The sequence below is a fragment of the Methanosarcina soligelidi genome (assembly GCF_000744315.1).
GTDB classification, from domain to species: Archaea; Halobacteriota; Methanosarcinia; order Methanosarcinales; family Methanosarcinaceae; genus Methanosarcina; species Methanosarcina mazei.
In genome coordinates this window covers 2,248,449-2,306,119 of the sequence record NZ_JQLR01000001.1, presented here as the reverse complement: position 1 = coordinate 2,306,119, position 57,671 = coordinate 2,248,449, and the positions used below count along the sequence as shown (strand labels likewise).

General features: G+C 43.3%; 50 protein-coding genes, 1 tRNA gene and 1 pseudogene (1 of these 52 only partly in view). 32 read left to right on the top strand and 20 right to left on the bottom strand.

Going from position 1 to position 57,671, the window contains the following annotated elements; translation table 11 throughout:
- Positions 1 to 15 precede the first annotated feature (15 nt).
- Positions 16 to 1,233, top strand: a complete 1,218-nt coding sequence (gene thiI / locus M886_RS10125) for a tRNA uracil 4-sulfurtransferase ThiI (protein ID WP_048051114.1) — start codon at positions 16 to 18, stop codon at positions 1,231 to 1,233.
- A gap of 162 nt (positions 1,234 to 1,395) precedes the next feature.
- Here thiI and M886_RS10120 read toward each other — a convergent pair whose 3' ends face one another.
- The 8 genes from M886_RS10120 to M886_RS10085 form a co-directional block, all read right to left on the bottom strand.
- Positions 1,396 to 1,809, bottom strand: a complete 414-nt coding sequence (locus M886_RS10120) for a response regulator (protein ID WP_011034433.1) — start codon at positions 1,807 to 1,809, stop codon at positions 1,396 to 1,398.
- A complete protein-coding gene (locus M886_RS10115; RefSeq protein ID WP_235203925.1) occupies positions 1,809 to 4,961 on the bottom strand; it encodes a PAS domain-containing protein in 3,153 nt (1,050 codons plus the stop codon). Before M886_RS10115 ends, M886_RS10120 begins: the two co-directional genes overlap by 1 nt.
- A 719-nt stretch (positions 4,962 to 5,680) precedes the next feature.
- Positions 5,681 to 5,752, bottom strand: a tRNA-Ala gene (locus M886_RS10110).
- A 64-nt stretch (positions 5,753 to 5,816) separates the two neighbouring features.
- Positions 5,817 to 6,086, bottom strand: coding sequence for an elongation factor 1-beta (locus tag M886_RS10105; RefSeq protein ID WP_015412593.1), 270 nt, complete (start codon positions 6,084 to 6,086; stop codon positions 5,817 to 5,819).
- 93 nt (positions 6,087 to 6,179) lie between these two features.
- Entirely contained in the window at positions 6,180 to 6,350 is a 171-nt protein-coding gene (locus M886_RS10100) for a zinc finger domain-containing protein (RefSeq protein ID WP_011034430.1), read from the bottom strand.
- 189 nt (positions 6,351 to 6,539) lie between these two features.
- Positions 6,540 to 7,232 (bottom strand): amino acid kinase family protein, encoded by a 693-nt coding sequence (locus M886_RS10095; protein ID WP_235203924.1) that lies wholly within the window; start codon positions 7,230 to 7,232, stop codon positions 6,540 to 6,542.
- A 183-nt stretch (positions 7,233 to 7,415) separates the two neighbouring features.
- Positions 7,416 to 8,390, bottom strand: a complete 975-nt coding sequence (locus M886_RS10090; RefSeq protein WP_048051709.1) for a hydantoinase/oxoprolinase family protein — start codon at positions 8,388 to 8,390, stop codon at positions 7,416 to 7,418.
- An 82-nt stretch (positions 8,391 to 8,472) separates the two neighbouring features.
- The gene (locus M886_RS10085) at positions 8,473 to 9,429 is read right to left on the bottom strand and encodes an ATP-grasp domain-containing protein (RefSeq protein WP_048051112.1); all 957 of its coding nucleotides are present in this window, start codon (positions 9,427 to 9,429) and stop codon (positions 8,473 to 8,475) included.
- Positions 9,430 to 10,060: 631 nt separating this feature from the next.
- Between M886_RS10085 and M886_RS10080 the strand changes: the two genes are divergently transcribed.
- The 8 genes from M886_RS10080 to M886_RS10045 all read left to right on the top strand — a co-directional run bounded on the left by M886_RS10080 (position 10,061) and on the right by M886_RS10045 (position 21,321).
- Complete coding sequence (locus M886_RS10080) at positions 10,061 to 10,462, top strand: hypothetical protein (RefSeq protein WP_011034426.1); 402 nt, start codon at positions 10,061 to 10,063, stop codon at positions 10,460 to 10,462.
- 127 nt (positions 10,463 to 10,589) lie between these two features.
- Entirely contained in the window at positions 10,590 to 11,219 is a 630-nt protein-coding gene (grpE, locus tag M886_RS10075) for a nucleotide exchange factor GrpE (RefSeq protein WP_048051110.1), read from the top strand.
- Between the two features lie 401 nt (positions 11,220 to 11,620).
- Positions 11,621 to 13,471 (top strand): molecular chaperone DnaK, encoded by a 1,851-nt coding sequence (dnaK, locus tag M886_RS10070; RefSeq protein ID WP_048051109.1) that lies wholly within the window; start codon positions 11,621 to 11,623, stop codon positions 13,469 to 13,471.
- A 110-nt stretch (positions 13,472 to 13,581) separates the two neighbouring features.
- A complete protein-coding gene (gene dnaJ / locus M886_RS10065; RefSeq protein ID WP_011034422.1) occupies positions 13,582 to 14,751 on the top strand; it encodes a molecular chaperone DnaJ in 1,170 nt (389 codons plus the stop codon).
- 532 nt (positions 14,752 to 15,283) lie between these two features.
- Entirely contained in the window at positions 15,284 to 16,630 is a 1,347-nt protein-coding gene (trkA, locus tag M886_RS10060) for a Trk system potassium transporter TrkA (protein ID WP_011034421.1), read from the top strand.
- 41 nt (positions 16,631 to 16,671) lie between these two features.
- Entirely contained in the window at positions 16,672 to 18,102 is a 1,431-nt protein-coding gene (locus tag M886_RS10055; protein WP_011034420.1) for a TrkH family potassium uptake protein, read from the top strand.
- 292 nt (positions 18,103 to 18,394) lie between these two features.
- Positions 18,395 to 19,741: a Trk system potassium transporter TrkA gene (trkA, locus tag M886_RS10050; RefSeq protein ID WP_015412586.1), complete on the top strand. Its 1,347-nt coding sequence runs from the start codon at positions 18,395 to 18,397 to the stop codon at positions 19,739 to 19,741.
- 149 nt (positions 19,742 to 19,890) lie between these two features.
- Positions 19,891 to 21,321, top strand: coding sequence for a TrkH family potassium uptake protein (locus M886_RS10045; RefSeq protein ID WP_011034418.1), 1,431 nt, complete (start codon positions 19,891 to 19,893; stop codon positions 21,319 to 21,321).
- Positions 21,322 to 21,465: 144 nt separating this feature from the next.
- Here the strand turns inward: M886_RS10045 and M886_RS10040 are convergent, their stop codons facing one another.
- From M886_RS10040 to M886_RS10000, 9 genes are all read right to left on the bottom strand, one after another.
- Positions 21,466 to 22,689, bottom strand: a complete 1,224-nt coding sequence (locus tag M886_RS10040; protein ID WP_048047546.1) for a digeranylgeranylglycerophospholipid reductase — start codon at positions 22,687 to 22,689, stop codon at positions 21,466 to 21,468.
- Positions 22,686 to 22,862, bottom strand: a complete 177-nt coding sequence (locus M886_RS10035) for a 4Fe-4S binding protein (protein ID WP_048038239.1) — start codon at positions 22,860 to 22,862, stop codon at positions 22,686 to 22,688. Before M886_RS10035 ends, M886_RS10040 begins: the two co-directional genes overlap by 4 nt.
- Before the next feature lie 740 nt (positions 22,863 to 23,602).
- Positions 23,603 to 24,037 (bottom strand): TetR family transcriptional regulator, encoded by a 435-nt coding sequence (locus M886_RS10030; RefSeq protein ID WP_235203923.1) that lies wholly within the window; start codon positions 24,035 to 24,037, stop codon positions 23,603 to 23,605.
- Between the two features lie 738 nt (positions 24,038 to 24,775).
- The gene (gene cofC, locus M886_RS10025) at positions 24,776 to 25,402 is read right to left on the bottom strand and encodes a 2-phospho-L-lactate guanylyltransferase (protein WP_048051108.1); all 627 of its coding nucleotides are present in this window, start codon (positions 25,400 to 25,402) and stop codon (positions 24,776 to 24,778) included.
- 95 nt (positions 25,403 to 25,497) lie between these two features.
- Positions 25,498 to 26,652 carry a 7,8-didemethyl-8-hydroxy-5-deazariboflavin synthase subunit CofH gene (cofH, locus tag M886_RS10020; RefSeq protein WP_048051708.1) on the bottom strand — a complete coding sequence of 385 codons (1,155 nt, stop codon included), beginning with the start codon at positions 26,650 to 26,652 and terminating at the stop codon, positions 25,498 to 25,500.
- A 55-nt stretch (positions 26,653 to 26,707) separates the two neighbouring features.
- The gene (cofH, locus tag M886_RS10015) at positions 26,708 to 27,838 is read right to left on the bottom strand and encodes a 5-amino-6-(D-ribitylamino)uracil--L-tyrosine 4-hydroxyphenyl transferase CofH (protein ID WP_011034413.1); all 1,131 of its coding nucleotides are present in this window, start codon (positions 27,836 to 27,838) and stop codon (positions 26,708 to 26,710) included.
- The gene (gene cofG / locus M886_RS10010) at positions 27,835 to 28,875 is read right to left on the bottom strand and encodes a 7,8-didemethyl-8-hydroxy-5-deazariboflavin synthase subunit CofG (RefSeq protein ID WP_048051707.1); all 1,041 of its coding nucleotides are present in this window, start codon (positions 28,873 to 28,875) and stop codon (positions 27,835 to 27,837) included. Before cofG ends, cofH (M886_RS10015) begins: the two co-directional genes overlap by 4 nt.
- A 23-nt stretch (positions 28,876 to 28,898) precedes the next feature.
- Positions 28,899 to 30,176: a phytoene desaturase family protein gene (locus M886_RS10005; RefSeq protein ID WP_048051107.1), complete on the bottom strand. Its 1,278-nt coding sequence runs from the start codon at positions 30,174 to 30,176 to the stop codon at positions 28,899 to 28,901.
- Positions 30,173 to 30,334 (bottom strand): 4Fe-4S binding protein, encoded by a 162-nt coding sequence (locus M886_RS10000; RefSeq protein ID WP_048051106.1) that lies wholly within the window; start codon positions 30,332 to 30,334, stop codon positions 30,173 to 30,175. The genes M886_RS10005 and M886_RS10000 overlap by 4 nt, the downstream gene beginning before the upstream one ends.
- 1,004 nt (positions 30,335 to 31,338) lie before the next feature.
- Between M886_RS10000 and fpoA the strand changes: the two genes are divergently transcribed.
- The 16 genes from fpoA (at position 31,339) to M886_RS09920 (ending at position 44,752) form a co-directional block, all read left to right on the top strand.
- Positions 31,339 to 31,728, top strand: a complete 390-nt coding sequence (fpoA, locus tag M886_RS09995; protein WP_235203922.1) for a F420H2 dehydrogenase subunit FpoA — start codon at positions 31,339 to 31,341, stop codon at positions 31,726 to 31,728.
- Positions 31,716 to 32,270, top strand: a complete 555-nt coding sequence (gene fpoB / locus M886_RS09990; RefSeq protein WP_011034408.1) for a F(420)H(2) dehydrogenase subunit B — start codon at positions 31,716 to 31,718, stop codon at positions 32,268 to 32,270. Before fpoA ends, fpoB begins: the two co-directional genes overlap by 13 nt.
- Before the next feature lie 29 nt (positions 32,271 to 32,299).
- The gene (fpoC, locus tag M886_RS09985) at positions 32,300 to 32,776 is read left to right on the top strand and encodes a F420H2 dehydrogenase subunit FpoC (protein WP_048051104.1); all 477 of its coding nucleotides are present in this window, start codon (positions 32,300 to 32,302) and stop codon (positions 32,774 to 32,776) included.
- 10 nt (positions 32,777 to 32,786) lie between these two features.
- Entirely contained in the window at positions 32,787 to 33,911 is a 1,125-nt protein-coding gene (gene fpoD, locus M886_RS09980) for a F420H2 dehydrogenase subunit FpoD (protein WP_048038790.1), read from the top strand.
- A 5-nt stretch (positions 33,912 to 33,916) separates the two neighbouring features.
- Positions 33,917 to 34,960 (top strand): F420H2 dehydrogenase subunit FpoH, encoded by a 1,044-nt coding sequence (gene fpoH, locus M886_RS09975; RefSeq protein WP_048038226.1) that lies wholly within the window; start codon positions 33,917 to 33,919, stop codon positions 34,958 to 34,960.
- A gap of 2 nt (positions 34,961 to 34,962) precedes the next feature.
- Positions 34,963 to 35,373, top strand: a complete 411-nt coding sequence (gene fpoI / locus M886_RS09970; protein WP_015412577.1) for a F420H2 dehydrogenase subunit FpoI — start codon at positions 34,963 to 34,965, stop codon at positions 35,371 to 35,373.
- On the top strand, positions 35,370 to 35,660 hold the full coding sequence (locus tag M886_RS19345; RefSeq protein ID WP_011034403.1) for an NADH-quinone oxidoreductase subunit J: 291 nt from the start codon (positions 35,370 to 35,372) through the stop codon (positions 35,658 to 35,660). Before fpoI ends, M886_RS19345 begins: the two co-directional genes overlap by 4 nt.
- Entirely contained in the window at positions 35,650 to 35,901 is a 252-nt protein-coding gene (gene fpoJ / locus M886_RS19340; RefSeq protein ID WP_011034402.1) for a F420H2 dehydrogenase subunit FpoJ, read from the top strand. Before M886_RS19345 ends, fpoJ begins: the two co-directional genes overlap by 11 nt.
- Positions 35,898 to 36,206, top strand: coding sequence for a F420H2 dehydrogenase subunit FpoK (gene fpoK, locus M886_RS09955; RefSeq protein WP_011034401.1), 309 nt, complete (start codon positions 35,898 to 35,900; stop codon positions 36,204 to 36,206). The genes fpoJ and fpoK overlap by 4 nt, the downstream gene beginning before the upstream one ends.
- A complete protein-coding gene (gene fpoL / locus M886_RS09950; protein ID WP_048051103.1) occupies positions 36,200 to 38,218 on the top strand; it encodes a F420H2 dehydrogenase subunit FpoL in 2,019 nt (672 codons plus the stop codon). The genes fpoK and fpoL overlap by 7 nt, the downstream gene beginning before the upstream one ends.
- A complete protein-coding gene (gene fpoM / locus M886_RS09945) occupies positions 38,218 to 39,705 on the top strand; it encodes a F(420)H(2) dehydrogenase subunit M (RefSeq protein ID WP_048051102.1) in 1,488 nt (495 codons plus the stop codon). The genes fpoL and fpoM overlap by 1 nt, the downstream gene beginning before the upstream one ends.
- Positions 39,706 to 39,708: 3 nt before the next feature.
- Positions 39,709 to 41,190 (top strand): F(420)H(2) dehydrogenase subunit N, encoded by a 1,482-nt coding sequence (gene fpoN, locus M886_RS09940; protein WP_048051101.1) that lies wholly within the window; start codon positions 39,709 to 39,711, stop codon positions 41,188 to 41,190.
- Positions 41,191 to 41,202: 12 nt separating this feature from the next.
- Positions 41,203 to 41,592 carry a F420H2 dehydrogenase subunit FpoO gene (locus tag M886_RS09935; protein WP_048038220.1) on the top strand — a complete coding sequence of 130 codons (390 nt, stop codon included), beginning with the start codon at positions 41,203 to 41,205 and terminating at the stop codon, positions 41,590 to 41,592.
- 647 nt (positions 41,593 to 42,239) lie between these two features.
- On the top strand, positions 42,240 to 43,025 hold the full coding sequence (locus M886_RS09930; RefSeq protein ID WP_048038219.1) for a hypothetical protein: 786 nt from the start codon (positions 42,240 to 42,242) through the stop codon (positions 43,023 to 43,025).
- An 87-nt stretch (positions 43,026 to 43,112) separates the two neighbouring features.
- On the top strand, positions 43,113 to 43,514 hold the full coding sequence (locus M886_RS09925) for a C39 family peptidase (RefSeq protein ID WP_080933769.1): 402 nt from the start codon (positions 43,113 to 43,115) through the stop codon (positions 43,512 to 43,514).
- A gap of 626 nt (positions 43,515 to 44,140) precedes the next feature.
- Positions 44,141 to 44,752, top strand: coding sequence for a right-handed parallel beta-helix repeat-containing protein (locus M886_RS09920; protein WP_160173164.1), 612 nt, complete (start codon positions 44,141 to 44,143; stop codon positions 44,750 to 44,752).
- Here the strand turns inward: M886_RS09920 and M886_RS17805 are convergent.
- Positions 44,753 to 45,849 (bottom strand): annotated as a pseudogene (locus M886_RS17805) (IS630 family transposase). It abuts the gene before it with no gap.
- Between the two features lie 63 nt (positions 45,850 to 45,912).
- On the opposite strand from M886_RS17805, the gene M886_RS17505 reads away from it, so the two are divergent.
- The 5 genes from M886_RS17505 to M886_RS09895 all read left to right on the top strand — a co-directional run bounded on the left by M886_RS17505 (position 45,913) and on the right by M886_RS09895 (position 49,237).
- Positions 45,913 to 47,613: a right-handed parallel beta-helix repeat-containing protein gene (locus M886_RS17505; protein ID WP_084685069.1), complete on the top strand. Its 1,701-nt coding sequence runs from the start codon at positions 45,913 to 45,915 to the stop codon at positions 47,611 to 47,613.
- Between the two features lie 450 nt (positions 47,614 to 48,063).
- Positions 48,064 to 48,303, top strand: coding sequence for an antitoxin VapB family protein (locus M886_RS09900; RefSeq protein ID WP_015412573.1), 240 nt, complete (start codon positions 48,064 to 48,066; stop codon positions 48,301 to 48,303).
- Positions 48,287 to 48,388, top strand: a complete 102-nt coding sequence (locus tag M886_RS19335) for a type II toxin-antitoxin system VapC family toxin (protein ID WP_137726661.1) — start codon at positions 48,287 to 48,289, stop codon at positions 48,386 to 48,388. The genes M886_RS09900 and M886_RS19335 overlap by 17 nt, the downstream gene beginning before the upstream one ends.
- Complete coding sequence (locus tag M886_RS19515) at positions 48,379 to 48,681, top strand: type II toxin-antitoxin system VapC family toxin (RefSeq protein ID WP_080503066.1); 303 nt, start codon at positions 48,379 to 48,381, stop codon at positions 48,679 to 48,681. The genes M886_RS19335 and M886_RS19515 overlap by 10 nt, the downstream gene beginning before the upstream one ends.
- Positions 48,682 to 48,739: 58 nt before the next feature.
- Positions 48,740 to 49,237 carry a GNAT family N-acetyltransferase gene (locus M886_RS09895; RefSeq protein WP_015412572.1) on the top strand — a complete coding sequence of 166 codons (498 nt, stop codon included), beginning with the start codon at positions 48,740 to 48,742 and terminating at the stop codon, positions 49,235 to 49,237.
- Positions 49,238 to 49,244: 7 nt separating this feature from the next.
- On the opposite strand, the gene hepT is transcribed toward M886_RS09895, so the two are convergent.
- Positions 49,245 to 49,688, bottom strand: a complete 444-nt coding sequence (gene hepT, locus M886_RS09890; RefSeq protein ID WP_050035220.1) for a type VII toxin-antitoxin system HepT family RNase toxin — start codon at positions 49,686 to 49,688, stop codon at positions 49,245 to 49,247.
- 1 nt (position 49,689) lies between these two features.
- Entirely contained in the window at positions 49,690 to 50,136 is a 447-nt protein-coding gene (gene mntA / locus M886_RS09885; protein ID WP_011034390.1) for a type VII toxin-antitoxin system MntA family adenylyltransferase antitoxin, read from the bottom strand.
- A gap of 307 nt (positions 50,137 to 50,443) precedes the next feature.
- On the opposite strand from mntA, the gene M886_RS09880 reads away from it, so the two are divergent.
- Positions 50,444 to 51,811 carry a right-handed parallel beta-helix repeat-containing protein gene (locus M886_RS09880; protein ID WP_015412570.1) on the top strand — a complete coding sequence of 456 codons (1,368 nt, stop codon included), beginning with the start codon at positions 50,444 to 50,446 and terminating at the stop codon, positions 51,809 to 51,811.
- A 907-nt stretch (positions 51,812 to 52,718) separates the two neighbouring features.
- Positions 52,719 to 57,671, top strand: the 5' portion of a protein-coding gene (locus tag M886_RS09875; protein WP_048038213.1) for a PKD domain-containing protein. Its footprint extends 69 nt past the window's final position; 4,953 of the gene's 5,022 nt are visible here — the first part of the coding sequence; it begins with the start codon at positions 52,719 to 52,721; its stop codon lies off the right edge, out of view.

The following is a 57,671-nucleotide window of genomic DNA, read 5'->3' as shown; positions in this document are numbered from 1 at the left end:
AGAGACATAAAGAACATGCAGGGTGTTTTCACAGATAATACGAATAACATGGGATCAGAAAAAGAGACGAATGTTGTCATAGTCCGTTACGGGGAGCTTGCTCTCAAAAGTCCTGGAGTCCGTAACTGGTATGAAAAAATACTTATGAAAAACATCGCCGCAATGCTGGACTCAAAAAACATTCCATACTCCCTCATGCGGAGAGAATGGGGCAGGATATTTATAGAGACCACTGACCCGCGCGCGGCTGGAGCGGCTGCAGATGTTTTTGGGGTAGTCTCAACATCCTCTGCACTGATAACCAAACCTGAGCTTGACAGCGCAGCCGAAACATGCGCTTTTCTTGGAAAAAAAATCATCCAGGAAGGGGAATCTTTTGCAATCCGGGCCAGAAGAAGTGGAAATCATTCATTCTCATCAGCAGATATAGGTAGAGCCTGCGGAGATGCCGTCTGGAACATGCTTGAAAGTGAGGGAAAGCATCCGAAAGTTAACCTCGGTTCCCCTGACAGGGAAATTTTTGTAGAAATGAGGCAGAACCTGGCTTATGTTTACCTGGAAACAGTTAAAGGAGTAGGAGGGCTCCCTCTCGGCACCCAGGGCAAAATGGTGGTGCTTATGTCAGGAGGCCTCGATTCTCCTGTTGCTGCCTGGCTGATGATGAAGCGGGGAGTGATGATAACCCCTGTTTACTGCAATACCTCTCCTTATGCGGAAAACGCTGCAAAGGAGCGGGCTTATGACTGCATCCGTCAGCTCCAGACCTGGGCTCCAGGACACCAGTTCACCACCTACGAAATTCCTCATGGTCCCAATCTCAGGTCTTTTATAGAAATGTGTGATCGAAAAAACACCTGCCTCCTCTGCAAACGTATGATGTACAGGGAAGCCTACGAAATCATGAAAAGAGAAGGTGCGAGTGGAATTATCACAGGTTCTTCCCTCGGGCAGGTAGCATCCCAGACTGCTGCGAATATGCACGCAGAGATTTACCAGCTTGCCATCCCTATATATCATCCCTTAATTGCCTTTGACAAGAGTGAGATCATAGACATTGCCCGCAAAATAGGGACCTACGATATATCCACCAGGTCTGCAGGAAGCTGCACCGCAGTCCCTGAGCGTCCAGAAGTAAAGGCAAACTATGACCTTATAGTTCTTGAAGAGAAAAGGCTTGATATAGAAAGTATGGTCAGCGAAGCTTTGAAAGCTGCAAAGGTCCTCAAGCTCTGATGGACTTCCTGACTTTAAGAGAATCTCAGCGTAAAGTAAATCCCGGATTCTCTTACATTTTAATTAGCAGGAAACGGAGAAAACAGCATTTTAAAAAAGAAATTGGATGTTAAGAAGAAATACCCGCTTTATCAAACAGGTATTTTAAATTCATTAAAGGACTTATTCCTCATTAGCTGAAGTTTCAGTCTCTTTTTTTTCGGCCCTATGTTTATGTAGAGCCATTTCAATATTGCTATGCAGGTCTTCTTCTTTGAAAGGCTTGGAAATATACCCTGCAGGCTCTGTCATTTTAGCCCTTTCAAGGGTTTCATCATCCGTATAGGCGGTCAGGTAGAGTACAGGAATCTTAAGGCGGGTTTTTATCTCGCGGGCAGCTTCAATACCATCCATGTCCCCTTTTAACATAATATCCATTAAAACAAGATCTGCATTCGTCAGCTCCGCTTTTCTTATTGCTTCCTCTCCTGTGGATGCAGTACCGGGTACAGTGTAACCCAAATTTTTAAGTTTGTTTCTGATATTTAGAGCGACGATGTTCTGGTCCTCAACAACCAGAATTTTTGCTTTTTTCATCATATCTCCCCTTTAGTGCTGGATAAATTTTCAGATGAATGGTAGGGATCCTTAAACCAGATTTTGAACTTGGTTCCTGAATCATTCTCAAGTTCAATTCTACCCTCCAGCTGCTCGACAAGTATATTTACGAGCTGCAGACCCAGAGAGTTAGTGCTCCTGAAATCAATGTTTTCCGGAAAACCCAACCCATTGTCAGAAACTACCAGGGTATACTGGAAATTTCTCTCAATTGAACTCTTAGCACCAATATTATTAGTGATATTACTTATACTTTTATTCCCTTCATTCTCTTCTGTCCTGCTGAGCTTGATGCTAATTTTTCCTTGCATGCCTGGCAAAAAAGCATGCTTCAGAGAATTGGATATAAGTTCATTAATAATTATTCCCAGGGGAACTGCGGTATCCATTCCCAGGAAAATCTCTTCGATGTCGAGCTGCATGTCAACATCCCCTTTCCTTACAACGTATGTCTGGAACAGTTCCTCAGTCAGTTTCTGCAGGTAAGCCGAGAAATCAAGGGCTTCGTTATTTTTCGACCTGTACAGTTCCTCATGAATTATTGCCATTGTGGAAACACGGTTCTGGCTCTCACGAAAAGCCTCCAGGACATTTATATCTTTAAATTTCTCTGCCTGAAGTTCAAGAAGGCTTGAGATTACCTGAAGATTATTCTTTATCCTGTGATGTATTTCCTTTTTACGGAACTCTTCGATTTTTGCCAGGGATTCTTCAGCTTCTTTTTGCCTGCTTATATCATAAGCTGCACCCTGCAGGATTCTTTTTTTGCCCATAGAGTCGAAGACATTCTGAAAAATCTCATGGACCCACTTTATTTCTCCACCTTTATGCATTATCCTGTAGTCGTGTTCTATGAATAGGAACGGGTCTTTTACAAGCCCCTCCCTATTTTCAAAAAGTTTTACCCGGTCATCAGGATGGACAATCCGATACCAATCGATTTTTCCTAAACTCAGGTCTTCCATTCTGTACCCCGTAATTTCCTCTACATTGCCGTCTACAAGAATAGGGGTGAAGTCTATGTCCATCTGGAAAGCGATTCCCCTGAAGTTCTTCATAAATAACCTGTAGCGCTCCTCACTCTCCTTCAGCTTCTCCGAAGCCATTTTTATTTCTGTAATGTCTTTCATGACGCCAAAGGCTTTCCGGATGTTTCCGTCTTCATTTCTCAGGTAAATTCCACTGTCTTCAAGATGGATATAACTCCCATCCTTTTTCCTGAACCTGTATTCAGTGCGGAACTTATTTTCATTTTCCTGAAACTTCTTCAACTCAGCAAGAGTCCTGTCCCTGTCTTCGGGATGAATATGATTTGCCCATGCAGCATTATCAAATTTTATGAATTCTTCTACTGTGTATCCCGTAACGTCCTGAATAGCTCCTACCCACTTGATATACCGGTCTCCATGGTCATGTTCAAAGACTATCTGACCTGTCTGTTCTGCAGCTATTCTGAATCTCTCTTCACTTTCCTGAAGTTTCTGCCGGGAAAGCCTCTTCTCAGTAATATCTTTCATTACCCCAAGAACCCTGTATATCCCTTGATCCCCGGTTTTAAGATAGATACCGCTGTCTTCAACGTAAATATAGGTCCCATCTTTTATTCTGAACCTGTATTCTTCACAGAATTTTCCCCCGTTTTTAATGCACTCAAAATGGGCTTTTACCGCTTTTTCCCTGTCTTCAGGATGGACGTGTTGAGACCACACTTCGGGTGTGAAGCCCTGAAACTCTTCAAAACTGTATCCTGTCAGTTCTTCTATTGCTCCTACCCAGTAATTGCTATTATTCTGTACATCATAATCGTAAACTAGCTGGCCTGTCTGTTCTGTAATCATGCGGAATCTCTGTTCACTTCGTTCAAGGGATTCCCTGGCAAGTTTACTTTCGGTAATGTCTTTTATTACCCCGACAATCCTGCAGGCCCTGTGAAAGTCATCCTGAATGTACACCCCGCTGTCTTCTGCATAAAAATAGCTGCCATCTTTTTTTCTAAACCTGTAATCTTCGAGGAATTTCCCCCCGTTTTTCATACACTTTTCATGGACTTCCCACACCCTTTTACGGTCTTCAGGATGAACATGCCCTATCCAGCCCTCCAGGCCCACCTGCATGAACTCTTCCGGACTGTAGCCAGTTATCTGTGAGATTGCCCCTGCCCAGTGAATAATATCTGGTTCTATCTCATAATCGTAAACAAGCTGCCCTGTTTGCTCGGAAGCAAGCCTGTATTTCTCTTCAGTTTTTCTTAAGAATCTTTCAGCTTCTTTCCTCGGAGTAATATCCAGCATTATACCTGCAATTCCGGCAACCTCTCCTGCGCCGTCTCTGTAAGCAGCCTTATGGAACAGAAAATCCCTGGTTCTGCCATCAGCACAGATAACCCTGGTTTCGTAATAATTGCTGCCCCCATTCTGAAGAAGTTCCCTATCGTGTTTGTAATAGATATCAGCCAGCTCTTTAGGGACCTTTTTCTGAAATTCCGAGAATGAGCCCCCTATAACTGCCTCCTTGGGAAGCCCCATTATTTGTCTGGCAAAACTCTCATTGCAGTTTACATAAACCTCATTAAGGTCTCTCTGAAATACAGGGCTCGGGATGCTGTCAAGAAGCGTCTCAAGAAACCGAAGGTTGTTCCTGAAAATATGCTCGACTCTCTGTCTCTCAATTACTTCCTTTGCGAGCCTTTCATTTACTTCCATACACTCAGCAGACTTCAACCCGATCAGTTCTTCCAGTCTTTTGTACCTGTTCCTGAGCTCCTCTTCAGCCTGTACCCTGTAACTGATATCAAACCCATAAATATCCATACAGCCGTCTTCAGGACAGTCTTTGAGCACCAGAGAATACGTAACTTTTCCTGTATTGATTTCAAGGTTTTCGGGATTTTGTTGAAAAAGAATGCGTTTCATATCTTTAAGGAGGGTTTGAGGGATTTCTTCTCCTTCTTTTATGCCCCAGTGTTCAAGAAGAAAATCTGCTGCCCTATTCGCGTAAAGAACCCTTCCTTTCCTGTCAATCCTGAGAACGGGGTTAGGGTTCCCGGAAGAAAAATGCTTCATTGTTATTTCTTGCAGTCCTGCTGAAATTTCCTGTTCAATTTCTTCAGTATCTTCTTTTCTTTCGGGCAAGCTGTTACTTTTAATAAATACCAGTCCCCCATTCACTCTTAGCCTATTCTGCAGGTCACAGAGAGGGTAATTCTTCGCTCAAAAATAGGGTCAAAAACAATCTGTTTGGACTTTTTCATTTTTTCCGAGATTTATTCCCTTTAATCCCATATATCTGAAGCATTATCGTAAAAAAATATAGGCTGGACTATAATAGGCACCATTGTTTAAAAACTATCTGATGTATTCCCGCTTTTTGTAAAGTTCAGATCATGAGATTAAGATTAGACTCATCAAATATATAGAGAGTTTAAAAAACTGTATTAAGATTTAGAGAGTTTAAAAATCTGAATTAAGATTTAGAGAGTTTAAAAATAAACCTGCTTTTCAAAACAGTATGAGAACTATTTAATGTTTTTTCTGTCAGAAAATGGTTAAAAGACAGAATAGGAAAAATAATAACAGAGTGAGTAAAATATAAAAAGTCCTGAAAAAATTGGGCGAAATTTTTAAAGGCATTTATAGATATTTTTAATATAGTGGCCAGGGGGAGCTTCAACTTTCCCTGGCCATCTGAGGGGGTTATTCTAGCGTGGGATGACCACACTAATATTTAAAAAGAGTTATTTGTATTTAATTCTTTGCTATTTTTAGACAGTTATAAAATTGATATTATCATTGGTAAGAACAAAGAGAACAAAAAACAGGAGAGAACAGACTGATTTTTATAAAATTGTTAGTGGACTCGGCGGGATTTGAACCCGCGGCCTTTACGTTGCGAACGTAACGATCTTCCCCTGATCTACGAGCCCTTTTACGAAAAAGAGAATGGTGAAAAAAGTTTTCCGGAAATGTTATCCGGCTCTTTTTTCCTTCTCAGATGCGGTAGGCTTCCAGGACCTGGACATTCTCTACGCCGGAAACTTTTACAAAAGCTTCTTCTGCAGGTTCAGTCCCGCCTTCCTCATCATTAACAATCAGCGTAACAATCAAAGCCTTTAATCCAAAGGCTATAGGCTCTTCAACTATGTCACCGTGAAGCTGTGCTCCTGCCGGAATTACATTTTTGAGATTTTCCTTCAGCCCTACAAGGTCGGTGTCAACGCTTTCTGGCATGATTTTTAATTTTGCTGCAACATCACCCATTTCAATTCCTCATATAGTGTATATTATCCTGCAAACCAGTTTCAATCTGCGTTTAAAATTTGTGTCTGGATCTTTCTGGCGTTCTGCCCGAAATCACGGAGCTTTGAATCCGCACTTTGGACAGGTATATACATTACCCTGCTGCCTGCAGCTTGTACATCTTCCGATCTCTGCTCCGCACTGCGGGCAGGGAAACTTCACATAGCCTTTTTCCACAAGGCGGATACCGCACGAGGTACAGTACTCAACTTTATCTGATGACATTTTTCTTCTCCTTAATTATTTCTTATAGGAAACTGCAATGAATTAACCGGTGAATCAGGCACCTGACCAGGCTTCAGTAACCTGCTTTTTTTGGCACCCGTATTAACATCAACAAATCTGATGAACTGAATGTAATGATGCTTTTTGGACGCGGTTTGCTTCTCTCCCTAGTCATATACGATATACAATTTAAATATTCCCCTTTACCGCCGTACAGGTCACAGGCTTTCCATACACCGCCTGAATTACTCTTTCAGGGAATTTTCCATTTAGAATTATGCATTCCATTTTGTTTTTTTGAAGGAAGCCGGGAAGCGCAGAGTCAATGCAGCTTTCGAAGTCTCCTGCAAGATCCGGTGTAAAAATTTCCCGGATCAATTTTCCTTTCCAGAACATCCCGTCAACATCTGTAGCCTTAATAAAAACGGCTCCTGTTTGCCTTGCAACCCAGGCAGCAATCGTGTCCGAGGTTACTTCCCATGAATGTGGAAGAGGGTCTTCTGCCTTGAGGAGCCTGTATGGAAAAAGAATTGAAACTCCCTGAAGCAGCTCTTTTATTGAATCCGTGCCTTTTACACGGCTTTTGTCCTGCAGATAACAGGCATACTGCTCCATTCCAAGTATAGCCATCCAGTGAGACGCATCTTCTCCGAGCCCGAACATCTCATCAGCTTCTCTTACGGCGTCAGCAAATACCCCTCCTCCCGGCACTATAAGGATGGAAAAGGGCATTTTCCCCGGAACCACCCCACCCGGAGGAGCATCCTTGATACCTGAACCAAATTCTTTTACGAGCCTGTCCACAAGCTCAGGTGCCTCCCGGATCAGGCTCCCTCCTATTTTTATAACAACTTTCACCGGTTTCATTGCGCTTTTATCCATTGAAATCTTTTACTGGCAATTCTGGATCTACTTACTGTTTACTAGCTTCACTTGCTATTTGCTTGCTATTCACTTTCTATTAACTCACTTTCTATTTGCTTGCTATTTGCTTGCTATTCACTTACTATTAACTCACTTTTTACTTGCTATTGACTCATTATTTACTTACTATTTACTCACTATTTATTTATCTAGCAAACGAGCGGCAGCATATGCCGGAAATACCTTCGAAATCTCTTCTCCCCAGCGCCCGGCAACCGAAATGCATTCAAACCCAAGTCTCTCTGCGGCTTCAGATATCAAAAATTCCCCAAGGCCTGCTGCTGCAATTTTCTCAAGCCTGTTCCTTTCCGCAACTTCAGAAATAGCTTCAGCAAGGGCAGAAACCTGTTTTTCCTTTACCTGCTCTGCGATCTCGTATATCTCTTTCTCCCCTACTTCTGAAAGATCTGCACATACCAGCCTTGCAATCCTGCGCATGGCTTCGATTTTGCTTCTTCCGGCTCCGTCAGCAGTTTCACATGTATATTTATCTTCATTGATCTCCCCTAGAATCAGATAAGCGTCTGCTGTCGTTGCAAAGAGCTCGGAAGACGTCCTGCATATGCCTTTTTCAAGCTTTACTTTCTCAAGAAGTACGGCAAGGTTTGTCCTTAACGTGCCTGCATACACAAGTTCACTCCTGAGAAGTCTTTCAAAGTCGGTATGCCCTGCCCTGTGCTCCCCTGATATAACAGGAATAATATCACTTGTTGTACTGCCAACATCGACAAAAATACAGTCTCCAATCTCCTCCCCTATCAGCCTGGCTGAAGCTGCCCAGTTTGCAGCAGCAAGATCTCTCAGGGGATCGTTTTCTTTCCGGAACCTTCCCTGGCTGTTTATGTATGAAACTTTCCCGGAGCCAAAAGCAGAATCAACGTTTTCTTTTATGAAGCGGATGCCCTGTTCTTTGTCCTCAAAGCAATCGGCAAGTTCTCCTGTCATGACAACAGAGACATTTTCAGGCTTCAGCCTTTGCGAGATCTCTTTCAGGACTTCTGGAAGCATGGTGTTTTTCCAGAGCGGCAGGTAATGAAGCTCCACAACGGTCCCGTCCGAGGAAGCAAGTTTTGTGTTTGCCCCTCCAATGTCTATCCCAATGGTTTTTGAATTCATTTCAATTCCTTTCCGTGTTTTTTCCAGGTATGTAATTTTCCGGATATTCAGCATTTGCCTGACTGTTCGCGCTCTACGGCTCTCAATTCTTTCCAAAAAGCTCGCCAAGCATATCTTTGGAAAAGTGATATTCTCCCTCGATCCTCACGGAATCAGGGAGTGTTCCGAACCTGTTAGTGAGGAGAAGCTCACCTATTTCCTCCCGCATGACCCTGCTGATCCCAAATATTGAAGCTGTGGGCCTTGGATTTACATCCACGACATAAGGGACTTCGGAAAGCACAATGTCTACCCCTACATACCCGAAGCATCCCAGGCATTTTACTGCAGAGACCGCAGCCTCGTAGAGTTCGTCTCTTCTGGGGGTTTTATACGGGGTAAGGCTGCCGTTGTATTTGATGCCCGAAACTTCGATATTCTCCGGATTTATTCCATCTTTTTTCTCATTAAACTCGATGAACTGGCGATTTACTGTAAGCGGGAGCGTCTTTTTTCCTGCAATAAGGCTTACGCTCAGATGTTCCCCTTCGATGTATTCGCTTGCAATGAATTCTCCGGTATTTTCAAAACCTGAGACCAGATATGTTGCTTCTGCCCCGCATCCGAACCTTGGCTTTATGACGTATTTCTTACCTTCCTCTGCTTCCTGCACAATTTCAGGAGCATTAATTCCAGCTTTTTTCAGGATCTCAGTGCACCTGAGTTTATCTGCACAGCAGGCTGAAGCTTCAGGTGAGCAACCGAGGTTCGCGGTGTTCTCTGCAAGAATCCTGTTCAGCTCGGGAAGCATCCCGTCAGGAGCGATGAGTAAACCGGCATCGCAGTTCTTTGCTTCCCGCCCAATTACCTGCACGAAGCTGTCAGCTGTTGACTTCAATGCTGTGCCTGAACCTATTTCCGTTCCCGCAGAAGGATAACATACCTCATGCCCAACGCGGACAAAGCTTTCGGCAAGCGTTTTCAACATAGCCGCCCCCTCGGGAATAAGGGACTTTTCAATATCCGTACCTACAGCGAATTCTCCAATCAGGATCTTCATCGGAAAAGAAAAACCCGGTCATTTTATATTATTTTTTGTCTTGCCCGAGTCCCGTCTCGGGAGGACGGTGTCCTTTTCGCTCGCTTTGCTCGCTCAAGAGGACTAGTTTAGACGTTGTAGAGTGAATTAAGCTTAAAAGGGCTGGTCTATGAATTAACATTAATGAGGTGCTTTCAAAGGGGCTACTCAATTTACTTTTACTTTGTTCGACTATTTTGCTCAACTTCGTTCTTATTTTGAGGAGTAGGACCTGGCAAGGTGTTGGGGAGTCCGAGATCGTATGAAATTAAAGGGTCTTTTTCGGGCAGAAGAGAAAATTTGTTTCTTTTGGTGGGATGTCGGATGGGCAGGCTGGACTTTTTAAGATGCAAATTAAAGATCAAAACGGATTTAAAGATCAAAACAGATGGCATTGATAATATTTTTCTGATAAAATAGAACAGGATAGTATAATTGAAAGCCAGGAAAAAGAACTTATGAGGGAGTATGAAGGAAAAAAGAAAGATAGGAAGCTGATCTGGAGATTTAAGTAAAAGTTTATATAATTTATATAGTTTATAGCTTAAAAAATAAACACATAATATTAATGGTGGCTGGTAAAATTAACAGCAGAAACCCAAATTCTCAGTCTTTGTTTGAAAATCCTTTTGTAAGGACCCTTACTATTGCGGCTCTTATGGGTATATTCCTGGTTGACATGGGGCTCGGGTTATTTGAGATATTCTCTTCGAGATCGAGCCCTCTGCCTACTGCGTTTGTGCTTATGATTTTCGCCGTAATGTTTATCGGTGGAATGGTTTTTTATGAGAAACAGGGGCTTAATACCGTGAGTTCTCTTGTGGCAGGAGCATTTGCAGGTTTCGGGCTTTCCTTTGTGTTTGTCACTCTCGTGGGAGGCGTTCAATTTGCCCTGGGAGGAGGCATTTCAGTTCTCGGATGGGAGCAGGTTATCTCGGCAGTTGCGGCCTGCATGATTGCAGGTATAATAATGATTAAAGTACTATCTCATAAACTTGAGAACCACTTTTACTGATTTTTCTTTTTTCCTTCTGTCTAAAAGATAAATGCCGTACAAATCATAGAAAACTATTTATAGAATTACAAACAATCACAGATCAGGACGAGCGAAACAGTTAGAATAATTTTATGGGGATTGATAAATGAAAAAATCCAGGAAAAAGGAAAACATGGATTCTAAAGAAAGAAACCAGAAAGAGGCTGAACGTTCCGAAGCCCGAAATTCCAAATCTCCGGCTGAAAAAGCCGGTGAGACAAAAGTAAGTCCTGAAAATGAACCTTCAAGTCCTGAAGCTGAAAAAAACCCGGAAGAGGCATGCAGGGAAGAAAACGAAATTCTCAAGGACCAGCTTTTCCGGCTTGCAGCGGATTTTGATAACTTCAGAAAACGGACCGCCCGTCAAATGGAAGAAAACCGGAAATCTGTGCTTGAACAGGTGCTCCTTGACTTTGTCGAAGTAACGGATAACTTTGACCGCGCCATTAAATCTGCAAGGACTGCAGAAGACATGGGCCCAATTGTAAGTGGAATTGAACAGCTTTCGAAGCAGTTCTTCTCTATCCTCGAAAAGTACGGGCTTGAGAGAGTAAAATGCGAAAAAGCAGGCGAGTTTGACCCTCACAGACACGAAGCTATCCATCACATAGAAACCTCCGAAGTTCCGGATAACACTATTGTTGAGATTTATAAAGAGGGATATGCTTTGAACGAGAAGGTCGTCAGGCCAGCCCTGGTTTCAGTAGCAAGGAGCCCTGAAGAGGCAGAGAAGTAAATCCTGTTACAATATAAGACTTTATTTAATAACCTGAAACAGGGATTTATCAAGAATCAATCATTAATCTTCCATGCCAGATAATTTGGCAAACTCAAACTAAGTAAGTCATTGAATCAAACTGAGAATTCACCGAATCATTACTGAATTTGTTAAATTAACCGAATTAATGGAAATAACCGGCTAAACCAAAGAATTGATAGAAATAACCGGCTAAACCAAAGAATTGATAGAAATAACCGGCTAAACCAAAGAATTAATGGTCGGCTTAAGTAAACCTGTCAGGTATCTTTATCGGTCATCTGGCTGGAAATTAAACTTTAATTAATCTATAACTACAATTTACAAACCTATCAGATAACTAAGTATAATTTAATTGATATTAACTATGAGGATATAACATGGCAAAGATACTGGGTATTGACCTTGGTACTACCAACTCATGTGTGGCAGTGATGGAAGGCGGGGAAGCTGTCGTTATCCCTAATGCCGAAGGCAGCAGGACAACTCCTTCAGTTGTGGGGTTCTCCAAGAAAGGTGAGAAACTCGTGGGTCAGGTCGCAAAGCGGCAGGCCATTTCGAACCCGGATAATACTGTTTATTCCATAAAAAGGCACATGGGAGAAGCCAATTACAAAGTCACGCTTAACGGAAAAGATTATACCCCGCAGGAAATTTCCGCGATGATCCTCCAGAAGCTGAAAGCAGATGCTGAAGCTTATCTCGGAGAGACAATCAAACAGGCTGTCATTACGGTCCCTGCTTACTTCAACGATTCTCAGAGGCAGGCTACAAAAGACGCAGGAGCAATTGCAGGGCTTGAAGTCCTCAGAATTATAAACGAGCCTACAGCTGCGTCTCTTGCTTACGGTCTCGATAAAGGAGACATAGACCAGAAGATTCTTGTCTACGACCTTGGAGGCGGAACCTTCGACGTATCCATCCTGGAACTGGGAGGCGGGGTCTTTGAGGTTAAGTCCACAAGTGGAGACACCCACCTCGGAGGAGACGACTTCGACCAGCGCGTTATCGATTACCTGCTTGCAGAATTTAAGAAATCGGAAGGAATCGACCTCTCCAAAGACAAGGCAGTACTCCAGCGCCTTAAAGATGCTGCTGAAAAAGCCAAAATCGAGCTTTCCGGAGTCGCAAACACAAACATCAACCTCCCCTTCCTGACAGTTGGCACTGACGGGGAACCAAAACACATGGACATCGACCTTACCAGAGCCCAGTTCCAGAAAATGACTGAGGACCTCCTGGAAAAGACCCTCGTATCCATGCGCCGTGCACTCAGCGATGCAAAGCTTACACCAAACGACCTTGACAAAGTAATCCTTGTCGGAGGCGCAACAAGGATGCCTGCAGTGGTCGAACTTGTGGAAAACTTCACAGGAAAGAAGCCCTACAAGAACATCAACCCTGACGAGGCAGTTGCAATAGGTGCAGCAATTCAGGCAGGAGTCCTGGGCGGAGAGGTAAAAGATGTCCTTCTGCTCGATGTCACTCCCCTTACCCTGGGTATCGAGACCCTTGGAGGCATTGCAACCCCGTTAATCCAGAGAAACACCACCATTCCGACCAAAAAGAGCCAGATTTTCTCAACTGCCGCTGACAACCAGCCCTCAGTCGAGATCCACGTCCTTCAGGGAGAGCGTGGAATTGCTTCCGAAAACAAGACTCTTGGAAGGTTTATTCTTGACGGCATACCCCCGGCTCCAAGAGGTATCCCGCAGATTGAGGTTACTTTCGATATCGACGCAAACGGCATTCTGCACGTAAGCGCAAAGGACCTGGGCACAGGCAAGCAGCAGTCCATCTCCATCCAGAAACCCGGCGGACTTTCCGATGACGAAATCGAGCGCATGGTCAAGGACGCAGAAATGCATGCCGAAGAAGACAGGAAGCGGAAAGAGGAAGTCGAGATAAGGAACAATGCCGAGGCTCTTATCAATGCCGCAGAAAAAACTATTAAGGAAGCAGGAGACCTCGCAACCGAGGACCAGAAGTCAAAAGTCAATGCCGCAATTGAAGACCTGAAGAAAGCCCTTGAAGGCAAGGACGCAGAAGATATTAAAGCAAAAACCGAGGCCCTTCAGGAATCCGTATACCCGATCTCCACAGCCATGTACCAGAAAGCCCAGCAGGCTGCAGGAGGAGAAGGTGGAGCAGCCGGCACTGATGCAAGAGGTCCGGATGAAACCGTTGTTGACGCTGACTACGAAGTAGTTGACGACGAAAAGCGTAAGTAATTGAAGAAGAATTAGAGTACAGAAATAAAGCCTGGGAATTCTCAGGCATTGCCGGAAACCTGTTCACAGGTTCCGTCTCCTTTATTTTTTTAAAACAACAGGGAATCCTGATGGCTACCAAACGTGATTATTACGAAATTCTCGGATTATCCAAAGACTCTTCAGTCGAAGATATAAAGAAAACATACCGGAAGCTTGCCCTGCAGTACCACCCTGACAGGAACAAAGAACCCGGGGCTGAGGAGAAATTCAAGGAAATATCTGAGGCTTACGCCGTTCTTTCAGATGCAGAAAAAAGGGCTCAGTACGACCGCTTCGGACATGCAGGGATAGATAACCAGTACAGTGCAGAGGACATCTTCCGGGGTGCGGACTTCGGCGGGTTCGGAGACATTTTTGAGATGTTTTTCGGAGGCGGCAGAAGGGGAGGTCCTATGGGCCCCAGGAGAGGTTCCGATCTTCAGTACGACCTCTATGTAACCTTTGAAGAAGCTGCTTTTGGAGTGCGCAAGGACATAGATATTCCAAGGACAGAAAGGTGTTCTACCTGCTCAGGCACAGGAGCAAAGCCGGGCACAAGCCCGAAGCGCTGCCCTAACTGCGGCGGCACGGGGCAGGTCCGTACAACCCGCTCAACCCTGGGAATGCAGTTTGTAAGCACCACGACGTGCAGCGCCTGTCACGGCAGGGGTCAGGTAGTTGAATCTCCATGCCCCACATGTAGCGGCGCGGGCAGGGTCAGGAGCAGGAGAAAGATGTCAGTCAACGTACCTGCAGGAGCAGACTCTGGTATGACCCTCAGGCTCAGCGGGGAAGGAGATGCAGGAGAACCGGGAGCGCCTTCCGGAGACCTTTATATTATCGTGCATGTGATGGAACACAAATATTTCAAGCGGGTCGATTACGATGTTATCTCCGAACTTCCAATATCCTTCACCCAGGCTGCACTCGGAGCAGACATTATGGTTGATACCCTTTACGGCAAGGTCAAAATGAATATTCCATCAGGGACCCAGACACATTCCGTATTCAGGCTCAAAGATAAAGGCATACAGCGCCTGCAAGGCCACGGCAAGGGTGACCAGCTCGTAAGGGTAATAATCAGGACTCCAACAAAACTCACTCAGGAACAAAAAGACCTTCTTCATCAGTTCGAATACCTGAGCAATGGGAAGAAGCCCGAAGCAGAGGAAAGGAGCAGATCTGATAAGCAGAAAAGCGAAAAACCCAGGAAAAGCAAGGGACTTTTCGAAAAGGTAAAAGATGCCTTTGAAAGTTGACTATAATACCTCTGGCTCCAATATTAGCCGGTTCTCCGGTATTTTCTCAGGCTTCTATTCTTTTTCCCTTTTCACCTTTTTTTGATTATAATTCTTCATACAGGATTCTTTTTTATTTAGATTCTTTTCTTTAAAGGAAGTTTGAAAAACATTTATATACACCTCTTTAATTCTATGCCTAGGAACCATAGTTATTTCGCAAAAGCATAGGCTTGAGAAATTCTGGTCTGCAAAACGTTTAATTTCCAGAGATGATCAACACGCTGAGAAACTTTGCTTTAATTTATCATCATGTATCGGGAATCAATTTGAATCCAGGTATTAAGCGCGGTATCTTCTTTATATTCAATTTAGCGTTACTTTCTTTAGTTTTAATTAGTTCTGGATTGACTGCTTTTACTGCGGCTATCTTCTGTTATAGTTATTTTTACTTTTCCCGGTATTATACCGTTCAGTCCTATGCTGGTTGCTTCTCGTTCAGGAATCCGTGCAGTGGCGGGTTCATTGATAACAGTTTTTTTGAAGGTGTTCTATGAAAGCTGTAATTATTGGTGCAGGGGAAGTGGGCTACCATATTGCAAAAGCCCTCTCTCCTAAAAATGATGTGGTAATTATAGATAAAGATGAAGAAGCAGCAAAAAGAGCTGACGAACTTGACGTGCTCGTAATTGAAGGAAACGGAGCAAACGCAGAGATCCTTTCAAGAGTTCTGCAGAATGCTGATCTTCTTGTAGCTGTTACCGGGGTTGATGAGGTTAACATTGTCGCCTGTATGACAGCAAAACTGATTATGAAAAATAAAAACGGCTGGAAAGATACAAAGACCATAGCAAGGGTCAGTAACCCCGATTACATAGACTCTCCGGTTACATCAAGAGCCCAGGTCGGCGTTGACCTTATGATCTGCCCGGAACTTGCGCTTGCTTCTGAAGTTGCCGATATACTCTCAAGTCCCTCCGCAATAGATGCGGAAATGTTTGCCGAAGGAAAGGTAAGGATGACTGAGTTTGCAATAAGTCCTGAAAGCAAACTTGTAGGAAAACATATGCAGGACCTCAAGCTTGCCGACTGCTGCATTGTCAGCGCGGTTTTCAGGGAAGACCAGATAATAATTCCCCATGGAGACGACCTGATCAAAGCAAACGACCATATGGTAGTTGTGGGCAAGCCGGAGTCCATGGAAGATCTTGAGAGCGTCTTCGGAAGTAAGGTGTCTCATAGAACCAGAATTCTCCTTATCGGATGCGGAATTGTAGGGATGTATCTGGCAAAACTGATCGATAAAGAGGAAAATGCAGATCTGAGAATTATCGAGCACAGCAAAAGCCGCTGCATAGAAGTGGCAGAGATACTGGAAAATGCCCTTGTACTTAATGGAGACGGCACTGATGTCAGCCTTCTCAGAGAGGAAAATATTGAAGATATGGATGTTGTTGTTGCGGTTACGGACAGCGATGAAAAGAACCTTCTCTGTTCCCTGCTTGCAAAGCAGCTCGGTGCAAAAAAGGTAATTGCAAGGGCTGACCGCTCGGACTACCTGCCTCTTTTTGAGATGGTAGGGATAGACATGGCTGTAAGCCCGAGAGAAGCAACCGTAAACGAAGTCCTCAAGCTTACCATGGGAAGAGGTATACAGACACTTACGACCATTGAGGGTGAAAGAGCTGAGATTATAGAATATACGGCCTCCGAGAAGTCCAGAATTGTGGGCAAGCCCTTAAACAAAGTAAAGTTCCCCAAAGGAGCTCTTATTAACATGGTGGTGCGCGGAAAGGAGACTATAATCCCAAGAGGGGATTTCATTGTCAATGAAGGAGACCGTGTAGTTATTTTCTCAATGGCTTCGGCAGCATCGGAAGTAGAAAAATATTTCAAGTAAGAAAATATTTCAAGTAAGTTTTACGGGACAGGGGTTTTTCTGTGAATAAAAAAGCTATTTATAATGCGCTTGGGAAAATTCTTATACTTCTGGCTTTTACAATGCTCGTTCCTCTTTTAGTGGCTTTTTATTATGGGGAACCCCTGAAACCGTTTACGGTTTCCATTCTCATAACCTTTCTTGCCGGTTTGCTCCTTACACGCATCAAGAGCAGTGCTGAATGGCAGCAGAAAGAAGCCCTTGCCATTGTGGCTCTGACCTGGCTTTCAGCAGCTATTTTTGGAGGGATCCCTTTCCTTTTCGAGGGCGTATCCTTCATTGATGCCGTGTTTGAAACAATGTCGGGTTTCACGTCAACGGGTTCGACTATTTTTGTGGATATTGAGAGTTATTCCAGGAGTCTTCTTTTCTGGCGTTCTTTTACGCAGTGGCTGGGCGGTATGGGTATTATTGTGCTTTTCATTGCTATCCTGCCAAAACTCGGAGTTGCGGGGCGCCAGCTTTTCCGGGCAGAAGCTCCGGGCCCTACAGAAGATAAGCTCAAGCCAAGGATAAAAGATACGGCAAAGATCCTGTGGGCGCTTTATGTCCTGATCTCTGCCGTTGAAGTTGTGGCACTGATGCTTGCAGGAATGTCCCTGTATGACGCCCTCACGCACACTTTTGCAGGCATGGCATGTGGAGGCTATTCCCCTTATGGTCTGGGGATTGAAGCTTTTAACAGCCCTCTTATAGAATTTATTCTCACATTTTTTATGTTCGCAGCCGGAGCGAACTTTGCCCTGTATTACAGGGCGATTTTTATTGACAGTAACTTTCTTCTTAAAGATGAGGAGTTCAGGGCTTATACCTTTATTCTCCTGGGATTTTCAGGCCTTCTCACCCTGGTTCTGTACAAAGATATGGATTTTTCCCTTTTCAATTCTTTCCGTTACGCCATATTCCAGATTACCTCTATCATGACGGCTACGGGCTTTGCTTCAACTGATTTTAACCTCTGGACAGATTCGGCAAAGGTCCTGGTTTTTGCGGTCATGTTTATAGGCGGCTGTGCAGGCTCCACCGGGGGAGGCATGAAGGTCGTGCGTTTTCTGCTGATGTTAAAGTATGCGAGGAGAGAGCTGTTTAAATTTGTTCATCCAAGGCTTATAAGGCCCATCAGATTCAATAACAAAGCAGTGCCTGATGATGTTTTACAGTCCATCCTGTCCTTTGTTGTGATTTACATATTAGTTTTTATCTTCAGTGCAATGTTCCTGACTCTGCTTGGAGTCGACATGATCAGTTCTGCTACCGCTTCGATTGCAACCCTTGGAAATATAGGACCTGGTTTTAACGTAGTCGGACCTATGGCAAACTTTTCAGCACTCCCTCCCCTGGGAAAAATTATCCTGATAAATAATATGTGGGTCGGAAGGCTTGAGGTTTATACCGTACTGGTACTCTTCACAAGCGATTTCTGGCATTCCTGAACAAAATTTCATTAAAGGCATACAATAGATGTGCCTGAAGTTGTCAGGCATCTGTGTTTTCCACTCATGCTTTTCCTGTAAATGCACCTGAATTCAGTCTTTCAATCCTCTCCGAACAGCACACTTTACTTAAATTTTATCAGCCCTGGATTTTTATTCTTTGGTTCTTTTTCATTTTTTCCACATTAAATGATTTCTTAGAAATCCTCCCATGTACGTTTTTTTCTCCAAAGACTACTTAAGCAAGCAGGAGCAATCTATCTGGGAACAGTCTTTTCTTCGAGGGAATCTTATGAAAGCGGTGGTTATCGGCGCAGGTGAAGTTGGGTATCATATAGCAAAGTTCCTTTCCCTCACACACGATGTGATCGTTATTGAGAATGACGAGGATGCCCTGAGACGGGCGGATGAGCTTGATGTTCAGGTTGTGGAAGGAAACGGCGCAAATGCAGATATTCTTGCAAGTGTCCTCCCTGATGTGGATATTCTCGTTGCTGTCACAGGAGTTGATGAAGTCAATATAGTTGCCTGTATGACTGCAAAGCTTATATTAAGGGCACATCCGGGCTGGAAAGAAACAAAAACCATTGCCAGGGTCAGCAACCCTGACTATATTGATGTGCCGGTTACGTCCAGAGCTCAGGTAGGGGTAGACATAATGATATGCCCTGAACTTGCTCTTGCTTCGGAAGTCGCTGAAGTGCTCTCAAATCCCTCTGCAATAGACGCGGAAATGTTTGCAGGGGGCAAAGTTCAGATGATGGAATTTGCCATCCGCCCGGACAACAGGCTTGTTGGAAAGCGCATGCAGGATATTGAGCTTGAGGACTGCTGCATCGTCAGTGCAATATTCAGGAATAATGATATAATCATCCCTCACGGAGACGATTTCATAAAGGCAAATGACCACATGGTAGTTGTGGGCAAGCCCAGGGCCATGGCGGACCTTGAAAACGTTTTCGGAAACGAAGGACCTCACCGGAATAGAATTCTTCTAATTGGCTGCGGAATTGTAGGCTTTTACCTTGCCAAGATTATAGATAAGGATGAGAACGCAGACCTCAAGGTTATCGAATACAGGAAAAGCCGCTGTATAGAAGTGGCAGAGATGCTGGAAAATGCACTTATACTCAATGGGGACGGCACTGATGTCAACCTTCTCAGGGAAGAAAACATAGAGGATATGGATGTCGTTATTGCGGTTACGGACAATGACGAAAAAAACCTTCTCTGTTCCCTGCTCGCAAAGCAAATGGGAGCAAAAAAAGTAATCGCAAGAGCTGACCGCTCGGATTATGTCCCTCTTTTTGAGATGGTTGGGATCGACATTGCAGTAAGCCCTAGAGAAGCAACCGTAAATGAAGTCCTCAAACTTACCATGGGAAAAGGCATAGAAGCCCTTGCGACAATTGAAGGCGAAAAAGCGGAAATTATCGAATATACTGCATCAGGACAATCCAAAATCGTAGGAAAACCGCTTAGCAAGATAAAGTTTCCCAAGGGTGCGATTGTTACCATGGTAGTCCATGATGATGATGTCATTATTCCCAGAGGGGAATTCATCATCAGAGAAGGGGATAGAGTTATTATCTTTGCCCTTTCCTCCGCAGTCCGTTCTGTTGAGAAATTGTTTAAGTAAGCAATAAATACGAAAATCTTAAATAAGAAACTCTTTCTTCATCTTCTTCATCTGTCCCTCATTTTTGAGAAGCTGTTTAAGCAAGAAATAAATATGAATAGTCATGAGTAGATTGAAAGAGTCATCACCTGTAAAAATAGAGGATCGGCATGAATATTAAGATTGTTTTTTATGTGCTTGGCGGTTTACTCAGGCTTCTCGGGATAATCATGGTTGTTCCTCTCGGAGTTGCGTACTACTATGGAGAAGATCTGACTCCGTTTCTTGTATCTATAGCAATAACCGTTATTACAGGCCTGATCCTTCTTTCCTACAAAACTGATGAAGAATGGATGCGCAAAGAAGGCTTTGCAATCGTTGGACTGGGCTGGCTTATTGCTGCGGTTTTTGGAGCAATCCCTTTTGTGCTTGACGGGATTTCCCCGCTTAACGCCCTTTTTGAATCCATGTCAGCCTTTACCACCACAGGCTCGACAATCCTCACGGATATAGAAAGCCACCCTAAAGGAATCCTTTTCTGGCGAGGCATGATGCAGTGGCTTGGCGGTATGGGAATTATCGTGCTTTTCATAGCCATTCTGCCAAAACTCGGAGTTGCAGGCAGACAGCTCTTCCGGGCTGAAGCCCCTGGCCCAACAGAAGATAAGCTGAAACCAAGAATCAGGGAAACAGCAAAGATCCTGTGGATGGTTTACTTCGTAATCTCATTCGCCCAGGTAGTTACCCTTCTGCTCGCAGGTCTTTCGCTGTACGATGCGGTAAACCATACATTTACCACGATGGCCTGCGGAGGTTTCTCCAATTACGGGTTGAGTATTGGTGCTTTTAACAGTCCTCTTGTTGAGTATATAATAACTTTTTTCACTTTCGTTGCCGGTGCAAACTTTGCACTCCATTACAGGGCGATTTATGTTGACAGGGACTTCCTGCTTAAAGACGATGAGTTCCGTTTCTATACAGCTCTGGTCCTGTCAGCAAGCGGGCTCCTTACTCTTCTGCTATGGAGGGACCTTAATACTGGCTTTTTTGATTCATTCCGGCTTGCAATCTTTCATGTAGTTACGATAATGACAAGTACCGGGTTTGCAATAGCTGATTTTAATCTCTGGTCAGAATCTTCAAAAATGGTGATTCTTTTAGTTATGTTTATTGGAGGCTGTGCAGGTTCTACAGGTGGAGGCATCAAGGTTGTACGCATTCTTATCTTACTCAGACACAGCCGAACGGAATTGTTCAAGGCTCTTCACCCCAGAGCCATAAAAAGCGTTAAATTCAACAATAAAGCCGTGCCTGATGAGATTATCAGCTCTATAATCTCATTTGTGGTGATTTACCTCCTTATTTTTATCTCAAGCGCCCTTATCCTCTCTGTCCTGGGAATGGACATCATAACTTCAATTACAGCTTCCATTGCTACCCTGGGCAACATAGGTCCGGGCCTGGGTGTGGTAGGTCCTATGGGTTCTTTTGACCCCATTCCTCCCCTGGGAAAATTAATCCTGATCGCCAATATGTGGATTGGGAGGCTTGAAATCTACACGGTAATCGTGCTCTTTACTCCTGAGTTCTGGAATAAATAATTCCATGAAAAAAACCAAGATGCCTGGAAAAAGTAAAATTTAGAAAAACAGGATTTGCAGACAGAACCCCTGCAGGAAATCTAAAGTAGACCAGAAAAAAGAGAATAAAAAATGCCTGAAAAAACAGGCATCATGTCTTATTTTTTATGTCTTATTTTTTATCACTTCTTTTGCCGCATCCTTGAAAAGCACACGAAGGTCCCAGAGCAGTTTCTTGTTGGCTTTGAAGAGAGCCTGAAGAAGGTCAAGAAGGCTCATTCTCTCGAATTTGACATCTTTTAATGAGTGGGCAAGCGAGTCAAGATCATCATCAGTAAGGTTGATAAAGCAGTTCTTTACGATAAGGCTCATATCGATATCATGCCCTACTGTGTCCCTCCACTTTTTTTCATATACCTCTTCAAGCTTTACCACGGAGACGTCTCCTGCAGATATGGCTTCATAGGCAGCTTCTCCTGCCAGCTTGCCTGCGTCCATGGCATTGAGGATCCCTCCGCCTGTTATCGGGTCTGACTGGCGTGCAGCATCTCCTACAAGCATAAGCCCGTTAACTGAGGTTTTTTCGATGCTGCCTGAGACCGGGACTCCGCCGAAAACCATCTCAACTATTCTGGCATCAGGGAATTTCTTCTGCACGAAATCATTCAGATAATCAACAGGCCTGGGCTTGAATTTGCCCATTTTACTTCCGAGAATCCCTATCCCGACATTGGCTTTGCCTCCTCCTTTGGGGAAAACCCAGACATAGCCCCCGGGTGCCATTTCATTTCCTATATAGAACTCGCAGTATTCCTGGTTTATATCTGCACCTGCTATAAGGTACTGGGCACAGGTTTCAACGTCTACAGGCTTGAGTGCTGTATCTATTCCTGCCCATCTGCCTACCTTTGATTCAACCCCGTCAGCGCCTATTACTATGCTGGCACGCACCTCATACTCTTTCCCAAGGTGCATGAGTCTGGCTCCTTTTACAGAGTCATCCTCAATAATAAGACCTGTAGCTCTTGTCTTTACCCGGACTTCAGCCCCGGCGGTTGCGGCATGTTCTGCAAGGGCGCGGTCAAATACCTTTCTTTCAAGCACGTAGCCGACTTCTCCTCCGGAAATTTCCTCAGCCATCTCTATCTTTGTGCCGTCCGGGGAGAAAATACAGGAACCTTTAAGATCAGCGCAGATCCACCTTTTGTCTATTTCCACATGCTTTTTAAGGCACTCTTTGTTCACGCCTTCTGCGCAGCGTACAGGGTCACCTATTTCCTGGCGTTTTTCAATTAAAAGTACATCAAGCCCTTTTTCCGCAGCAGTTTTTGCAGCAATGGAACCTGCAGGACCGGCTCCTATAACCAGAACATCATACTTGTCCTTCATTTCATTACCTCGATTGCTCCCACAGGACAGATGCGATCGCATATCCCGCACACGATACAGATACTTTCATCTACTTCAATCCAGGTTTCTACAAGTTCGAGTGCTCCTTTAGGGCAAACTCCCACACAGGCCCCACAATATCCACATTTATATCTGTTTATGTTTACGCTCACCAGCTCACCTGTCAAATTTAAAGGTAAATCATAATCCTTAACCAGCAGATACTGCCTTTTTTAAGAAAGTACGGCGTAAATGGAAAGGCACAGCAGTGCGGTTCCACATTATTTTAGATTAATTAATGTAAGATAATACATGAAAGTCTAATTTTAAATAATATATTGAAATTTTATAATTTAATATAAGCCTTTTTCGAGCTTTTCGGATTTTATATTATTCACGGGTTTTCTTTTCGGCAGGATGAGGCTCGAATTCGGACCAGTTCATCCGGAGAGAATCACTTTCTGGAATAGTTTTCACAATTAATGTATTAATCTAGTTTAAAGTTATTGGCTCTATCAGACCAACGCGTTCTGGAAAGTTTTTTCCAGCAAATTTTTCAATATACAAATTAGTAATGTCAGATCTTTATAAATTGTACCTTGCCTTTCGGAAGTTACTGTGAGTTTGTTTTTAATTGTGATTTTATTCTAAATATAGATATAGCAATTATAAACATACTAATTATAAACATAGTAATTAACTGCTTACTGGCTGCATGCATCAAAAAGAACAGCAGTTCTGAATAACAACTCTAAGTTAATAGTGCTGGATGCAGTTCTGGATAATAATTTCAAATTGATAGTTCGAGGTTAGCAGTTCTAACCAGTGGTTCTTAACTATTTTTCAAGAATCTAATTTTCTGGTCAAACATACATTCTCATAAGGCCGCTTTTCCTTCACTCTGCCTGAAACTTTAATCATTTTTTTTTACAATGTTTTCTGCCAGGAGATTAATAAAAATATCCATAATTTCTGGAAAATCGTCATTTTCGATTTCATTTCTGAAATGAATTAGGGAAAGAACCGCCTGTGTTGTTTCAGCAAGGATCTTTGCGGGCTTGTCGATAAGAAGTCCAGCATCTGCCCATTCTTCAAAGAAAGGGATGATCGTTTCCACATTATCCCTGCAAATCCGTTTAATTTCTTCTTCAGAAGATCGGGAAATTTTCAGTTCAAGGTGCTCTTTTTCAATAAAAACTTTTCTCCAGATCGGATGGTTATTGACGATATTGAGCACATACCGGAGATAAGCTCGAATCGCTTTATCGGGTTCATCCCTGTACTTCAGGAAGGAATTTTCGAGTATGCTGTCCTTTAAAGCTTCCCGTTCTTCTTTATAGATCTGCAAAAAGAGGTCTTCTTTACTATTGAAAAAAGAGTAAAAAGAACTCTTTGAAATTCCCAGCCCTTCGGTAAGGTCTTCAATACCTGTCTTCTTAACTCCATACCTTGCAAAGCAGTCCTTCCCACGGTCTATAATATTTCGTTTTATGATCTCTCTTTCTTCCTCTGTAAAAGATCTCAGTGGCTCACCTCTTCTGGGAATAAATTCCCGGATTTATCGAGTTTACAAAGCCTGTATCAATCTGTTCAGAATCAAAAACCAATAATATCAGTGAATAATTGATTTTTTTATTCATAGCTTAATTACACATCATCTATTTAAAATTTTTGAACCCCGGGTCCTGTCTTAGGAGGAAAAGGACCTTTTCGAAACCCGAGTTTCGCTTCGAGATACCAGGAAATCGAAGGTTTTCTGGGAGTTACGATGAAATCACAACAACATGAGGTTCTTTTCACCTGCTTCTCTTAGCTCAGGAGGACTAATTTGGAAATTATAAAATGAGTTGAGCTAAAAGGGCAGATAAAAGCCTAAAATCATTCAATATCATTAACTATACAGAACATTCCTGTCCCGCTCGACGCAGGAAAGCGGCTTTGTTAAAAAATAAGAAAAAAGAGAAAAGTTAGAAATTAAAAAAAGAGAAAAGTTAGAAATTAAAAAAAGAGAAAAGTTAGAAATTAAAAAAGAGAAAAGTTAGAAAATAACCTTAAATGTTATTTTGACACTTTTCATTCTGCCAGATTAAAGTGAAACCAGCCCAACCCTTCCTCTTTTGACTTCGAGTCTGAATTTACTCTCAATATAGTCTTTTGCAGCACCTTTGCCGTGTATGAGAAGCTCTACGAGGTCTTCAGGCTCATCTATGTCCGTGCCTGCCATAAAAGAGTCGTAGATTTCAAAGCCCTGACCTGAATCCGTTGCAATCGAGCAGTGAGTTAGAAAACTCGAGCCGTAATACTTTACCCTGTATTTAGAGGGATTTTTTATGAAAAGAGCGTTTGTGCCGCCGCCTTTTCCCGGGACGATGCAGACATCCTTTTCCGTTGAGCTTATCTCCTTTATATGCTCAGGAGAGAGGAGAGGGAGGTCAGCCATAACAATAAGGACAGGCTCCTCTGCCTCTTTGAGATACCTGTTAAGGGCTTCGTTCAGGTCTTTTTCGTCCAGCAGAACTCTTGCTTCAGTCATTTCCTCAAGCCCGTAGACAGATGGGCTGAGGATGTCGACTTGTTCTATTCCGGCTCCCTTGAGAGAAGATATTACCTGGTTTAACATGAGTTCTACAAATTCTTCTCTTTCCTGCAAACTCAGTACAGGCGATAACCTTGATTTTGCGCCGGCTTTCTTATAGGGGATTACGGCTCTCATCTGGACTCCTGCATAATTTCGTTTTTCATTTTCGTTTTTTATCTCAACAAATTCTTTTAATATTCAGATCTAAAGAAATCTCTTTTTTCAGTCTCTTACTCTTTGCTGCCCATCCCTGCTTTTGCGTAACCGGGAAATAAGCCTTCCTGCCCCGGAAACCCTGGTTCTATCTTACGGTAAAGGGTATCTCTCTGCACCGGGACTCTTCCTGCCCCTTTAATCATCCATTCAAACTCTGCAGGAGATACATACTCCCCGTGGCTGCCCCCGGAAGCTGTCGAAATCTGGTCTTCCATAAGCGTGCCTCCGAGGTCGTTTGCGCCGCACTGCAGGGCCACCTGGGCAAGTTTCTTTCCCAATTTTACCCATGTAGCCTGGATATTTTTAACGTAGGTGTGCAGAATTACGCGGGAAATAGCTATGAGCTGCAGGTCTTCAAGCCCTGTGCTTGAGAATTTTCCGGATGCAAGCATTTTTTCCCCTACAGGGTTGTTGTAAGGCAAAAAAGACATTGGAATAAGTTCCGTAAATCCGCCTGTCTCTTTCTGGATCTCGCGGATAGTAAAGACATGGTCCAGACGTTCTTCAAGGGTCTCGACATGCCCATACATAATTGTGGCATTGGTGGAAATGCCTGCTTTATGTGCTGCGGTCACAGTATCAATCCACTGCTGGGTGCTGATTTTTGAAGGGCAGATGATCTTTCTTACCCTGTCAGAGAGGATCTCGGCTGAAGTCCCGGTAAGGGAATCAAGCCCGCTCTTTTTAAGCCTGCGGAGGGCTTCTTCAACAGACATACCCGAGGTTTCTGCTGCGTAGTTGACCTCCATAGGGGAAAGGGCATGAAGGCACAGGTCCGGGTATTCGGCTTTTAAGGACTCTATAACCTCAAGATAGAATTCCATATCAGCTTCCGGGGTGTACCCTCCCTGAACGCAGACTTCCACGGCTCCGGCTTTTCTCGCATCCCCTGCTTTTTTCAGGATTTCTTCAATGCTCAGGATATATCCTTTCTCTGTCCTGTAGGCGCAGAACCCGCAGTTTCCGACGCATTTATTTGTGATATAAATATTCCTGTTTACCACATAGCTGACAGTGTCGCCTGCAGCAATTGCCCTGAGGTCATTGGCAAGCTCAAACAGCTCAAAAGGGTTTCCTTCAAGCAGGAGAAGGGCGTCTTCTTTAGTGCATTTTCCCTTGTATGCCCTTTCAATAACATTTTCGGGAGTTGTCGGTTTTTTCGTGTACATCCGATCATCCTTTTTTAAAATCATCGTTATCCTGACTGTTAGCCGGCTTTTCAGCTTATTCGAAAGCTCCGCACCCGGCAATCTTTCGAGAATTCCTGGAAGCCAGCTCATGCGCTTCCCTGTAAAGGGTCGTCCTCTCTTTCGGGATCCTGCCGGCTCCGTGGATCATCCATTCGAGCTCATCAACAGTGATCATTTCCCCGTGGCAGGCACCTGCGGATCTGGAAATGCTTTCCTCCATCAGTGTGCCTCCCAGGTCATTGACTCCGCAGTGGAGAGAAAACTGGGCAAATTTCTTTCCCAGTTTAACCCAGCTTGCCTGGATATTATCAACATGCCCGTGGAAAAGTATACGGGATACCGCATAGACTTTCAGGTCTTCAAGACCCGGTGTGGCATATCTGCCTTCCTTTATCATTTTTTCCCCTACAGGATTGTTATAGGGCATAAAAGGCAGGGGCACAAATTCCGTAATTCCTCCGGTCTCCTTCTGGATTTCCCTGATAGTGAGCATATGGTTAATCCTCTCTTCAGGAGTTTCAACGTGCCCGTACATCATGGTTGCAGTCGTCGGAATCCCTGCAGCATGTGCCTGTGTAACCACTTCGATCCATTCTGCAGTATTGAGTTTTGCGGGGCAGATTATTTTTCGAACGCGGTCGGAGAGTATTTCGGCTGCTGTCCCCGGCATGGTATCAAGCCCGCTTCTTTTAAGCCTTCTCAGGGACTCTTTTACCGGGATTTCACTGATGCGCGAAGCATGATAAACTTCCATGGGCGAAAAAGAATGGACATGCATTTCCGGGAATTCGGCCTTTATGGCTTCTACGATCCCCTGGTAAAAGTCCAAACCCACATCAGGAAGCAGCCCTCCCTGGATACATACCTCGGTGGCGTTTGCCTTTTCGGCTTCCCTGACCTTTTCCATAATTTCTTCAATGCTCAGGACTTTACCATCATCTGTCCTGAATGCGCAGAACCCGCAGCTTCCTGTACAGCGGCTTGTAAAATTTATGTTCCTGTTCACAACATAGGTAACCGTGTCCCCTGCTGCCAGGTCGCGGAGTTCATCTGCAAACCTGAAAAGTTCGAAAGGGGGCACCTCCAGAAGAAGGAGCGCGTCTTCTTTTGTGGTTTTTCCCCTGTGTGCACGTTCGATGAGGTCTTCGGGAATTCTGCTGTTCATTTTTCTGAATCCTCCGCGTTCTCTGTTCCGGGCTGCTTCCTGTACCCGCTATTATCTGAGAGCCGCTTGATAAGGCTGCCAATCCTTTCCGAATACCACCCTTTTTTTACGTATGGAGGGTAAACTGGAAGGCGTTCTTTAAGTGGAATGTCCCCCAGCTTTTTCTGCAGGTTTTTCACATCAGGCCATTCAGCTTCGGGGTTGATCCAGTCAATTGTAAGAGGAGATATGCCTCCGAGATCAGTTACTCCTTTTGCGATAAGGGATTTCGGGTCTATAAGATTTGGGGCAACCTGGACTGCCACGTCACCGGGCAGAATCCGGGCTGCAAGCTCTACGGAATCCATCATCTCTTCAACAGCAGGCTCGGGAAAGTTTTCCATCTCTGTCCCCGGCTTTGGGGCAAAATTCTGGATGATCACTTCCTGAATATGCCCGTATTCCCTGTGAAGAGCTGCAATTGCTTCAAGTGATTCTATCCTGTCGTCCCTGCTCTCCCCTATACCTATAAGGAGTCCTGTAGTATAAGGAATCTTCAGTTTTCCGGCTTCTCGAATAGTTTCAAGCCTGCGTTCCGGAATTTTTCCGGGGCAGTCTTTATGTGCGGCCAGAACTGCCGTGCTCTCAAGCATCAGCCCCATGCTTGCATTCAGGGGCTTTAAAGCTTCGAGTTCTGAGCGGGTCATTATCCCCGCATTCGTATGGGGAAGAATACCGATGTCGATTGCAGTTTCACAGAGAAAAACAAGATATTCAAACGTGGAGGAATACCCGATCTCTTCAAGCATTTCACCGTATCCCGGCACTTCTTCTGCACGCTCCCCAAATGTAAAAAGAGCTTCTGTGCATCCTGCCCTTACTCCGTTTTCAAGAACAGAAATAACCTCTTCAGGCTTCATGAGCCGGGCCCCGGGCTGTCCGGGTTCCCGCCGAAAGCCGCAGTAACCGCACTGATTTCTGCAGATATTGGTTACAGGGATGAAAACGTTTTTTGAATAGGTAACGAAAGGAACTTTTTTCGATGTAATGTGAAACACCTGCTTCTGGTTTTTTTCGGTCTTCAACCGAAGACTTTTTCCATAACCGACATTACTCCAAGAGCCACTCCCTCGACTTCTATGCCGCCTTTTCCTTTGGCTCCGTCTCCAACAACATAAAGCCCGGAAAAAGGAGTTTCATTTCCAGGGTCAGTGCCCGAAGCTGCCCTGTTTACAGGCCATTCGTCATGGTATGACTGGATAAGAAGGACTTCATACCTCTTACCCGGGAAAATCTCTTTCAGGTCCTCAAGACCCATTTCGATTTCGGATTCGAGGTTCTTAACGTTCTCAGGTGCAACATACTGGTGGCACATGGTAAGGTGCTTTCCCGGAGGGGCCAGTTCGGGGTCAGCCTGAGTAACTTCATTGACACCGTTTATGCGCCTTGTATAGGGGGTTAACAGAACTCCTGTGTGACCTACAAGAGGCTCATCTGCTGCAAGACAGATCTTTATGCCTGCGGAAGGCTGAAGAGTCCCGACCATTTTAAAGTAGGCTGCATCTGCTTCTTTTGAGAGGGCTTCACTGCAGAGCACAGCAGTTGCAGCATGGCCGAGATTACTGATAACCAGGTCAGCATCATGTATCCTGTCATCGGCAATTATTCCTGCAGCTTTTCCGTTTTCAATTAGGATTTTTGAGACTTCCTGTCCGGTGTGTATTTTCCCTCCATTTGCTGAAATAACGGTTTCAAGGGTATCAATAATCCCTTTACATCCGCCTTCAGGGACACCTGTTCCTCCAAACCGGTACATGTTTTCAATTATCTCAAAAACTTCTTCTACCGGGACTTCGTCGCTTTTCAGGCTGAGAGCCCAGCCGCAGAAAGAATCGGCAAATTTTATCAGCCATTCATCACTGACCTGGCTCTTAATCCAGGCCTGAAGCGAGCTTCCGGATGGACGGTTTTTCCTTGTGCTGACAATCAGGAGGGCTATTTTCATTCGGTCTTTATAGGACAGAAGAGAAGGAAAATCATTGAACGAAATATCTTTGAAGCCTTTCACGTAGTCCGGGTTTCCTTTCTTGAGGGGGACGCGTACAGTGGTCATTTCTGACCTCACTATATTTACACTGGCTCCGACTTCTTTGAGGAAACGGGCAAGGGGTCCTCGGGGTCCGTTGGGAAGCATGTGGAAAGCTCCGCTGGATAGCTGGAACCCTTTATAACTGAGGTTGGTAAACCTGCCACCTGTGATGGGAAGCCTTTCAAAAACTTCAACCTCATGCCCTGCTTTTGATAAACGGGCAGCGCTTAAAAGCCCTCCAAGTCCTGCACCTATGACAACCGTTTTCATGCCGGCACCTCAATAGCTTTCACAGGGCAGTAGGGGATGCACATCCCGCAATCCACACAGGCATCAGTAGCCCGTGCTCTCCCCCTTACTTCTATTGCTCCTTTTTTGCAAAAAGAAGCGCACTGGCCACACCCTACACAGTTATCGTTTATGTTCATGAGTTCCACCAGCTTTTCTATCGTGAAAAGGATTATTATAATGTATTGGTATACCGTATCGACCCATATCTCATCACCGGTGTGAGACGGATTTTCTGGTTATTATGCGCCGGTTGTAATATGTAATAGGTAATATACTATGAAATTATCCCATCAGGAGTATAATAGAGCTTAAGGGAATACAGATAAGATGTATACACAATTATTATACTCAGGGTTTGCCAGAGAAGAAACGAGTTCTTTTTAATGGAAAAAAATTGCCTGTTTTCCTGTTTACATGGAAAATTTTCAGCATACTAAGTTCCTTATTATTTTCATTCCATAACTTGCCTCAAGAAGGCTTTAACCTCCAGATTTGTCATTATTATTTATGTAATATTTAGTGCATTTTTTATGAGGATAAAAATAATTAGTGGAGATATATAATTCCTTGCCAATCCCTGGAAAAAAACCTGTAATTTCAGGAAACTGCTTTCCAGAATATGATAGCTGTTAAAAAATAACATATTTATGGGGTATATATAATTTCGTAACTGGACCAGGGCTTTTCCCCCAGTTTTTTTAGACATTTCTATATTTTAAAAACAGATTTTTAATTATTTAGACTTAATATTTATATAATATTAATTATCTAGCAAATAACTATAAATATCCCCTGATTTATTTGCAGAACTAGCTAGCTACCTTTAATCTTAATTATTAATTATATTACTTTCACGCGAATGAGTCCAAACCATTGGAAGGATGGAGTTCTCCTGACTTTCGGAAATTTATCATATAATCCTGGGCATCGAAAAGTAAATTTTTCAAGGTCTGGGAGTCAGGATGTCCATATTCAAGAGCCATCTTCAGTAAAAAGGCACCTGGGTACAGACATTCTCTACCGGGCCTGTACCGGTCAAATGGTTTGTAAATAACCGGAAGATTCGGACAGTCTTTTTGTCCAGCATCTTAAAAATTAAAAATCAAGATCATGCGACGCTGCAATTTCAGATTGCTGCACTTTGATAGGTGATACAATGTCTGGAATAATTGATAGCTATATACCGGTTGCCATATTTCTTGCCGTGGGACTGATCATGCCTCCCATGACAATGTTCATGGTAAAACAACTGAGTCCGAGGAGCAAAGCAGCCAACAAATACACAACATACGAGTCGGGTTCCGTTCCAACAGGAACTGCAAGGATCCAGTTCAATGTTGAGTATTATCTCTATGCAATTGCTTTCGTTCTTTTTGATATTGAGGTTCTTTTCCTTTACCCTTGGGCTACAGTCTATAAGGGGCATGGGATTACCTCAATTGCAGTGGTTGAAATGTTTGTATTCATTTTCATACTGCTCTTCGGATATGTATATCTCTGGAAGAAGGAGGCCCTTACATGGGTGAAGTGAAGGAGACAAAAACGAATAACTCAAAGGAAAACCCGGAAGAAGAAGTCCCCGGAGTCATCACAACAACTACAAGTGCAATCCACAATTTCCTCAAGAAAACAAAGGCTCAGGACATAATCAACTGGGGACGGAAAAACTCTCTCTGGTTCATGACCCAGCCTATGGGCTGCTGCGGTGTGGAAATGATTGCAACCGGCTGCGCCCATTACGATACTGACCGTTTCGGGATTATTCCGAGGAACTCCCCAAGACATGCGGATGTCATGATCATCAGCGGCTACGTGACAAAAAAGTATCTTCCGGCATTAAAGAGGCTCTGGGACCAGATGCCTGCGCCTAAATGGGTTATTGCCATGGGGGACTGTGCAATCAGCGGCGGACCATTTTACGAGTCCTACAGCACTGTTCAGAACATCGACGAAATCTTCCCTATCGATGTATATATTCCGGGATGTCCCCCCAGACCTGAAGCCCTGATCCAGGGGTTTGTGGAACTGCAGGAAAAAATAAAAGCCAGAAAGGACCGGGGTACGGAATACTGAGGAGATTAAGGCTTATTTGAGGGAATATAATGGACGCCAGAACGATTATAGAATCATTAACCGGGAAATTCCCGGAAGCGATTTCTGAAGCCGGGATCGAATCTCCAATCCGTATCCGGGCATATGTTGACAAAGATAAAGCAAAAGAGGTCTGCGAGTACCTTAAGGGCTCCCTTCAGTTCGACCACCTCTGTTCCGTGAGCGGAGTGGACTATCCTCAGAGGAACGAGCTCGAAGCAGTGTATCATATAGCTTCATATGACCACCCCGTAGTCCTTATGCTGAAAGCAAGACTGCCAAGGGATTCTCCGGAAATAGAATCCGTTGTGTCGGTATACTGGAATGCAAACTGGTATGAAAGGGAGACCTACGAACTCTACGGGATATTCTTTAAGAATCATCCGGAACTGAAGCCTCTTGTTCTCCCTGATGACATGCTGGGCGAGTGGCCTCTCAGAAAGGACTATGAGGGTTTTCCGAACAGGACAGCAAGAAACCTGGTGTGAGGGGTGAAAAATGGAAGAAATGCTTGAATCAAATGAAATGATCGTACACCTGGGCCCCCAGCATCCCATGCAGCCCGGACCATTCAGGTTGAACCTGAAATTAAAAGGGGAAACAATCATGGATGCTGAAGTGGAAATGGGCTATATCCACAAAGGCATTGAAAAAATCCTGGAGAACAGGACCTACCTTCAGGGTATCACCATAGTTGACAGGATCTGTTACCTTGTAGCCCTTACAAATGAAGAATGCTATGTTGGATGCGTTGAAAAGCTTCTTGATATCGAACCCCCTGAGAGAGCTCAGTATATTAGAGTTATTCTGGAAGAGCTTTCAAGACTCCAGAGCCATCTGCTTGGCCTGGGAGAGTATGGGGAGTTCATCGGCTTCGTTTCCATGTTCATGTACACTATCAAGGAAAGGGAAGACATTCTTACTCTTATCGACATGGTCACAGGGGCAAGGGTTACCCACAGCTACCTGAGGTTCGGTGGGGTTCGTGACGACCTCCCGGAAGGATTTAAAGAAAAAACCATCCCGGTACTGAACAAGCTCAAGAAAGTCATCCGTGATTATGAGGAAATGTTCTACTCAGATACAATTTACAGGGAGAGAACTATCGGAATAGGTGTCCTGACAGCAGACGAAGCAAAAAGCCTTGGGGTTTCCGGGCCTGTCCTGAGGGCAACCGGAGTTCCTTTCGATATCCGGAAGAATGAACCCTACCTTGTGTACAGGGACCTGGACTTTAAAGTCTGCACTGAAACTGCAGGGGACTGTTTTGCAAGGGTTCAGGTCAGGCTTAACGAGATGCGTGAAAGCATTTACATCATAGAACAGTGCCTTGACATGATCCCGAACGGGCCTATCTTTCCGGAAGGAACTCCTTACGGCAAAAGGACTCCAGTAATGAGAGTTCCGGCAGGCGAGGTATTCTACAGGGTCGAAGACCCGAGAGGAGAAATGGGAATGTATATGGTTTCCGACGGCTCGGACAGGCCTTACAGGGTAAAAGTCAGAGGACCCTATTACCCGACTCTGCAGGCTCTCCCCCCTCTTATCATAGGCACAACGGTCGCAGACATGGTATCAATTTCGGGAAGCATGGATGGCTGTACCAGTGAAGTGGACAGGTGACTTTTATGGCTATAGAAATTCCAGAATTCATAGTTCCCTTTGTCCCCTGGATCCGCGGTACTGTAGGCCTGGTTCTCGTAGGAGCCATCTTCCTTGGCGGAATGGCTGCAGTCTGGATTGAGAGAAAACTCTCAGCTGACATCCAGTTAAGGTACGGGCCTTCAAGGGTGGGAAAGTTCGGGCTCTTACAGCTTGTAGCCGATGCCATCAAACTCTTTACAAAAGAAGATGTCAGGCCTGGAAATGCCGACCGTTTTCTTTACGACAATGCCCCGGTTTTCATGCTGACTTCCCTTTTTCTGATGCTTGTAGCGATTCCGGTTGGAGCGGTCTTTATTGATGGAAACTTATACCCTCTGGCCGTAACCGAGATGGATATAAGCATACTCTTCATAGAAGCGGTGTCCGCAATCAATATTTTTGGAATATTTATGGCTGCGTACGGCTCAAACAATAAGTATTCCCTGCTTGGTGCTTTCAGGAATTTTGCCCGCATGATAGGGTATGAAGTGCCACTGGGTATCGCTATTGTCAGCGTTGCCGTAATGACGGGCTCCCTCAATATCATTGATATTACCAGTGCCCAGGGAAGTTTTGTCTGGAACATTTTCCTGCAGCCTATCGGATTTGTTGTTTTCTTTATCGCACTTATGGCTGACCTTGGAAGGCTCCCTTTTGACCAGAACGAATCCGAAGAAGAACTGGTAGCAGGCTGGGTAACGGAATACACAGGAATGCGTTTTGGGCTTGTCTTCTTTGCTGAGTATATGCACATGATCCTTGGATCATTCCTTGTAGCACTCCTTTTCCTTGGAGGCTGGAACGTACCGGCATTTGTTGCAAATAATGCAGTGCTCGGACTTATTGCCCCTACAGGAATTTTGCTTCTTAAGACCGTGCTTGTGCTGATGACTATTATAGGAATGAGGTGGGCTGTCCCGAGGTTCAGGATTGACCAGGTAGTGGATATGAGCTGGAAGAAACTCCTGCCCCTGTCCCTGTTGAACCTTGCCTGGGCAGTCGGCCTTGGACTTTATCTGGGGGCTTAAGTATGGTTCTCAAAAACATCAAATATGCGCTTAAAAACATCCCTAAAGAACGCGTGACCAGGCTGTGCCCGGAGGTGGAAAGTCCGCTCTCCGAAAGGTTTAGAGGCCTCCAGACCCTTGACAAAAGCAAATGTATAGGCTGCGGGATCTGTGCCAATACCTGCCCTAACAGCGCGATCAAGATCGTAAAAGCCCCGATTGCCCCTGGCAGTGAAAAGAAGAGGTGGTTCCCTCAAATAGACATAGGGCACTGCCTCTTCTGCGGGCTCTGTATAGACCAGTGCCCCAAAGGTGCCCTTTCAAGCGGGAAAGAGTACTGCAAAGGCATGGTGAAATGGGCTCATAAAGACCTGCTTATGACCCCTGAAAAACTTGCGAGGGAAGTAGACATTCAGGAAGGTGACGAGAGATGATCGACCCTGGAACGGTTGGAGCAGCACTGGAAACGGCGGTCTTCGGACTCCTTGCACTTGTCACGGTCTTCTTTGCAATCTTTGTGGTCATTGCGAAAGACGTCGTAAGAGCCGGGCTTGCCCTGATTATGTGCATGTTCGGAGTTGCAGGGCTTTATATTCTCTTAAACGCCCAGTTCCTTGGAGTTATCCAGGTTCTGGTCTATATAGGAGCAATCGGAGTTCTTATCCTCTTTGCAGTCATGCTGACAAAGCGCGAAATCGGAGGTGGGCCCCGTGCAAATTAACCGGCCTCTGGCTTTTTTGGTGTGCCTGCTCTTTGTGGCGGTTGTAGTGACAGGAGCTTTCGGAACGTCCTGGAATACGGTGTCAGAACTTCCCGAAAACCCTGCTGACCCGAGTAATATAGAAGGCATAGGCATGCTTATCTTTACCCATTTTGTTGCACCTTTCGAGGTCCTGTCAATTGTCCTGCTCGCATCCCTTATAGGCGCAATCTATATGGCAAAAGGGGAGGGCAACAGATGACTGCCATTCCATTAACATTTTACCTGGGACTTGCAGCCCTGCTCTTTTCAATAGGGCTCTACGGTGTCATGACGCATAAAAGCGGTATCAGGCTGATCATGTGCATAGAGCTCATGCTGAACTCCGCAAACCTGAACCTTGTAGCGTTTTCAAGCTATACGGACACTTTGCACGGCCAGGTCTTTGCCATGTTCTCGATCGCCCTTGCAGCCGCTGAAGCTGCAGTAGGGTTTGCGATATTCATGGCGATCTACAGAATGCACGATAAAATCAACCTTGATGAACTTAATATTCTGAGGTGGTAAAAACGGCTCTGGAAGAATTTGCATTTTTAATCCCCCTGCTTCCGGCACTGGCTTTTGCGATCACCTTCTTCTTTGGCAGAAAAATGCCATCTGGAGGGGCAATCGTTCCCATCCTTGCCATCGCCGCCTCCTTTGTAATCTCTTTTGCGATTACCCTCGGGCTGCTGGCAAATCCCGAAGAGGTTATAAGCCAGTCCTATTCCTGGTTTGCAGTACTTAACATAGGAATATTAATCGACCCCCTGGCTGCAGTCATGCTGTCAATGGTCTCCTTTGTGAGCCTGTTAATCCATATTTATGCAGTAAGCTACATGTCCCATGATGCAGGAAAAGCAAGGTACTTTGCAGAAACCGCACTTTTCACAGCGGCAATGCTTTCCCTGGTCCTTTCGGACAACATCCTGCAGCTCTTTGTTTCCTGGGAACTTGTAGGTCTCTGCTCCTACCTGCTTATAGGGTTCTGGTTCGAAAAGCCATCAGCAGCAGCAGCAGCCAAAAAAGCGTTCCTGACAACCAGGATCGGAGACGTGATGTTCCTTACAGGAATAATCGTGCTCACTTCCGACCTCCTTAAGGTTGCAGGCGGGTTCCAGGACGGAGTTTACCTTCTTCGCTTCGATGAAATCTTCAGTTATATCCCCGAGCTTGCAGCTCTTCAGATAAACATCCTGGGCTTTGAAATAAGCCACCTGACTATTATCACCCTGCTCTTCTTCGGAGGAGCCGTAGGAAAATCCGGTCAGTTCCCCCTTCATGTATGGCTGCCGGATGCAATGGAAGGCCCGACAACGGTCTCAGCCCTTATCCATGCAGCAACAATGGTTACTGCTGGTGTTTACCTGGTAGCGCGGACTTTCCCGATGTTCATTGCAGCCCCTGATTCCCTTATGGTAGTTGCTTACTTCGGAGGCTTTACAGCTCTCTTTGCAGGCACAATGGGCATTGTAATGAACGACCTCAAGCGTGTGCTCGCTTTCTCAACCATCAGCCAGCTTGGGTACATGATGCTGGGCCTGGGTCTGGGCACTGCAATAGGGCTTGAAGCTGTCGGAATATCACTTTTCCACCTGATTAACCACGCTTTCTTCAAAGCACTTCTCTTCCTCTGTGCAGGCAGTGTGATCCATGCAGTCGGCACCCAGGACATGAGGGAGCTAGGAGGCGTAGGAAAGGTAATGCCCATAACTGCTGCAACAATGACCATAGCAGCCCTTGCCCTTGCAGGCTTCGGTATTCCGGGAACCTCAATAGGGACAAGCGGTTTCATGTCAAAGGACCCTATTATTGAAGCTGCATACCTTTTCGGAGAACACAGCAGCAACTGGATCCCCTATGTATTCTCAATTCTTGCAGCTCTCCTGACGTCCATCTACATTTTCAGGCTGATCTTCATGACCTTTACAGGCAAGCCGAGAAGTAACTATCACGGGCATGAGTCCCCTGCTATAATGACCATTCCCCTGTCAATTCTGGCAATTTTTGCCCTCGCTTTCGGTGCGCTGACAAGAACCGGCTTTATGGAATTCCTTGAAGAAACCTTTACCAACAGCTTTGTAAACCTGGATATAGGAGCCCTTGCCGGCATAGGCGAAAATGAACTTGTGGCGGCAGCAGGTCACGAGCCTCTCGCAGTCCTCTGGCTTCCGGTGATAGTCGCACTTGCAGGCTTTGCAATTGCTTTTGTGATATATTACCTGAGAGCATTCAGCCTTGGACCTCTGGCTTCCATGAAGAACCCGATTTACAGGCTTCTCTACAACCGCTACTACCAGCACCAGATCTACACCGAATTCTTCTCAATCGGAATTGTCTACGGGATCATTGCTTTCCTGACACAGGTAGTTGATGTGATCATTGACAGCGTTGTGGAAGGAATCGGAATTGTCACGGTTTTTGTGGGTGAAGAGCTCCGGAAGATCCAGACAGGGGTTGTCCAGACCTATGCAACCGCATTAATCGCTGGTGTGAGCCTGCTGATAATACTTGTTAAACTGATAATGGAGGTACTCTGATGCTGCCGGTCGCATCGTTGTTGATTCTGGTGCCGCTGATTTTCGCAGTCGTGACCTTTTTCACAAAAACAAAACAACTGGCTGCAGGGTTTGGCTTTCTCGGGTCTCTAGCAACTCTCGGGCTTACCCTTTATGCCTATCTGAACTTTGACAGCAGTACTGCTGCAATGCAGTTCTATGAATCCGTAAGCTGGATACCCTTCCTCGGGGTCAACTATTCAGTCGGGATAGACGGCGTTTCCATGCCTCTTATCCTCCTGAATGCAATAGTCATCCCGTTTATGATCCTCTTCACCTGGAAGGAGGAAATGGAATCCCCCAACAGGTTTTACGGGCTGATCCTTACAATGCAGGCTGCGGTTATAGGAGTCTTCGTAGCCCTTGACTTCGTAGTCTTCTATATATTCTGGGAGCTTACCCTTGTTCCGCTCTTCTTCATAGTAAATTTATGGGGTGGAGCAAACAGGGCTCATGCTTCCTACAAGTTCTTTATATACACACACGTAGCCTCGCTTGTGATGCTGCTCGGGATTTTCGGGCTCTTCTATACAGCCCTGAACCAGACAGGCGTTCCTACATTTGACATAAGGGAGCTGGTCGCACAGTTCCAGTTCTTCGAACCCGGACTGATGAAAGACGGAATATTCCTTGCAATCCTCTTCGGGTTCCTGGCAAAACTGCCGGCCTTTCCCTTCCATTCCTGGCTCCCGGATGCATATTCCGAAGCCCCCACGGCAGGCAGCATACTCTTTATCCTGCTCAAAATCGGAGGTTACGGGCTTTTCAGGATCTCACTCCCCATGCTCCCGAACACCGGCAGTCCTCAACTGATGATCATGATGCTGGGCCTGCTCGGTTCTGTAAGCATCCTCTACGGGGCTCTTCTTGCTCTGCGGCAGAAAGACCTCAAGCGCATGATCGCGTACTCAAGCCTGAGCCACATGGGCTACGTAATCCTGGGTTCGGCCGGCCTTGTTACCCTTTCGGTTTCAGGCGCCATGTTCCAGCAGTTTTCCCACGGGCTTATTATGAGCATTATGTTCATGTCTGCAGGAGCAATCCAGACTGCTGCAGGAACAAGAATCATTAACGAGCTTGGCGGGCTTGCAAAGAAAATGCCCATGCTTACCGTAGTAATGATGGTCGGATTTATGGCATCCCTCGGCCTTCCCGGGCTTACAGGTTTTATTGCCGAGTTCCTGGTGCTGACTTTCACCTTCACAAACCTTCCAGTCTTTGTGGTAATCGCCCTGCTGGCTATAGTGGTTACTGCAGGCTATCACCTCTGGGCAATGCAGAGGGCAATGTTCGGAGTGTACAATGAGAAACTTGGGGACGTGAGGGATATTAATTCCATTCAGGTCTTTTCAATGGCCGTAATCGCACTTCTTGTGCTTTACTTCGGCCTGAACCCGAGCCCGGTGCTTGATATGATGATTAATAATTCGGAAGCAATAGTCAGCCTTGCGGCTGGCATGGGGGTGTGAGAAATGCAGGAAATAATGTACCTCGCACCTGAACTTGTTCTGGTTGCAACCGGACTGGTCATACTTCTGACCGGAGTTTTCCTGTCCCCCCAGTCCAAGAATATACTGGGCTACCTGGCAACCCTGGGAACTCTTGCAGCCATCTTTCTGACGGTTAAAAGCTTCGGGCTTCTGACAATGGAGGGTTTCAGCGTTCAGTATGCGATATTCTCAGAAACACTGAGTATCGACGCCCTTTCCCAGTTCTTCAAACTTGTCTTCCTGACAGTTGCCCTGATAGTCTCGATTGCCTCGATAAAGTATACAGAAAACAGCGACCACACAGAAGAGTTCTACACCCTGGTGCTCTTTGCGACCTTCGGGATGATGATTGTAGCCTCTGCAAATGACCTGATCCTGCTCTTCTGTGCTTTTGAGCTGGCAAGTCTTGCGACCTTCGCCCTTGCAGGCTTTGAGAAACAGAATGCAAGATCCCTTGAAGGCGCCATGAAATACTTTGTAATAGGCTCAGTCTCTGCAGCACTCATGCTCTTCGGGCTTTCCTTTGTTTACGGGGCAACCGGCACAACAAGCATCCCCCTGATCGCTCAAAACCCTGCCCTCCTGATAGAAAATCCCATAGGCACTGTAGCAATTGTGCTCCTGACTGCGGGTTTCGGCTTCAAGATGGCTCTTGTCCCCTTCCACATGTGGGCTCCGGACACATACCAGGGATCGCCTTCAGTTGTTTCCGCCCTGCTCGCAGCCGGGTCAAAGAAAATGGGGTTTGTCGCAGCCTTCAGGGTGTTCATCATAGCCCTTGCAGCCCTTCAGCCTGACTGGCAGTTTATGTTTACCCTTCTGGCAGTGGTGACCATGACCTTCGGAAATGTGGTCGCAGTTGCCCAGACCAGCGTTAAACGCATGCTTGCCTACTCCTCCCTTGCACAGGCAGGATACATTGCAATGGCTTTTGCCGTAATGACACCTGTCGCTCTTGCAGGCGGAATCATGTACACCCTTGCCCATGCCTTTATGAAAGCAGGAGCATTTATCGCAGCTGGAGCAGTTGTCTGGATGATAAGTTCGGAAAAGACAGGAAACCTCGATATCCCTGACCACCTGGACAGCTTCAGGGGCCTTGGAAAGAGAATGCCTCTTGCAGCCCTCTGCATGACGGTTTTCGTCTTTGCACTCGCAGGAATCCCCCCGACTGCAGGTTTCATGGCAAAGTTCGTGCTCTTCTCTTCAACCATTCAGGCGGGCATGACCTGGCTTGCAGTGATCGCCATCCTGAACAGTGCCCTTTCACTGTTCTACTATGCACGGCTTGTGAAATACATGTACTTCATGCCCCCTGAGGGTAAAACGGAAAAGGTCAGTATCCCGTTCCCATATGCAGCAGCCCTTCTGGTTGCAGTTGCAGGCGTGATGGTAATGGGTCTCTGGCCCGAACCCTTTGTGGAGCTGGCTATGAAAGCAGCAATGGTACTGGTGCCATTCTAAGGAGGTATAGAAATGACAGATTGCGACCTATGTGGAAAAGGAATCCCGACCGTTATCCCGGTCAGGACTTACCCTCCTCTCCTGAGATTCGCCTACCCTGAAGGTGTCTGGAAAGGGCTCTGTGAGACCTGCCTCGATTCTGCCCAGAAAACATACCTGGAAGTGAACAGGAACCACACTTCATGCAGAAGAGGCAAATGCTCTCTCTGCGGAAGCAAAACCGGTGTTTTCTCAGTGGAACTGCAGATCCCCGATTTCTCAAAAGGAATTGTTAGAAAAGATGTGGATGTCTGCTACAGGTGCCTGAAATTAGTCGATGAAGCTTATGTAAGGTTTAAAAAGGCACAAATCGACGAAGAAGGACGTATACACGGGCACGAACACGTACATCCGCATCATTGAGTAAAGCTGCACTTGCGGCTTTATTTTCTATTTTATTCTTTGGATGCCTGATATATTTCTACTGATCTATTTTTCAGCCTTTTACACTAATTTAGACAATGTTTTTATAAAAAAGACCGTATTTTTATAAAAACATCTATTGAATTATTTAAAAAACGGATATTTAATTTAGGATTTGTTTGTTAGAAATTATTAGATTTAAGCAAGAAATCAATTATCATTTTATTAAGATTAATAGGTAAATTTTGTGAAAAGACTTTTCTCTAATTGTTAGTTATTGTAATATTTTTTTTCTTAGTTTTATTATATAGGATCGTATCTCTTTAGCTGTAAAAATGAATATTAACAAATTGATGTTTACCGTTTAATAATTATCATTCTTATTTATTTTTTTATTATATTTTTGATTAAAAATACAGTTCTACCAACTAGTTTGATGATCTGGCCATAAATCATCTATAACAAAAAGTCATACAGTTATGTGAAAAAAAGTAAATTTTTTCTTACTATATGAGAGCCCCGGGAAATTGAAGGCTTCTTGCAGGACTCCCATACAGGCGCCCGAAGGCAAAGCATGTTTTTGTATCTTAAGATATTAAAATCTACGTGTTTTGCCTTCGAGAACAATGTAAAGAAGGTGAAACCAAATGAAAATAAGATTAAAAGGAACTAATCTGCTACCTGTAGCCCTGTTTTTACTGATTATGTTAGCTGTACCTGTATTAGGTGCGCAGGAAGAGACATTGAATGAGACTAAATACGCTGACACATCAGGTGTGATCAGCGTGGATAAAGCTGAAGAAGTTGCGGCTTACTCTATAAAAGAGATTTCTGGATCTATATCAGATTTATCTGAATGGAAAGACGCAACTGTGGAACTATCTACTATTTACTACGATTTTGATGGTAATAGGTCGGCTTATTCATTTAACGTTATGAAAAATAAGCAACAAGCAGGATATATTTTCATTTCAGCGACGAAGGATAACTATCCAGTTCTGGAGTTTTCAAAAGGCAAAATACCTAATGAAATACCAGAATTGACGATTCGTTCAAAATCACTGGCAAAAGAACGTGCTGATAAGGAAGATCTGACTGTTGGAGAGATGAAACCTCTTTATTTAGGCCCAACATTTTACTACGCAGAGTATACACTAACCGATACAAAAGGTAAAGCCAAAGAAAAAGTAATAGTGGATTTGCCATTTTCAACTGTAGTAGACTTCAATAAGTCAAATGTTAGTGTTCCTGAAGATAAGAAAGACTACTATTTTAATGATACATCTTTACAACAGCAACGAGAAATAAGGAAGCAAGACGCAAATGCAAAATGGAAGTCCATAGAGGAAAGAATGACTATGGAAACAATTCCTGCAGGCTATACATCTACTAGAAGTATCGGCTATATTTACGATGTACCTAATTATCCCTAGCGCAATGGCTGCTCTCCAACTGCAGCTGGAATGATACTAGGGCATTGAGACAGTAATGGATATCCTAACTTTCCAGGAGAAACTACACTGATAGATGAATTAGCGAACGCAATGGGCACATCATATAAATGGCCATTTGGAGATGGAGCGACTTGGCCATGGAATATTGGACCTGGCATAGAGACGGTTTGTAATAATCATGGATACAGTAATTTTGATGCAAGCTATGTTTGGTACTCAATCCCATGGAACGATGTAAAAAATGAAGTGAATGCCAATAGACCATTTGTTATTTGTATGTTATATGGTGGATTAGGTAGCGGGTACCAGCCAGGTCAAGAATATGGAAACCATTGTGTAACCTGTATTGGATATTCCGATGGTAGTCAGGATTATGTATTCTTACACGATACATGGGATACCGAAAATCATCATTACATAGCTTTTGGCAGTTGGTGGGAAGCTACGGCAATATGGGTGAGACCTTAACCACCCCATATATTTTTATTTAATAGGACTTACGCACTTGAGGATTAAAATCAGCATCAATAGACCTTGCTGTCAAACCATTGATTTAGACAGTTGAAGGTTTAGAGTTGTTGTTTTTAAGTTCAACCGCGTAAGTCCTATTTAATTTAGAACAGGCAAATTTTTCTCAATTGCAGAGCCCTATTATATGGGTAATGAAGAAGGAAAAGTTGATGGCTTAAACAAGGGGAATAAAAAAGAAAAAGGCACTCGTTATTTCCATGGTTTTTAATAAAGCTTCAGTTTCTAAAAAAGATGTTCGATTGATTATTTTTGGATATGGTATTCAGAGAAACAACTTTGGATTTTGAGATGAGTTCTCTTTTCCAATTGTATTTTTCGGTCACTACATGAGATAAAAATTAAAGAGCAGAAAGCGGAGTTCAGTAATAGAAATACAGGTGTTATAATAAAGAGCTTATCCTAAAACTCAAAATCGGCTCTCCGAATCTTGAATCTGAAATAGTCAATCGAGTCACAGATAATGAAAACAATTCTGAAATTTTGACCGATGAAGGGATAAAATATGTTTTGGGATGAGCTCAAATATAAACATACCAATAATGAACCACCGAGAAGGTGACATATTGAAAATTAAAACCTATTCCATTATCGCATTTTCGTTTCTGTTAATATATGCAAACACTGTTGCGGCGGATACGATTACTGTTGATAACAATGGAAATGAAAATTATACCTCTATACAGCAAGCTGTAAACAACTCTGTCGATGGAGACACAATAATTGTTAATAAAGGAACATATATTGAAAACATAGACATAGATAAGAAGTTAGCAATAATCTCAAAGTCGGGAAATCCGGAAGATACAATAATTCAAGCTCTTCATCCATATGATCATATTTTCCATGTAACTGCGAATAACGTGACCATCAAAGGGTTTGGTTTGAAAAATTCCAGCTCAGGAAGTGGAATTTATCTGGACAGTGTGCAATATAACACTGTTGCAAACAACCATTTACAGGCTAATGGGATAGGAATCTATCTCTGGGGTGCTGCTAAAAACAATATACTAATTAATAACACAGCATCAGACAATAGCTGGTCAGGAATCCGATTGTCTCCAGATGACAGTGAGCTTGCAAGCAACAATACACTTATTAATAACACAATGGTCAACAATAAATATAATTTTGAGATTTATACTGGGTATGAAAATGCTAGTGTCATGACCATTTAATTATTTCACATAATACTTTGACATTTTCTCATCTGCATTCTTCCTTGTAAACTTCCATTCAATTTTCCTTTTGTGTTCATTCCTTCTCTTTGTCCATGAATCCACTTCATTTTTAAGCGTCTCGATGTCCCCGATCCTTCTTCCTGTACATTCGATATCCATGACATTGATCTCGATTTCAGCAGCATTGAGCCAGCTTGCATGTTTTGGCGTGTAATGGAACTCTATCTTGTCCAGAATCTTCTTTGCTTCCTCTTCTGAGAATGCTTCGTAGAATGACTTCTCTTTATGGATATTGAGATTATCCGTAACCAGTCTGATGACTTCTGCTTCAGAATATTCTTCTGTGACAAGAATCTTCATGAATTGTGCAAAATCCTTCATTGTTCTTCTTTTGGTTACCTGAGTTACCCTTTTTCCTGCTTTGAACTCTACCGCCATGAATATGTTTGCTGTTCCGTTTCTGACATACTCATAATCATATTTTTCTGAACTTCCAAGCTTCATAGGAATGCTCATTCTTTTATCCCTGAGCAGTTGCTTAGGCTTCTCGTCAAGACAGATAAGAGGTTTTTTAGGATCATAATCCTCTTCATACAGACTAAGAATGTCATACATCCTGTCTCTATATTCAGTATCGATAGTCTGAATACACCACATCCGTCTTAACCAAGGTTTAGTTTTGCTTTTTTCAAAATAAGCCTGACACTCTCTTTACCTATAGTTTCAAATCCTTCTTTTTTCCTAAGTTCTTCAGTAAGCAGGGAAAGAGACCATCTTTTGCTTCCATCAGGGGAACTGCTGCAGGCTAAAGCGATTACTTCTGCAACATGTTTTTCAGTGTATTTTATAGGTTGACCAGATCTCGATTTGTCAAAAAGAGCATTGGGGAGACCTTCATCAAGGTATCTTTTCCGTATATTCAAAGTGGTACTCCTGGAAATACCTAATATTTTCACGATTTCAGTGATTTCTGTTTGCTGGTTTGATAGAAGGAGAATACGGGCTCGAGTTAGTTCTCTTGCGCTTTTACGTCCTTTTCTCACAAAATCCTGAAGGAAATTTACTTCATTATCTGCAAGTTGAATCTGTAGCATGAAGGTATAAAAGTATTCAACGTTTATAATGATGACTAATAATTAAATGGTTGAGACACTAGTATGCAGAACAATATCGATACTACCAATACTGTAAATGGAAAACCTATTTATTATCTTGTAAATGTTTCGAATATTACTTTAAATTCTGCCTCAAATGCTGGGGCTATTTACTGTATCAACTGCCAGAACATGTCAATAAAAGATCAGGTTCTCCAAAATAACTCCCAGAGCATTGCTTTATTTAATACAAGCGATTCAAGGTTTGATAGCAACATCCTATCAAATAACGCCGTTGGAATCATTCTGTTTAACTCAGATAATAACACCGTGTTGAATAATATTGTAGTTAATAATATTATTGGCATTGGAATAGTTAAATCCACTGATAATTATTTAAGTAACAACGTGGCAAATTCTAATATCGTTGGATTTGATGTTCATGAATCAACAAATACTGAATTAAATAACAACACAGCAAATTTTAATAAAGATAACGGCATAACTTTGAGTTCTTCTATACAAAATAAAGTAAATGGAAATATTGCAAATCACAATGGTGGTGGAATTAAATTATTCAATTGCAGTAATAGCTTGCTAAACAATAATATTGCAAATTCAAATAGGTATGCAGGTATTGATCTAGGGAGCTCAAGAGACAACATTCTAACTGATAATATTGCAAATTCAAACAGGGAACATGGCTTTGAACTTGCTGGCTCAGATAACAATACTTTGAGAGGTAATATTGAGAATTCAGATATGGATCATTTACCAGATGATTCTCCTAATCGTACTTCTAAGAATGAGACTAAAGATCAGGATATAGAAAATAAATCTTTCATTGATTCTACAATTTCTGCAATTTTATCCTGGATATATCCCAATAATTCTCCTGATAATGATAGTAATAATTCGATAAATAATTTTCTTGATAATATCAGTGATGATTCAATAAATGTCTACGTACACCCTGGAGACTCGATCCAGCAAGCAATAGACAATTCAAGTTCTGGCGATATTATTGCTGTTCACCCGGGATTATATAAGGAGAACCTTGTTGTGGACGAATCTCTTATTATAATTTCAAAGCCTAGAGAACAGACTGAAACTATAATTCAGGCTGCAGATCCGGAAAAGGATATTTTCCATGTAGTTGCCGACAATGTGACAATTAGCGGGTTCAATGTGACAGGAACAGACAAGTCAGGCATATGTTATACCGGGTCTGGTGGCATTATCGCTGGCAATAAACTGCTTTCTGACAGATACGGAATTTATCTGAAAAAAGCCGAAAACATTACAATTGAAAACAACAATGCATCTCAAAATGGATGTGGAATTTGCTTGACAGACTCCAGCAGAAATAAACTGGTAAATAATGAAGTAAGTTATAATTGGTTCAAGTGGGGAAAGTATAGAAACGGGATCCTTCTTAAAAATTCAAATAACAACAAGCTAACAAGTAATAATGTATCGAGAAACTGGGATGGTATACGCCTCGAAAATTCTTCAAACAATGAACTGAGCAAAAATGCAGTTATAGATGACTATTTCTGTATTAGTCTTAGAGATTCAAATAATAATAAACTTCTTGACAATAACGTCAAATCAATCGGGTACTCATTTGAAATCACGCTGGGGAAATCTCATAATAATACTTTGCGAGGTAACAGTGCAGGCTTTATGACTGAAGTTAAAGTATCGTCTGGTCCTGAGAGTACAAACAATACACTCGAAGGAAAGCAACATATTAGAAGATAAAGCAGCCAATTTTTATTAGATATTACAATTGAACCGAGTTTCTGCAGGTATTTTTAAAACAGTATTTTTCACAAAATCCTCCTATCAATCATGTTATTTTTCATGTATTTTTATCTAAATTGATTATTTGAACTTCCATTATACCTTCTATAAAGCTGTTTACTGATTTATTCCATTTTGAATAGGTTGAATATTTACCATTATTAATTATTTTTTAGCATAATTTTGGATTTAAAAGTATGGTTTCACCAAATGTGTGACTATTTGGCCATAAATAGTAATTTCTTTGATTATTGTACGTATGCTCTTGTGAAATACTTCCAGTTAGAAGAATATACTCAAATTCACATTCTTTGAGAAATTTTTGATTTCTTTTCAGTGTTTATCTATCTTCACCGAGTCGAAAAAACCCGAAAAGTCTTTAATACACATACATACACAGATAGTATCATGCCAACTAGAACGATCTGCATAAGTGAGGAAGCTTATGAAAAGCTTAAAAGCCTAAAAACCACTGAAAAGAACAGCTTCTCAGATGTTATTCTCAAGTACTATCCTAAAAAAAGAAAGCTTTCGGAAGTGCTCGCAGAAATAGGCACCAACCCCGAACTCGCAGATGCAATCGAAAAAGCTTCGAGGGACATGAGAAAAGCAGAGACGAGGAAAGTTGATCTTGATGCCGGTGCTTGATACTTCTTTTATTGTAGATCTCCTGAGAGGCAAAAGAGGAGCTCTTCAGAAACTGGCTGAAATGGAAGCTCAGGAATCCCCTTAAGCAAAACCGAGATTAATGTCATTGAGCTTTATCGGGGAGCTTATCTGTCCAGAAAAACGCATCAAAACCTGGAAGAAATCAAAAAGCTTCTGGAATGCTTTCAGGTTCTGGAGCTAGAAGAATCCGTCTATAAAGTCTTTGCTTCCCTCTCTGCAAATTTACTATCAAAAGGGACATCTATTGGCGCATTCGATGAATTGATAGCTGCCATCACACTTTTTCATGGCGAGAGAATAGTTACCAGAGATAGCCACTTCAAAGAAGTTACAGGGCTTGAAGTGATAGTTTATTGATAAACAGTTAAAATAAGCGTTTGAAAAAGAGCATTATCTTCCCCCGGATGCTGTTAAAATGGATTTTGAATTGCGAAAATGGGAAAAATCCGATGCTGAAAGCTTCTTCAAATATTCCAGCAATCCAAAGATTTTAGAAGATATGAGGGATGCTTTTCCCTCTACCTTAGAGGATTGCAGAAAAACCGTAGAAAACTTTAGCTATAACGATGAATCAAAGCAATGCTGTCGGGCAATTATTGTGAATGGAGAAGCTGTGGGAAGCATTGCCTTATTCATTAAAAACGATGTTTATTGTAGAAGTGCAGAAATCGCATACTGGCTTGGCGAACCTTTCTGGGGCAGGGGAATAATGAGCGAAGCAATAAAACAGCTCTGTCAGACAGCTTTTGAACAATATGATATTGTACGGATATTTGCAGAGCCTTATGCACATAATTTTGGTTCAAGAAAAGCCCTTGAAAAAGCTGGATTTGTTTTGGAGGGCATAATGAAGAAAGGGATTTATAAAAACGGCAATTACTTTGATTATTGTATGTATGCACTAATTAAATGACTTTTAATTATCCAGAATTCTCTACCTCACTTTCCTTCTTCTCAATGTATTCCAGTACATACCCTGCAAATTCCTCAAAATCGCCCAGTCTTTCGGTCAGGAATTCTTTCATTATTCCCAGGTCTACTTCTTCATACATGTGGACAAGCACATTTCTGAACCCTGCAGCAGGTGCGAGCCTCTCTGCAAAATCTCTCGGCAGGATTGAATTTCTTCCCAGGACAAGGAACACACTTCTGTAGTCAACAGGTCTTTCCAGCCCTTCTTCCGAAATTATTATTTCTCCAATGTCGATAGCACTTTCTATTGCCAGCTGAAAGTTTCTTTCAACCGCACTCCGTTTCTCATAATCAGACTCAAGGTTCACAGTTTCGGGATCTATGGATTTTAGATATTTTACGCACCTGCTCATGAAATCCAATTTTCTGATAATGGTCTCCGAATCGGTCATCTCAGGAAAATCCCCTTTTCTTAAATCTTTTAACAAATTCTCTGTTCAGAAAGTCTTCGTGATGCTTCCGGTCATAATACCTGGACATAATATATACTTCCACTTCTACTCTCAAATCGTGATTTTTTTCAAAAATCAGGCAATTAGGCTCAATAACTTTGAAATTAAGCACAGGGGGAGAATCATTCATAACTACCAGATCCAGATTGCTGGTTTGAAGTAAAGTGCTCAGGACACTTATTAGTTCCAGCCTTTTTTCGAACCTCTCTTTTTTGTCCAGCTTTCTGGAAAGATATACACCTACATCGATATCACTGAGAGGACCTGATTTTCCTTTTGCATGAGAACCAAAAAGGTATGCAAGCTCCACATACTCTTGAGATCTGAAAAACTCTGCAAGTCCGGAGACCAGAGTTTCTTTTTCCAGCTTACAAATCTCAGGGATCATTTCATTGTTCTCTATGTCTTATTCTTTCAAATATATTCTGTCGCATTTTCGGTCATATGTTCAGTCACATAGGACAGACCTTAACACAGGTCTCCTTTCATCTCCATTTAAAATTGGAGTTAAGGTTATCATATCTTCCAGTCTTCAATTTTTAATATAAATTGGTATATAAATAATGAATTTAATCTGTATATTAGTATAAATTATAGCAGTTGCACGCAATTATGGCAGTTGCACGCAGCAACCATCGATCTGGAGTTTTCCGTCCTGAATCGATCGGCTGGAAATTATCTGGGGAGGGGCACTTATGAAAAGTATACTTATCGGAGACTGTATCAGAAAACTAACCAGCTCTTTACTGGTCGTTGCTTTGCTTCTTGTTTCTACAGGCGCTGCGGGTGCAGAAGTCATTTACGTTGAGCCCGGAGCTTCAATTCAGGCTGCAGTAAATAACTCTACAACCGGGGACTTTATTATTGTGAAAGCCGGAGAATACGAAGAAAATATTGTTGTCAATGTTTCAGGGGTAACGGTCAGTTCGGAGCCTGAAAAATCTGGTAGCGTTTTTATCAGAGCAGGGGACAGGAATTCCAGCGTTTTTCAGGTTAAGGCCGACAACGTAACTATCAGCGGCTTTAACATAACAGGGTCAGGAGAGTTTTTCAGCACACATGAGGCTTCCAGCCCCAGAGACTCTTTCCCCAAAGACCCGGATGGACAGGGTGTGTCCGATATACCGGAACTTAGAAAAACTTACAGTCTCGGTTCAGGGGAAGTTTTTATCTCCAGATCAACTGAATTTGACTGCCCTCAGGCAGGGATCTGTCTTGATCAGGTTGAAAACTGCACAATCGAAAGAAATCATATTTTTGAAAACCAGTACGGAGTTTACCTTCAGGGCTCCATGAACAATACCCTCTCGAACAATACCTTTTTCAGAAACGGCATCCTGATTGATGAAGGCTGCAGCAGGAATACGGCAGAAAACAACTCCATTGAAGAGGGAAATTTAATTATCGGAGCACACTGCTGGGACAATATTATATCCCGTAATCGGCTTTCAAACGGAGGAGGAATAGGGATCGCATGCTGCGGAGGAGGAAACCTTGTTTCGAATAATGAGATAATTAATTGCAGTACAGGGGTTGATATGTATGACACACAGGCAAGAACCGTCCTCTGTGGAAACCTGATTACGGACTGCGATTATGGTATTTACCTGATCCTTGTCTATGACTCCAGGGTATACAATAACACAATTTCAAACAGCAGCAGGGGCATTTTTTTGAGAGAAAACAGCCAGAATAATGAACTGTCCGGCAACATAATAAACTCCAGCAATGAATCCGGGATCTATTTACTGGACCATTGTGCTGACAACCGTATCTTTAACAACTACTTTAATAATACTGTAAATGTGAAAGCTGAAAACAGCAAAGGAAACAGCTGGAACATTACAAAAGCTCCCGGAATAAATATCGCGGAAGGACCGTACCTTGGAGGCAATTTCTGGGCTGACCTTAACGGAACAGGATATTCTCAAATTGCTGAAGATTCGGACTCTGATGGCATCTGTGACCTTCCTTACAATGTTAACGGATGTGATTATGACTATCTGCCACTTGCCAGACTTCCTTTTTCACCTTCTTTATCCGGAGGAAACCTGAAGTTATGATGAGTATTTAAAAGTCACTCGCAATATTCCGACAAATTATTCGGGAAGCGGTATGAAAAAGAGAATTCCTATTCTACAGGCTGAAAAAGCCTGAAGATTTACTTTACTGAAGGATTTATTCTGTAAAAATATTTACATTATATAAAGAATTACTTCACTGGATGATTAATTCTGTAAGAATATTTACTTTATATAAAGGTTTACTTTATTAGAAAATTTACTTCATAATATGATCATTATTAACAATTTTGCCCGTAATAATCCTTCTTTCAGCTCTGCCGAGCCTTAAATTGAATTAAATTTTTACAATTTTTTAATTAAGTCTATTTTTTAATCAGGTATTATGATGTCAGTTTAATTTTTATCATAGACCTGATTCCTGTGAAGATATAAATCACGATAGCCCTAATTATATACTATTTCAACAAAACTGGACAAGAAGTTGAATTTGAAGATAAATATATTTAGGAGTGTTTCAGGAATAAAGACACTGCCTGAATGTCTGAATTGTTTTAAGACTGAGATCAACAAATTTAATATACTAATTTGATGAAAATAAGAGTTGCTTGTCTTTTTGTGGGGACAAAATTGGGAGCATTTTTAGAATTTAAATTTCATAAAATTTCAGGATAAAAACAGAATATAGAGGATTCCGAATAGCCAGTAAAAGAAAAATTATTGCCGCTGAGTTTACAATTATTTCACACATTTCTGTGAAATCTTCTTTATCCGGTCATCTTCATAGCACATATGATTACGATAAACAGCTTAATTCGAAAAAACCGATCTCAGCAAATTATCAAATTACCCATTACAATAAACAGGTTATCCGTTATAATAAACCGGTAAAATTGAATTTTTTAGATTCTTAACAAATTTATTAATTCATATATTCAGGGGGGCTAAAATGAAAGTAACGAAATGTAATCAAATATTTGGAAAATGTAATCAAATATTTGGGGGGAAAACCTTCAATAAAATTGTCGGGATAACCGCATTTGTTTTTTTAATGTTGATAGGCACCGCAGGAGCCTCAACTTTTGCGTATATTGCAAATTCAGAGAGTGACAACATCTCTGTAATTGACGTCACTTCAAATAAAGTCACAGCTACGATACCTGTAGGGTCCAATCCTATGGGAGCCGTAATTAGCCCGGATGGAACAAAGGTATACGTGGCAAATGCTCATAGCAACGATGTATCCATAATTGACACGGCAACAAATAATGTTATAGCCACGGTACCCGCAGGAAGTTCTCCGCAGGGTGTTGCCGTAAGCCCCGATGGAAAACAGGTTTATGTAACAAACATGGCAAGCAGCACTCTTTCTGTAATTGATACCACATCAAATACCGTTGCAGGCACCGTGAAAACAGGAAAAAGTCCTCTGGGATTGGCCCTGAGCCCGGATGGAAAAAAGCTATATGTAACAAATAACGGGGAAAAGACAGTCTCTGTAATTGATACTGCCACAAAAGCTGTTATAAGCACGGTATCCGTAGGAAGAAGTCCGAAAGGAATCGCGGTCACACCGGATGGGACAAAGGTGTACGTAGCGAACTTCGACAGCAGGAGCATTTCTGTAATTGACACGGTAACAAACAGCGTCATAGACACGGTAAAGGTAAAGGCGGCCCCTTCTGGAATTGCAGTCAAACCTGAGGGAACAAAGGCATATGTGACAAATGTTGATAAATATTTCAATACTGTTTCCGTAATTGACACCGGAACAAACAAAATTACAGCCAGGATACCTGTAGGGCCCGATCCTGCAGGAATTGCTGTCACACCGGACGGAAAAAAGGTATATGTAGCACTCAGCTTCTGTAACACTGTCTCTGTAATTGACACTGCGACCAATACTGTTACAGCCACAATGAATGTAGGAAAGAACCCTTACGCCTCAGGCCAGTTTATAGGCTCCATTCCGGTACAGCCGGTATATCCTTCTGCGGACTTCAAGAGCAATATTACATCGGGTTATATTTTCCTTTCCGAGCCTGTGCAGTTTACGGATTTATCGAAGGATGCGACTGAATGGAAATGGGACTTCGGAGACGGGTCCAGCTCAAAGAAGCAGAACCCTACTCATGCTTATTCTGAAACAGGGATCTATACTGTCAGGCTGACGGCAAGCAATTCAAACGGCACAGATTCACAGATCTCCACGGTAAATGTTGTATTGAAAGGCTCTCCCACGCCTTCATATGCGTATATTACGGGCCTCAACAGCAACACGGTTTCTGTATTTAACACAGGAAATAATACCCTTGCAAAAACAGTGCCGGTTGGAAACGATCCTATGGGAGTTGCAATCAGCCCGGATGGGACAAGAGTATATGTCACAAATACCAACTACGGCTACCGTGGTAGTGTCTCTGTAATTGATACAGCTCGGGGAGAGGTTATAACCATTGTAGATGTGGGAAACAAATACAGTCCCTGTGGAATTGCAGTCACGCCGGATGGGAAAAAACTGTATGTGTCGGATCGTGATATTAACGGCGTCTCGGTAATCGATACATCTACAAACACAGTTACAGCCACGGTTCCTGCCGGAATTAACCCTCTGGGGGTTGCAATCACGCCTGATGGAAGAAAAGCATATGTTGCGAACCGTTATAGCAATAATGTTTCCGTTATTGACACCGTAACAAACAATGAAATAGCAGCTGTTAAAGTCGGAACCGGTCCCTGTGGAGTTTCATTCAATCAGGACGGAACAAGGCTTTATGTGACGAATTGTGAAAGCAACACTGTTTCTGTAATTGACACGGCGACCAACACGGTTACTGATACATTGGCTGTAGAAAAATGGCCTCTGGGAGTTTCGGTCAGCCCGGATGGAACAAAAATATATGTTGCAAATGAACGCAGTAACAATGTCTCCATAATTGACTCTGAAACAAAAAATGTTACAGCTGCCATAAAAGTCGGCAGAAGCCCTTATGGGATTGCGGTCACGCCGGACGGGACAAAGGTGTATGTAGCGAACTGCGGTAACAATGAGAATCTCGGAAAAACCATTTCCATAATTGATACAGCTACAAACAGGGTTATAGCTACGGAAAAAGCAGGTTTCAGCCCTGTTGCTTTCGGCCAGTTTATGGCCCCTCTCCCGGCACAGCCGTCATTTCCTGCTGCAAACTTCAGCAGCAATCTAACAGCCGGTTATGCTCCCCTTTCAGTCCAGTTTACGGATTTCTCAAGGAATGCGGAAGGGTGGAAATGGGACTTTGGAGACGGGTCGAGTTCAGCACATCAAAATCAGGTATATACCTATTCCAGAGCAGGAAATTATAATGTAACGCTTAAAGTAAACAATAAAAACGGCACTGATTCGAAATTAGCCACGATAATCGTTCTGGCACAGCCGGTATTTTCTGCTTCCCAGGTTTCAGGAAAAACACCTCTCAGCGTTAGTTTTACCGACCAGAGTACAGGATCTCCAGCAGAATGGAACTGGACTTTTGGAGACGGAACTTATTCAACGGAAAAGAATCCGGTTCACATATATAAAAAACCGGGAAGATATCCTGTTACTCTGACATTAAACGAAACAGGGAACAGGACTGCAGTGACGAAATCCGGCTATATTATTGTTTCAAATGGTTTTGAAACCCCTGTAGCTGCTTTTTCTGCGTCTCCGTCTTCAGGAAAAGCACCTCTAGCAGTTAAATTTACTGATGAGAGTACAGGAGCTCCAACCTCGAGGAAGTGGAATTTTGGAGACGGTACGCGTTCAACCGCAGAGAATCCCACACATACATACGACAAAGCGGGGTTATACACTGTTACATTGACAGTAAGCAATGAAAAAGGCAGCAATACCCTGACAAAATCCAGTTATATTATTGTTTCAAACGCTCTAAATGGGCCTGTAGCCAGCTTCTCTGCATCTCCAGCTTCAGGAAAAGCTCCACTCAGTGTTAGTTTTACAGGCCAGGGAAAAGGAGCTCCAACTGAATGGAAATGGTCTTTTGGAGACGGGAATACCTCAACAGACAAAAACCCGGTATACACATTCAATAAATCGGGGCTTTACTCCGTTAAATTGACAGCAAGTAATGAAAAAGGCAGCAATACCCTGACAAAATCCAGCTATATCGCTGTCGCAGGCATTTCGAATACTCCCGTAGCCAGCTTCTCTGCATCCCCTGTTACAGGAAATGCGCCCCTCAATGTCCGTTTTACCGACAGGAGCACAGGGTCACCAGCTTCATGGAAATGGTATTTTGGAGATGAAACTAACTCAACAGAAAGGAATCCTGTGCACACATACAATGAATCAGGGCTATATTCTGTTACATTAACGGCAGGTGGTGCAGGAGGAACCAATTCTCTGACAAAAACCGGATTCATTGCTGTCTCAGGACCTTTATTTAGCACTCCGGTTACCAGTTTCTCTGCATCCCCTGTTACAGGAAAAGCACCTCTTACGGTCAGTTTCACGGACCAGAGCAAAGGATCTCCGGATACATGGAAATGGTCTTTTGGAGATGGGAACGATTCAACAGAGAAAAATCCTGTACACACATACAATAAAGAGGGGAATTACACTGTTGCTCTGACAACAACCAGTCAGGGAGGCAGCAACAGGGTTCAGATATCCAGATACATAAGTGTAACTTCTGAAAACAGTATTGTGCCACAGAAAACAGTAGATGCTGTCCCTGTCACTGCCTTTTCAGCAACTCCAGCTATAGGAAGTGTGCCTCTTACTGTCAGCTTTAAAGACCAGAGTACAGGGGCGCCGACCGCATGGAAATGGACTTTTGGAGACGGGGGCAATTCAACAGAAAAGAATCCTGTGCATACATATAATAAAGCAGGAAAATACAATGTTACGTTAACAGCAAGCAATGCAAATGGCAACAACGCGCTGACAAAAACTGGATATATTTTAGTCTCAGGCGTTTCAGATGCTCCTCTTTCCAGATTCTCTGCATCTCCTACTTCGGGAAAAGCACCTCTTACGGTCAGCTTTACTGACCAGAGTACAGGGGCTCCGGCTGCATGGAGATGGACTTTCGGGGACGGAAGCGGTTCAAGAGAGAAGAACCCTGTACACACATACAATGAATCAGGGCAATATACTGTCACATTAACAGCAAGTAATGCAAACGGCAGTAACGCATTGACAAAATCCCGATATATTGTGGTCTCGAGCACTCAAAGCGGTCCTGTTGCCAATTTCTCTGCATCGCATGTTACAGGAAAAGCGCCTCTTACTGTAAGTTTTACTGACCAGAGCACAGGGGCTCCGGATTCCTGGAAATGGGCTTTCGGGGATGGAAACAATTCAATAGAAAAGAATCCTGTATATACTTACAATAAAACAGGGCTTTATTCCGTAACATTGGCAGTAAGTAACGAAAACGGCAGTAATTCGTTAACCAGGACAGGATATATTGCTGTCTCAGATGCATTGAATACACCGGTTTCCAGCTTCTCTGCATCTCCATCTTCAGGGAACGTCCCTCTTACTGTCAGTTTTACTGACCAGAGCACAGGGGCGCCAGGCTCATGGAGATGGACTTTTGGGGATGGAAGCAATTCAACAGAAAAGAATCCTGTACATATATACAATAAGTCAGGACTTTATTCTGTTGCATTGACAACAAGTAATGAAAACGGAAGTAATTCATTAACCAGGACAGGATATATTGCTGTTTCAAACTCTCTTACGGCTGCTTTCTCTGCATCTCCAGCCTCAGGGTCTGAACCTCTCACTGTCAGTTTTATTGACAAAAGCACAGGATCGCCAGATGCATGGAGATGGACGTTTGGAGACGGAGGCAGTTCAACAGAGAAAAACCCTGTATATACATACAATAGAACAGGACAATATACTGTTAGT

Excerpts from the sequence above, each read along its gene's own strand:
- hepT (WP_050035220.1), bottom strand. The coding sequence starts at position 49,688 with ATGACCGATTCGGAGACCATTATCAGAAAATTGGATTTCATGAGCAGG.
- M886_RS10000 (WP_048051106.1), bottom strand. The coding sequence starts at position 30,334 with ATGAACATAAACGATAACTGTGTAGGGTGTGGCCAGTGCGCTTCTTTT.
- M886_RS10100 (WP_011034430.1), bottom strand. The coding sequence starts at position 6,350 with ATGTCATCAGATAAAGTTGAGTACTGTACCTCGTGCGGTATCCGCCTT.
- M886_RS10120 (WP_011034433.1), bottom strand. The coding sequence starts at position 1,809 with ATGAAAAAAGCAAAAATTCTGGTTGTTGAGGACCAGAACATCGTCGCT.
- trkA (WP_011034421.1), top strand. The coding sequence starts at position 15,284 with ATGAAAGCTGTAATTATTGGTGCAGGGGAAGTGGGCTACCATATTGCA.
- M886_RS10045 (WP_011034418.1), top strand. The coding sequence starts at position 19,891 with ATGAATATTAAGATTGTTTTTTATGTGCTTGGCGGTTTACTCAGGCTT.
- fpoK (WP_011034401.1), top strand. The coding sequence starts at position 35,898 with ATGACTGCCATTCCATTAACATTTTACCTGGGACTTGCAGCCCTGCTC.
- grpE (WP_048051110.1), top strand. The coding sequence starts at position 10,590 with ATGAAAAAATCCAGGAAAAAGGAAAACATGGATTCTAAAGAAAGAAAC.
- M886_RS10085 (WP_048051112.1), bottom strand. The coding sequence starts at position 9,429 with ATGAAGATCCTGATTGGAGAATTCGCTGTAGGTACGGATATTGAAAAG.
- M886_RS09930 (WP_048038219.1), top strand. The coding sequence starts at position 42,240 with ATGAAAATAAGATTAAAAGGAACTAATCTGCTACCTGTAGCCCTGTTT.
- M886_RS19345 (WP_011034403.1), top strand. The coding sequence starts at position 35,370 with ATGATCGACCCTGGAACGGTTGGAGCAGCACTGGAAACGGCGGTCTTC.
- dnaJ (WP_011034422.1), top strand. The coding sequence starts at position 13,582 with ATGGCTACCAAACGTGATTATTACGAAATTCTCGGATTATCCAAAGAC.
- M886_RS09895 (WP_015412572.1), top strand. The coding sequence starts at position 48,740 with ATGGATTTTGAATTGCGAAAATGGGAAAAATCCGATGCTGAAAGCTTC.
- M886_RS09935 (WP_048038220.1), top strand. The coding sequence starts at position 41,203 with ATGACAGATTGCGACCTATGTGGAAAAGGAATCCCGACCGTTATCCCG.
- cofH (WP_048051708.1), bottom strand. The coding sequence starts at position 26,652 with ATGTACACGAAAAAACCGACAACTCCCGAAAATGTTATTGAAAGGGCA.
- dnaK (WP_048051109.1), top strand. The coding sequence starts at position 11,621 with ATGGCAAAGATACTGGGTATTGACCTTGGTACTACCAACTCATGTGTG.
- fpoB (WP_011034408.1), top strand. The coding sequence starts at position 31,716 with ATGGGTGAAGTGAAGGAGACAAAAACGAATAACTCAAAGGAAAACCCG.
- M886_RS10040 (WP_048047546.1), bottom strand. The coding sequence starts at position 22,689 with ATGAAGGACAAGTATGATGTTCTGGTTATAGGAGCCGGTCCTGCAGGT.
- M886_RS17505 (WP_084685069.1), top strand. The coding sequence starts at position 45,913 with ATGCAGAACAATATCGATACTACCAATACTGTAAATGGAAAACCTATT.
- M886_RS10090 (WP_048051709.1), bottom strand. The coding sequence starts at position 8,390 with ATGAATTCAAAAACCATTGGGATAGACATTGGAGGGGCAAACACAAAA.
- cofH (WP_011034413.1), bottom strand. The coding sequence starts at position 27,838 with ATGAACAGCAGAATTCCCGAAGACCTCATCGAACGTGCACACAGGGGA.
- fpoI (WP_015412577.1), top strand. The coding sequence starts at position 34,963 with ATGGTTCTCAAAAACATCAAATATGCGCTTAAAAACATCCCTAAAGAA.
- fpoN (WP_048051101.1), top strand. The coding sequence starts at position 39,709 with ATGCAGGAAATAATGTACCTCGCACCTGAACTTGTTCTGGTTGCAACC.
- thiI (WP_048051114.1), top strand. The coding sequence starts at position 16 with ATGCAGGGTGTTTTCACAGATAATACGAATAACATGGGATCAGAAAAA.
- trkA (WP_015412586.1), top strand. The coding sequence starts at position 18,395 with ATGAAAGCGGTGGTTATCGGCGCAGGTGAAGTTGGGTATCATATAGCA.
- fpoH (WP_048038226.1), top strand. The coding sequence starts at position 33,917 with ATGGCTATAGAAATTCCAGAATTCATAGTTCCCTTTGTCCCCTGGATC.
- M886_RS10105 (WP_015412593.1), bottom strand. The coding sequence starts at position 6,086 with ATGGGTGATGTTGCAGCAAAATTAAAAATCATGCCAGAAAGCGTTGAC.
- M886_RS09880 (WP_015412570.1), top strand. The coding sequence starts at position 50,444 with ATGAAAAGTATACTTATCGGAGACTGTATCAGAAAACTAACCAGCTCT.
- fpoM (WP_048051102.1), top strand. The coding sequence starts at position 38,218 with ATGCTGCCGGTCGCATCGTTGTTGATTCTGGTGCCGCTGATTTTCGCA.
- mntA (WP_011034390.1), bottom strand. The coding sequence starts at position 50,136 with ATGATCCCTGAGATTTGTAAGCTGGAAAAAGAAACTCTGGTCTCCGGA.
- M886_RS10005 (WP_048051107.1), bottom strand. The coding sequence starts at position 30,176 with ATGAAAACGGTTGTCATAGGTGCAGGACTTGGAGGGCTTTTAAGCGCT.
- cofC (WP_048051108.1), bottom strand. The coding sequence starts at position 25,402 with ATGAGAGCCGTAATCCCCTATAAGAAAGCCGGCGCAAAATCAAGGTTA.
- fpoC (WP_048051104.1), top strand. The coding sequence starts at position 32,300 with ATGGACGCCAGAACGATTATAGAATCATTAACCGGGAAATTCCCGGAA.
- M886_RS10095 (WP_235203924.1), bottom strand. The coding sequence starts at position 7,232 with ATGGATAAAAGCGCAATGAAACCGGTGAAAGTTGTTATAAAAATAGGA.
- fpoD (WP_048038790.1), top strand. The coding sequence starts at position 32,787 with ATGGAAGAAATGCTTGAATCAAATGAAATGATCGTACACCTGGGCCCC.
- M886_RS09900 (WP_015412573.1), top strand. The coding sequence starts at position 48,064 with ATGCCAACTAGAACGATCTGCATAAGTGAGGAAGCTTATGAAAAGCTT.